The sequence below is a fragment of the Mesorhizobium sp. M8A.F.Ca.ET.207.01.1.1 genome, assembly GCF_004794715.1.
Lineage (GTDB): Bacteria > Pseudomonadota > Alphaproteobacteria > Rhizobiales > Rhizobiaceae > Mesorhizobium.
The window spans coordinates 158,998-202,295 of record NZ_SRUS01000013.1; the positions used below are offsets into that span (position 1 = coordinate 158,998).

General features: G+C 59.4%; 49 protein-coding genes and 7 pseudogenes. 29 read left to right on the plus strand and 27 right to left on the minus strand.

Going from position 1 to position 43,298, the window contains the following annotated elements; genetic code table 11:
* Window positions 1–186 precede the first annotated feature (186 nt).
* Window positions 187–843 (minus strand): hypothetical protein, encoded by a 657-nt coding sequence (locus tag EN850_RS29670; RefSeq protein ID WP_245521048.1) that lies wholly within the window; start codon window positions 841–843, stop codon window positions 187–189.
* Here EN850_RS29670 and EN850_RS29675 point away from each other — a divergent pair, their 5' ends adjacent.
* Complete coding sequence (locus EN850_RS29675) at window positions 844–1,302, plus strand: TRCF domain-containing protein (protein WP_167531278.1); 459 nt, start codon at window positions 844–846, stop codon at window positions 1,300–1,302.
* Between the two features lie 16 nt (window positions 1,303–1,318).
* Here EN850_RS29675 and EN850_RS29680 read toward each other — a convergent pair whose 3' ends face one another.
* The 6 genes from EN850_RS29680 to EN850_RS29715 form a co-directional block, all read right to left on the minus strand.
* Complete coding sequence (locus EN850_RS29680) at window positions 1,319–1,687, minus strand: hypothetical protein (protein WP_135906998.1); 369 nt, start codon at window positions 1,685–1,687, stop codon at window positions 1,319–1,321.
* Between the two features lie 268 nt (window positions 1,688–1,955).
* Window positions 1,956–2,171, minus strand: coding sequence for a CsbD family protein (locus EN850_RS29685; protein ID WP_135906996.1), 216 nt, complete (start codon window positions 2,169–2,171; stop codon window positions 1,956–1,958).
* A gap of 672 nt (window positions 2,172–2,843) precedes the next feature.
* Window positions 2,844–3,131 carry a hypothetical protein gene (locus EN850_RS37890; protein WP_167531277.1) on the minus strand — a complete coding sequence of 96 codons (288 nt, stop codon included), beginning with the start codon at window positions 3,129–3,131 and terminating at the stop codon, window positions 2,844–2,846.
* Window positions 3,132–3,253: 122 nt separating this feature from the next.
* Window positions 3,254–3,901, minus strand: a complete 648-nt coding sequence (locus EN850_RS37360; RefSeq protein ID WP_245521049.1) for a hypothetical protein — start codon at window positions 3,899–3,901, stop codon at window positions 3,254–3,256.
* A gap of 226 nt (window positions 3,902–4,127) precedes the next feature.
* The gene (locus tag EN850_RS29710; protein ID WP_245511659.1) at window positions 4,128–5,003 is read right to left on the minus strand and encodes a plasmid partitioning protein RepB C-terminal domain-containing protein; all 876 of its coding nucleotides are present in this window, start codon (window positions 5,001–5,003) and stop codon (window positions 4,128–4,130) included.
* An 80-nt stretch (window positions 5,004–5,083) separates the two neighbouring features.
* Window positions 5,084–6,643 carry a recombinase family protein gene (locus tag EN850_RS29715; RefSeq protein ID WP_135880743.1) on the minus strand — a complete coding sequence of 520 codons (1,560 nt, stop codon included), beginning with the start codon at window positions 6,641–6,643 and terminating at the stop codon, window positions 5,084–5,086.
* Window positions 6,644–6,960: 317 nt separating this feature from the next.
* Here EN850_RS29715 and EN850_RS29720 point away from each other — a divergent pair, with 317 nt between their 5' ends.
* On the plus strand, window positions 6,961–7,281 hold the full coding sequence (locus EN850_RS29720; RefSeq protein WP_135881133.1) for a YMGG-like glycine zipper-containing protein: 321 nt from the start codon (window positions 6,961–6,963) through the stop codon (window positions 7,279–7,281).
* On the opposite strand, the gene EN850_RS29725 is transcribed toward EN850_RS29720, so the two are convergent.
* Both EN850_RS29725 and EN850_RS36535 read right to left on the minus strand, forming a co-directional pair.
* On the minus strand, window positions 7,275–7,907 hold the full coding sequence (locus EN850_RS29725; RefSeq protein WP_135880744.1) for a methyltransferase domain-containing protein: 633 nt from the start codon (window positions 7,905–7,907) through the stop codon (window positions 7,275–7,277). The genes EN850_RS29720 and EN850_RS29725 overlap by 7 nt on opposite strands.
* Before the next feature lie 118 nt (window positions 7,908–8,025).
* Window positions 8,026–8,172: pseudogene (locus tag EN850_RS36535) on the minus strand (sorbosone dehydrogenase family protein); the annotation flags it as partial.
* Window positions 8,173–8,449: 277 nt separating this feature from the next.
* On the opposite strand from EN850_RS36535, the gene EN850_RS29735 reads away from it, so the two are divergent.
* The 3 genes from EN850_RS29735 (at window position 8,450) to EN850_RS29745 (ending at window position 10,031) form a co-directional block, all read left to right on the plus strand.
* Window positions 8,450–9,010 carry a M20/M25/M40 family metallo-hydrolase gene (locus EN850_RS29735; RefSeq protein WP_135906986.1) on the plus strand — a complete coding sequence of 187 codons (561 nt, stop codon included), beginning with the start codon at window positions 8,450–8,452 and terminating at the stop codon, window positions 9,008–9,010.
* A complete protein-coding gene (locus EN850_RS29740; RefSeq protein ID WP_135918163.1) occupies window positions 8,952–9,800 on the plus strand; it encodes a hypothetical protein in 849 nt (282 codons plus the stop codon). The genes EN850_RS29735 and EN850_RS29740 overlap by 59 nt, the downstream gene beginning before the upstream one ends.
* Window positions 9,801–9,917: 117 nt before the next feature.
* The gene (locus EN850_RS29745) at window positions 9,918–10,031 is read left to right on the plus strand and encodes a DUF982 domain-containing protein (RefSeq protein ID WP_272483032.1); all 114 of its coding nucleotides are present in this window, start codon (window positions 9,918–9,920) and stop codon (window positions 10,029–10,031) included.
* Between the two features lie 118 nt (window positions 10,032–10,149).
* Here the strand turns inward: EN850_RS29745 and EN850_RS29750 are convergent, their stop codons facing one another.
* Window positions 10,150–10,353, minus strand: coding sequence for a hypothetical protein (locus EN850_RS29750; RefSeq protein WP_135880749.1), 204 nt, complete (start codon window positions 10,351–10,353; stop codon window positions 10,150–10,152).
* On the minus strand, window positions 10,350–10,616 hold the full coding sequence (locus tag EN850_RS29755) for a hypothetical protein (RefSeq protein ID WP_135918164.1): 267 nt from the start codon (window positions 10,614–10,616) through the stop codon (window positions 10,350–10,352). The genes EN850_RS29750 and EN850_RS29755 overlap by 4 nt, the downstream gene beginning before the upstream one ends.
* 156 nt (window positions 10,617–10,772) lie before the next feature.
* Here EN850_RS29755 and EN850_RS29760 point away from each other — a divergent pair, with 156 nt between their 5' ends.
* The 3 genes from EN850_RS29760 (at window position 10,773) to EN850_RS29765 (ending at window position 12,067) form a co-directional block, all read left to right on the plus strand.
* Complete coding sequence (locus EN850_RS29760) at window positions 10,773–10,967, plus strand: hypothetical protein (protein ID WP_135906982.1); 195 nt, start codon at window positions 10,773–10,775, stop codon at window positions 10,965–10,967.
* Window positions 10,968–10,981: 14 nt separating this feature from the next.
* Window positions 10,982–11,149, plus strand: a complete 168-nt coding sequence (locus tag EN850_RS36540; protein ID WP_167531276.1) for a hypothetical protein — start codon at window positions 10,982–10,984, stop codon at window positions 11,147–11,149.
* A gap of 87 nt (window positions 11,150–11,236) precedes the next feature.
* Window positions 11,237–12,067, plus strand: coding sequence for a Ku protein (locus tag EN850_RS29765; RefSeq protein WP_135918165.1), 831 nt, complete (start codon window positions 11,237–11,239; stop codon window positions 12,065–12,067).
* 215 nt (window positions 12,068–12,282) lie between these two features.
* Here the strand turns inward: EN850_RS29765 and EN850_RS29770 are convergent, their stop codons facing one another.
* Window positions 12,283–12,792: a pyridoxamine 5'-phosphate oxidase family protein gene (locus tag EN850_RS29770; RefSeq protein WP_135906978.1), complete on the minus strand. Its 510-nt coding sequence runs from the start codon at window positions 12,790–12,792 to the stop codon at window positions 12,283–12,285.
* A 180-nt stretch (window positions 12,793–12,972) separates the two neighbouring features.
* On the opposite strand from EN850_RS29770, the gene EN850_RS29775 reads away from it, so the two are divergent.
* Entirely contained in the window at window positions 12,973–14,316 is a 1,344-nt protein-coding gene (locus EN850_RS29775) for a phospholipase D-like domain-containing protein (RefSeq protein WP_245511656.1), read from the plus strand.
* 69 nt (window positions 14,317–14,385) lie between these two features.
* Window positions 14,386–14,830, plus strand: a pseudogene (locus EN850_RS29780) (NAD(P)H-binding protein); the annotation flags it as partial.
* Between the two features lie 863 nt (window positions 14,831–15,693).
* On the opposite strand, the gene EN850_RS29785 reads toward EN850_RS29780, so the two are convergent.
* The 3 genes from EN850_RS29785 to EN850_RS29800 all read right to left on the minus strand — a co-directional run bounded on the left by EN850_RS29785 (window position 15,694) and on the right by EN850_RS29800 (window position 16,594).
* Window positions 15,694–15,897 (minus strand): CsbD family protein, encoded by a 204-nt coding sequence (locus tag EN850_RS29785; protein WP_091586081.1) that lies wholly within the window; start codon window positions 15,895–15,897, stop codon window positions 15,694–15,696.
* Between the two features lie 266 nt (window positions 15,898–16,163).
* Window positions 16,164–16,376: a DUF768 domain-containing protein gene (locus EN850_RS29795; RefSeq protein WP_135918166.1), complete on the minus strand. Its 213-nt coding sequence runs from the start codon at window positions 16,374–16,376 to the stop codon at window positions 16,164–16,166.
* A complete protein-coding gene (locus EN850_RS29800) occupies window positions 16,373–16,594 on the minus strand; it encodes a DUF768 domain-containing protein (RefSeq protein ID WP_135918167.1) in 222 nt (73 codons plus the stop codon). Before EN850_RS29800 ends, EN850_RS29795 begins: the two co-directional genes overlap by 4 nt.
* A 1,119-nt stretch (window positions 16,595–17,713) precedes the next feature.
* Between EN850_RS29800 and EN850_RS36545 the strand changes: the two genes are divergently transcribed.
* The gene (locus EN850_RS36545; RefSeq protein WP_167531274.1) at window positions 17,714–18,130 is read left to right on the plus strand and encodes a hypothetical protein; all 417 of its coding nucleotides are present in this window, start codon (window positions 17,714–17,716) and stop codon (window positions 18,128–18,130) included.
* 264 nt (window positions 18,131–18,394) lie between these two features.
* Window positions 18,395–19,048 (plus strand): hypothetical protein, encoded by a 654-nt coding sequence (locus EN850_RS37895; RefSeq protein ID WP_189522251.1) that lies wholly within the window; start codon window positions 18,395–18,397, stop codon window positions 19,046–19,048.
* Between the two features lie 121 nt (window positions 19,049–19,169).
* Here the strand turns inward: EN850_RS37895 and EN850_RS29825 are convergent, their stop codons facing one another.
* The gene (locus EN850_RS29825) at window positions 19,170–19,469 is read right to left on the minus strand and encodes a DUF1236 domain-containing protein (RefSeq protein WP_135880760.1); all 300 of its coding nucleotides are present in this window, start codon (window positions 19,467–19,469) and stop codon (window positions 19,170–19,172) included.
* A 402-nt stretch (window positions 19,470–19,871) separates the two neighbouring features.
* Between EN850_RS29825 and EN850_RS29830 the strand changes: the two genes are divergently transcribed.
* Entirely contained in the window at window positions 19,872–20,099 is a 228-nt protein-coding gene (locus tag EN850_RS29830; RefSeq protein WP_135918168.1) for a hypothetical protein, read from the plus strand.
* A gap of 330 nt (window positions 20,100–20,429) precedes the next feature.
* Here the strand turns inward: EN850_RS29830 and EN850_RS29835 are convergent, their stop codons facing one another.
* A complete protein-coding gene (locus tag EN850_RS29835) occupies window positions 20,430–20,918 on the minus strand; it encodes a hypothetical protein (protein ID WP_245525191.1) in 489 nt (162 codons plus the stop codon).
* The gene (locus tag EN850_RS29840) at window positions 20,915–21,121 is read right to left on the minus strand and encodes a DUF3606 domain-containing protein (RefSeq protein ID WP_135880762.1); all 207 of its coding nucleotides are present in this window, start codon (window positions 21,119–21,121) and stop codon (window positions 20,915–20,917) included. The genes EN850_RS29835 and EN850_RS29840 overlap by 4 nt, the downstream gene beginning before the upstream one ends.
* Before the next feature lie 152 nt (window positions 21,122–21,273).
* On the opposite strand from EN850_RS29840, the pseudogene EN850_RS37900 reads away from it, so the two are divergent.
* Together EN850_RS37900 and EN850_RS29850 are read left to right on the plus strand one after the other, a co-directional pair.
* Window positions 21,274–21,653 (plus strand): annotated as a pseudogene (locus tag EN850_RS37900) (ATP-dependent DNA ligase); the annotation flags it as partial.
* Window positions 21,654–21,766: 113 nt separating this feature from the next.
* A pseudogene (locus EN850_RS29850) lies at window positions 21,767–22,008 on the plus strand (TOBE domain-containing protein); the annotation flags it as partial.
* Window positions 22,009–22,075: 67 nt separating this feature from the next.
* On the opposite strand, the gene EN850_RS29855 reads toward EN850_RS29850, so the two are convergent.
* On the minus strand, window positions 22,076–23,143 hold the full coding sequence (locus tag EN850_RS29855; protein WP_135880763.1) for a LacI family DNA-binding transcriptional regulator: 1,068 nt from the start codon (window positions 23,141–23,143) through the stop codon (window positions 22,076–22,078).
* A 218-nt stretch (window positions 23,144–23,361) separates the two neighbouring features.
* Here EN850_RS29855 and EN850_RS29860 point away from each other — a divergent pair, with 218 nt between their 5' ends.
* From EN850_RS29860 to EN850_RS29870, 3 genes are all read left to right on the plus strand, one after another.
* The gene (locus EN850_RS29860; RefSeq protein ID WP_135880764.1) at window positions 23,362–24,204 is read left to right on the plus strand and encodes an ABC transporter substrate-binding protein; all 843 of its coding nucleotides are present in this window, start codon (window positions 23,362–23,364) and stop codon (window positions 24,202–24,204) included.
* A 95-nt stretch (window positions 24,205–24,299) separates the two neighbouring features.
* Complete coding sequence (locus tag EN850_RS37780) at window positions 24,300–25,841, plus strand: amino acid ABC transporter permease/ATP-binding protein (protein WP_135906966.1); 1,542 nt, start codon at window positions 24,300–24,302, stop codon at window positions 25,839–25,841.
* Between the two features lie 64 nt (window positions 25,842–25,905).
* On the plus strand, window positions 25,906–27,030 hold the full coding sequence (locus EN850_RS29870; RefSeq protein WP_135906964.1) for an FAD-binding oxidoreductase: 1,125 nt from the start codon (window positions 25,906–25,908) through the stop codon (window positions 27,028–27,030).
* Between the two features lie 785 nt (window positions 27,031–27,815).
* Here the strand turns inward: EN850_RS29870 and EN850_RS29875 are convergent.
* Window positions 27,816–28,133: a hypothetical protein gene (locus tag EN850_RS29875; RefSeq protein WP_135880767.1), complete on the minus strand. Its 318-nt coding sequence runs from the start codon at window positions 28,131–28,133 to the stop codon at window positions 27,816–27,818.
* 140 nt (window positions 28,134–28,273) lie between these two features.
* Between EN850_RS29875 and EN850_RS29880 the strand changes: the two are divergent.
* A pseudogene (locus EN850_RS29880) lies at window positions 28,274–29,002 on the plus strand (IS5 family transposase).
* Window positions 29,003–29,014: 12 nt separating this feature from the next.
* Here the strand turns inward: EN850_RS29880 and EN850_RS37905 are convergent.
* Both EN850_RS37905 and ligD read right to left on the minus strand, forming a co-directional pair.
* Window positions 29,015–29,215: a hypothetical protein gene (locus tag EN850_RS37905; RefSeq protein ID WP_335930849.1), complete on the minus strand. Its 201-nt coding sequence runs from the start codon at window positions 29,213–29,215 to the stop codon at window positions 29,015–29,017.
* Window positions 29,216–29,274: 59 nt separating this feature from the next.
* Window positions 29,275–31,140 (minus strand): annotated as a pseudogene (ligD, locus tag EN850_RS29885) (DNA ligase D); the annotation flags it as partial.
* Between ligD and EN850_RS29890 the strand changes: the two are divergent.
* Together EN850_RS29890 and xth are read left to right on the plus strand one after the other, a co-directional pair.
* Entirely contained in the window at window positions 31,072–31,251 is a 180-nt protein-coding gene (locus EN850_RS29890; protein ID WP_135880768.1) for a DUF3606 domain-containing protein, read from the plus strand. The pseudogene ligD and the gene EN850_RS29890 overlap by 69 nt on opposite strands.
* A 15-nt stretch (window positions 31,252–31,266) precedes the next feature.
* Window positions 31,267–32,043 (plus strand): exodeoxyribonuclease III, encoded by a 777-nt coding sequence (gene xth / locus EN850_RS29895; protein WP_135918170.1) that lies wholly within the window; start codon window positions 31,267–31,269, stop codon window positions 32,041–32,043.
* 826 nt (window positions 32,044–32,869) lie between these two features.
* Here xth and EN850_RS29900 read toward each other — a convergent pair.
* The 3 genes from EN850_RS29900 to EN850_RS29915 form a co-directional block, all read right to left on the minus strand.
* Complete coding sequence (locus EN850_RS29900) at window positions 32,870–33,082, minus strand: hypothetical protein (protein WP_135880770.1); 213 nt, start codon at window positions 33,080–33,082, stop codon at window positions 32,870–32,872.
* Window positions 33,083–34,280: 1,198 nt separating this feature from the next.
* Entirely contained in the window at window positions 34,281–34,493 is a 213-nt protein-coding gene (locus EN850_RS29910; protein WP_135879692.1) for a DUF768 domain-containing protein, read from the minus strand.
* On the minus strand, window positions 34,490–34,672 hold the full coding sequence (locus EN850_RS29915; protein ID WP_135880771.1) for a hypothetical protein: 183 nt from the start codon (window positions 34,670–34,672) through the stop codon (window positions 34,490–34,492). The genes EN850_RS29910 and EN850_RS29915 overlap by 4 nt, the downstream gene beginning before the upstream one ends.
* A gap of 144 nt (window positions 34,673–34,816) precedes the next feature.
* Here EN850_RS29915 and EN850_RS36555 point away from each other — a divergent pair, with 144 nt between their 5' ends.
* On the plus strand, window positions 34,817–34,972 hold the full coding sequence (locus tag EN850_RS36555) for a hypothetical protein (RefSeq protein WP_189522265.1): 156 nt from the start codon (window positions 34,817–34,819) through the stop codon (window positions 34,970–34,972).
* 371 nt (window positions 34,973–35,343) lie between these two features.
* On the opposite strand, the gene EN850_RS29925 is transcribed toward EN850_RS36555, so the two are convergent.
* Window positions 35,344–35,562, minus strand: coding sequence for a hypothetical protein (locus tag EN850_RS29925; RefSeq protein ID WP_245521065.1), 219 nt, complete (start codon window positions 35,560–35,562; stop codon window positions 35,344–35,346).
* Between the two features lie 445 nt (window positions 35,563–36,007).
* Between EN850_RS29925 and EN850_RS29930 the strand changes: the two genes are divergently transcribed.
* From EN850_RS29930 to EN850_RS29960, 7 genes and pseudogenes are all read left to right on the plus strand, one after another.
* Window positions 36,008–36,376, plus strand: a complete 369-nt coding sequence (locus tag EN850_RS29930; protein WP_135918171.1) for a hypothetical protein — start codon at window positions 36,008–36,010, stop codon at window positions 36,374–36,376.
* Window positions 36,377–36,763: 387 nt separating this feature from the next.
* On the plus strand, window positions 36,764–37,939 hold the full coding sequence (locus EN850_RS29935) for a zinc-dependent alcohol dehydrogenase (RefSeq protein ID WP_135880775.1): 1,176 nt from the start codon (window positions 36,764–36,766) through the stop codon (window positions 37,937–37,939).
* Between the two features lie 15 nt (window positions 37,940–37,954).
* Window positions 37,955–38,616, plus strand: a pseudogene (locus EN850_RS29940) (SDR family NAD(P)-dependent oxidoreductase).
* 62 nt (window positions 38,617–38,678) lie between these two features.
* Window positions 38,679–39,569 carry an NAD(P)/FAD-dependent oxidoreductase gene (locus tag EN850_RS29945; protein WP_135906959.1) on the plus strand — a complete coding sequence of 297 codons (891 nt, stop codon included), beginning with the start codon at window positions 38,679–38,681 and terminating at the stop codon, window positions 39,567–39,569.
* Window positions 39,570–39,864: 295 nt separating this feature from the next.
* The gene (locus EN850_RS29950) at window positions 39,865–41,037 is read left to right on the plus strand and encodes a PHB depolymerase family esterase (RefSeq protein ID WP_135918172.1); all 1,173 of its coding nucleotides are present in this window, start codon (window positions 39,865–39,867) and stop codon (window positions 41,035–41,037) included.
* Between the two features lie 770 nt (window positions 41,038–41,807).
* On the plus strand, window positions 41,808–42,272 hold the full coding sequence (locus tag EN850_RS29955) for a hypothetical protein (RefSeq protein ID WP_135880779.1): 465 nt from the start codon (window positions 41,808–41,810) through the stop codon (window positions 42,270–42,272).
* A gap of 270 nt (window positions 42,273–42,542) precedes the next feature.
* The gene (locus EN850_RS29960) at window positions 42,543–42,773 is read left to right on the plus strand and encodes a hypothetical protein (protein ID WP_335930848.1); all 231 of its coding nucleotides are present in this window, start codon (window positions 42,543–42,545) and stop codon (window positions 42,771–42,773) included.
* A gap of 285 nt (window positions 42,774–43,058) precedes the next feature.
* Here the strand turns inward: EN850_RS29960 and EN850_RS37785 are convergent.
* A partial coding sequence (locus EN850_RS37785; protein ID WP_272483034.1) for a zincin-like metallopeptidase domain-containing protein occupies window positions 43,059–43,298 on the minus strand: 240 nt, incomplete at its 5' end.

A 43,298-nucleotide genomic window follows, 5' to 3' on the forward strand; every position in this document is an offset into this window, starting at 1 on the left:
CGCCGATCCTGCTTCGATCATCAACACAGTTTCTGACGTCGTCAAAACCGCAGCCTCGGAAACCGAAAAGGCCGTCAGGGACAAGATCAGCGACGCCAGCGGAGAGCGGGCGACGTGAGGTAGGTTTCGGCTTGGTTTCACGATCAGGGCGCGCGTCCAAGCTAGCTGCAGCGTGGATGGCCAACGTCAAGCCACGTTGGACCATGCCTGCCTTGCCAGGTCGCATTTAGCGACGCCGTACCGCCAGCGATGACCTGTCGCGGCCCTGCGACTCTGGTAGAAAAGGACCAGCCGAGTGCCCTCGATGACTACGGTCGAGTGACCATTTTCAACTGGTTCTCCAGGGTCAAGAACCGGCCCGACCGTGCGGTAAGGGCCCTCGACATGCTCGGCGAGGGCGAAAAAGACCCGCTGGCGGCTGCCGCGTGGCCCTTCGGGGAGAAAGCATGTCGCGTTGAGAAGAATGCGCCCGCCCGGGAGCTCGACAAGCTGCGCACCCTCGATGCCCCATTCATAGTCAGGATGCTCACGCGAATTGTGGTGAGACAAATCGGTATGGTCGAGTATCTTGCCCACCCGCTTCCACGGCCCAAACCACGAATCCGACTGGCTGCGCGCGAGATAGATGTCGGGCTGCGGAACCTTGGTAAACCGTGGCATGCCTGAATAGACGATGTAGCGCTTGCCACCGATCAGGGCCGGATGCGGATCGTAGATCCCGTCCTCATCCGTACCGGGAAGTGCATCGATCGCGGACCCCATCACAGTCCAATCGAAGCCGTTGTCCGAGACAACATGCTCACAGCGGCCGCCCGATTTCATGAACTCGGTCTGGATGAACATATGAAAGAGCGAGGTGACGACAGATCGATATCGGAGCCCGCGATCAACCTTGAATTTTCGGGCGCGTTCCCATCGGACTATGTCCCCGACGCCACCGTCAGACTAAACCTCTATTCCCGGCTGCAACGCTTCGAGCGCGCAGCTGAGATCGATGCCTTCGCCGATGAATTGGAAGACCGTTTCGGCGCTCCGCCACCAGAAACGATCATGCTCATTGAGTTGGCCCGGTTGAAACAAGCCGCCGCTGGCGCCGGCATCGTCAGGATCGGCGCCGGCCCCGCAGCCATCGCCATCGAGCTCGCGAAGCTGGACTCGAAGCTTCTAGCCCGTCTGCAAAAGCACCCAGATTGCAGCCCACGCGAAGACCGCGTGATATTCAAAATCGCGACGACACCGGGGCCGGGACGTTTGCGCGCCGCGAGAAAGCTTGTCGATCTTTGCCGGGCGGCAACGACCTAAACAAGCCGAATCTTTGTCAGCAGGGTTGGCAAAGAAAGTGTCCTTCGCAACGGAGCGCTTCGACCAGAAGAAGTGTCGCGCCGAGGCAGTCGCCGGAAGCCTGCTCAGCCATGGTGAGGAGGGACCAGCGAACCAACGGTTGGGTGAAGTCATCGAAAGCGTGACCCGCAAAATGGCAGATTACCGCTTGCCCCAATTTGTCGAGAGCCATCAGTCCAAGGCCCCCGGTCGGATAGGCTAGCGCGGCGATGCGTTGGAGGTGTCGATCCCCATCGACACGAAGCTCGAAGAGGACCACGCCCTGAGTGCGCTCGGCGACGAGGTTAACCTTGTCGGAGAAAGGGCCTGGCATGTGGCGGATGGTGCCGACCACCATCTCAAACATGATCTCATCCAAGCCTGCGGAAATCATGTGGCGAGCTTGCAGGACTCGTCGGCAACCACAACAGTCAAAAGCACTTGTGCACAGCTAAACAACGCACTGATATAAAGCCGAAATCTGCGTTCACGGATCGCCGCCAACAGGGTCGCCGAGGGTGACTGGTGCGCATCAGCGGCTTTTGCATCATGCGCGCGTCGGGGGTTGGATGGGGAAGACATTTGTCCAAACAGCCCGCTCCTCACCGACGGCCTCTCGGGTCGGCAGCCGGAGCTCAGAGGTTCTTGTTGATCTTGGCCGCGACCTTGTTTGTGGCGTCCTTGACAGCCGATTTTGCATCGCCGACCGCCTTTTGTACTTTGCCCTTGGCTTCCTGCGCCTCGCCTCCGTCCCTGAGCCTGTCATTGCCTAACGCTCTGCCAACGCCTTCCTTGGCTTTTCCAACCGCCTGGTTAGCTAGACCCGAGGCCTTGTCGCTCTTGCTGCCCATAGAAATATTCCTCTTCGTTGGCTGTAAACCGTGGCCACCCGCAACGTCAGAGTCATCGAGAAGTTCCAGGGCTTTGCCAGGGAGAATGATTGAGCCAATGGCTTCATCGCCTCGACCTTTCGGGCTCGCCCTCGCCGCACACGGTCGCCTCTCCCGATAAACCTGGAGTGATGCGCAGCGTGGGTTTCGTCGGCATGCGGACACCGTACGCACATCGTTCTTCGAGAGACTTCTCGATGAGCATGTCACCTGCGAAACGGCAGGACCTAGTCCGCGTTGTCAGGTGATTAACTACCTCGTTGGCAAAGGGGGCCCCGGCTGACGATGTCACCTTGATCCGTCAATACAGAGCGTTGTGGGAGAGCTATGGCGTCGATCCGGTCAACATCAAACTCGACGCTGAGGCCGTCGCGTCGAGGTTCATTTTGTCTGGCCGACGGCGTTTCGAACTAGCTAGCTTCCTTGCAGAAGTTGATGGCGTGGCCCGTCGGGTCACTGGCCTGTCAGGTTCGAACGTCTACCCTGCCCCAACGTAGCGGTTCCATCCCGGCCGGGGACCACCGCGTCCGGGCGATTCATTGTCCACAACATAAGCGGAATGCTTTTCATCAACCTTTTGCGGGTCGGAACAAAGGCGAATGATCACATTCATCTGCTGAAGGGACACCGTAATCAGCAGACAGGACTATAAACATGAAGGCTTTGATCTTGAGCGCCGTAGCGCTTTCTCTTGGCATCCCGGCTATCGCCACGGCCGCCGAGGCTGATGTGGTGATCACGTCGCATCACCGTCACCACCATCGCGCCGTTGTCTATAATGACGAGGGAGGTCGGCTCCATCATCGCCATCATGGGCATGTCGCATTCTATGACAATGGCGAGCGTGCGTGGCGCCACCGCCATCACCGCCGGGATACGGTCATCGTGACGATGGGTCACCGTCGCCATCACCATCGACATGTCGTCATCGATCAGGGCAACGACTAGGCCGCGTGCGTGCCCGGCTCCGCTATATTGAAAGGCTCGAGCCGGGCGCACCGCAATCTGCCGGGCTTTCTTCTCGCTGGCTTTGTGGCTAAAAACTACTGACCCATCCCGAACTTGTAGGTCAGCCTAGCCATCACGGCATCAACTTTTGCGTCGGTGCGATAGGTCTCAGGATTAGCACCGAGGCTGCCGTTATCGAACACGTTGTTGCCCGTGCTCGTCTTATGACCGAGGTCAATGTGGGTGTAGTCCACGCCGAGCGAGAGGAAAAGCTCATCTCCTGTCACCAATTTGCCATCAGTGAACAAAATGAGAACATGAGAGTCAATACCTCTTGACCTGACAGGAATATGTTCCTTATTCCTGATGTATCTGAGCAGGAAAAAGGCCATGGGAAAGCGCCAAAATGCGCCGATTGGCGAAGCTATGTCCGATTTGGAGTTTACTGCCCAGCAGGCCATAGCTGCAGCCGGTGGCGACGTTGTGGTCGCCTTGCTGACCGTCTTGGCCAGGAACGCCAAACTTGAGCGGGAACTCGCTTTGTCACGCGCGGCGGTCTCGAATGGGTTTTCTCGCGGCTGGCTTAAGGCGCGCCCATAGATGGTGGACACCGCCGAAGACAATTTCCGGATCGAGGTTTGGGATCGGGAGGAGAAGACGCATCTCGAAACCATCTGTCGATCGCCGGATGCGATGGTGAGCCAAGCTGCCTGGCATGCCGCCATCAGGCGCCGGCCCGGCATGCTGCTGATCCATTACAACAGCCGCCACGTCATGGAGAAAATGGTCACGCCGGGCGAAGTAAAGCTTCCGCCTCAAACGATCATCGACGGCAGCATACACGCCGGACTCGACGTCTCGCTCGGCGATCTGCGAGAATGGCACACTCTGCGAGCCTGGTGCAAGAATTGCTCCCACCATGCCCCGGTAAAGGCGGCCGGACTTATCCGCCGATACGGGAGGGACGCGCTATTCAGCACTGTTGAGCGAGCGCTTCTCTGCACGAGCTGCGACCGGGGCGGGCCGGTCCGGCTCGAGGTCCACAGCATGCCGCGAAACTAAGGGTGATGACCGATCGCTTGCGACCCGGCTTGCGGCGGGTGTTTCTTTGTATCGAGCCTCGCGGAAGTCGAGCAAGTTCTGAAACACCTCCAGTTGCCCCGCGAAATTGCGCGCCAGATATCGAACCAGCTTGGGGTTGTTCAGCAGTCGGTCGAAATAGCTCGTAGCGGCGATCAGGTTTAGCATTTCTGAGCCGTGGGTGCTGGCAGCGCTCAGATAGTCATGGCTGACCTCGGCAATGTTGGCTTCCATGGCGGCCATTTGCGCCGGGGAAATACCCTCGTATCTTTTTCTGCGAGCCAAGGGATTGGTGAGTTGTGATCGTGGGGTGAGCTCGATCAAGAGCCTCGCTACTCGAAATTCCACGCGGTTCATCGCGAGCATCAACCGGACAACCTCAACCTGCCGGCCCGGCACGACCTCTCGTAACAAGCCGAAAATCTTCAAGGGGGCGCCGAAATCGTTCAGCATGTCGAGAGCTTCGAGGCAGATGCCTTCGACAAGCGGCTCGTCGACGCGCGGCAAGGAAATCTGCCGGTCTTCGCAGATACCCGCTTTCACCCCGGCCTCTGGCGAATTTTGCATCAAGATCGAAGGAAGCGTTGCGAAGCCATTCGATTGAAGCAATCCTTGAAATGCAGCGATGCGCAGGACATGACGAAAGGCATCGACGACGCTTTCCATCTGGTGTTTCACCGCGTCGGCTTCCCTGATGAATTCCTGCATATTGTCGACTTGGCGCCTGTAGGTCTTCAACAAACCGGAGACACGCAGCGGGTTCATCGGCGCCCGCGAATCTACCGTCAGCCGAATGGCATGCCGATTGTTTGTGACGAAGTCGCGAAGCCCGGCTTTCGTAGTTCTCATATATTTGCCGGCATTGGTTCTCGTCTCGCCATCTCAACCACAGGATCAAGCGAAGCGAACAGGAAGGCATCAAGGCGCACGCCATTGTCGGCCTTGAGCATGTGAAGGGCAGAATGCGCTTCATGAGCGGGTGCGATTAGGAAGTCACGAACGGTCTGATTATCGGTCTCCATCCTGATCAAAATCGTCACCTCTGGCCCGATGAGACCCCGCTTCCAGAACGGCCAGCGTGGAAACCCGGCGACGTTCATCCGATATTGCGCAGTCCAAATCGCCACGGAGAATTCATCATTGACACGCATAATCTTTGTTTGGGGATCGTACAGCGCCGAGCCACCGACCCCGCCGATGTCCGAGATCAAGTTCTCGATTGTTTGCTGCCGAATCTGAATGAGCCGCCTTCTGATGTCGAGTTTCCGATAGTTCGCCGACCCGTCGTATCCGATCAACTGGTAGGCGGCGTTCATGCTTCCAAAGCGATGCGCGTAAATGCTGGCTGAATGACAGCCTGGAGCTGCATCAATTATCGGACTCGACAGCCGTCCCCGCTCTTTCCAAAGCTTGGTCAGATCGGCCAGCAACTCCTCATCGGATCTGAGGTAGGTGCGCCCCCGCCTGATAGCTTGCGCACGATCGAACACCGCCCGGGTTACGAGCGGCTTGATGACGTTGTCGGCGCGCACAAATGCGCCTGGCGGATTTCTTACCCGGTTTTGCAGAAGCCTGTGGGATATCCGGTTCCAAACACTGTTGCCGATATATTTTTCGCTGGCCAGTATCGTGCCTACGCACTCTCCGGTCCAAGGCCGGCCAAACTCGGTGACCAGGCCGCGCGCGTTTAGAGCAGCCGCAATTTCGACTGCCGTTTTTCTCCTTTTCACAAACTGGTTGAATATCCATCGGACGGTTGAAACCTCATTTTCAGGCCCGGGAACGAGAACGACGCGGTCGCTGGCCAGGCCTTTTCGCTCATCGTGATGGAGGATTCCCTTCGGATTTCCAGAGCCGTCGACAAGAAGGCGCCTCAACCCATAGCCCGCGGGGCCACCGCCGCTGAAACCGAGTTTGACTATGCGGCTTTGGCCAGCAAAGACCCTCTCTGACAGCATTCGGCTGTATTCTGCTGCCATGCTACGCTTAATAGCCTTCAGCACGTCGGACCCGACGCTCCCATCGTTGACGAACAGTTCCGCGCAGAACTCGATCCGCACTCCGGCTCTTTGGCATCGGTATTCATAAGAGGCGCTTTCATCAGTATTCTGAAAGCGTCCCCATCGGCTGACGTCATAGACCACGACAGTTTCGAAATCGGCCCGCCGGCTTTCGATATCTTCGATCAGCCGCTTCAAGCCCGGGCGTCCCCAGATGTTGAGCCCGCTTCGGCCCGGATCTTCATACGTGGCAACGATCTCATAACCCATGACATCTGCATAGTTACGGATCGCGTCCTTCTGATTGTCGATGGAGTAGATTTGCCTATCCGTCGACATGCGCAGGTATTGAGCAGCGCGAGCCCTTCGCCTTTCAAACTCGGGGTGGGTGGTTGCTTTGTCCATCGCGCGGGCCATGGTACTCAGACCTGATAATAGAGGCCTGTACCGCCTGCGATTTGGTTAGGAAAACATGTCGAGTTTGCTTCGAATGCGAGCCGTCGGCCGCATCCAGATATATATCCGTGCGCAACTATATCGGCCGTTGAGATCAGCGGGTATGCCCGTTTCTTTTCCGCTTTGGAAACCATGGCTTTCAACTCATGGGAAACCCTGACTCACTTCGTGAGAATCCGCGCCGCCGTTCCGCCGCAATGCAACCGCACTCGGGCTTCATTCGCCCCTGTCCGTCAGTCCCCGGGGCTTTGAGTGGAGTTCCAGTGATGATCATCAAGAAGGCTATTCTCGCGGTGCTGGTTACCGCAGCACTTGCCGGCTGCCAGTCGCAGACCGAAGGCCAGCAGCGCGCCACCACGGGTGCGCTCCTCGGCGGCGCCGGCGGCGCGCTGGTCGGCCAGGCGATTGGCGGCAACACCAAGAGCACTGTCATCGGCGCGGCTGGCGGTGCGCTGCTCGGCGCCGTCGTCGGTTCCGCCACCACCCCGCAGCAGCCCCGCGGCGAACAGCTCTGCCGCTACCAGGACCGCTACGGCCGCATCTACACCGCACCCTGCGACGACCGCTATTACAACGGCAACTACTGAGCCGTTGCCGCCCCCTTCTTTGCGAAGGCCCAGACCATCAGCGGGTATTCCTCGTCGTTGCTGAGGTCCCGCCACAGACCGTAGGCGCGCACAGGGCCACCGATGTGGGCCCTGGCGCAGGCCTTGTTGCCCCAGCCATGGACCTTGACATTTGCTTCGGCAAAGCCGCCCTCGACCATCAGCTGCTTCAGGCCGGCGGGCGTCCACCTGTTGTAGTCGTGTGGCCTGGCGTGCACGCGAAACAGGAACGGTGTCGCCACCATCGCCCAGCCGCCTGGCCTGGTCATGGCGTGGATGTTTTGCACGGCCGCCGCCGGCCGCCGGACATGTTCCAGCACCTGATCGGCGATGACGATGGAATATTCTTCTTCCGTACGGTCCCGGCAGATGTCGAAGGCGGGGAAATCGACCGACCGGTAGTTTGGGCACATTGTCCGCCAGTATCGGTTCCAGCCGGGCGAGATCTCGATCACGTCCGAGGCCTTGCGGTTTCCGGCTTCTAGGAAAAGCGTGAACGCCTCAATCTGGCGGATGCGCAGCCAGTTGCGCGAATCATAGCCGAGCAGGCGTTTGGCCACCTGTTTGCTGCGGTTTTTCAGGGTGCCGGCAAGGCTTGTCGTCGTCACATCGACCTCCTCCTGCCCGCCGCGAGATGAGCCTAGCCCAGGCAAGTGGGCAAAAGATGACAGGACAGCCTATCGCACCCAGGACCATAGGCGCGAATAGCCTATTGAACCGTCATCTGTACAGATCGTTGCCGATCAGAGCGACGCCGAACGGCGAGTTGAGATAATCGAGGAACACGCCCTGATATTCTGGCACGCCGTCACCGTTGGTGTCACGCAGCAGGGTTTTCCGGTTGCTCGGTCCACTATCTTCGGCCGAGCTCGCGCAGCCTTGCGTCGCGGTAGCTTCGACCGGAGAGCGACGTGGAAACAGTTGCTCGCGCTGCTTGGTCCAGCCCTGTCGCGCTCTTGAAGGAACGGGCTCGCAAACACTAGGCTGGCGGGCAAGCTGGGCCAGGAGACCGCTTTTCGCCAAGCGGAAATATGGACCATCGAGGTCGAACCCAGAGATGGCCGACACTGCGTGGCGATGCTGCTGCGCGGCAGCGGCCGAGCCACTGTCGTGCTGACGGGACACTACGATACGGTCACCACCCGCGACTATGGCGCGTTGGAGGATATCGCCAACCGACCATCTGCTCACGCCGGCGCTCGGCAAAAGCCTCGCAGATGGTGGCACAGCGGCCGCCCAACGCGCGCGCGCCGATTTTGCCTCGGGGGAATTTCTCGCCGGCCGCGGCCTGCTCGACATGAAAGCCGGCCTCGCGGCGAGATTGGCCGTCTGCACGCAATTCGCCGAGAGCGCCAATCCGCCGGGGAACATCTTTTTCCTCGCCGTTCCCGACGAGGAGAACAATTCGGCCGGCGCGCGCAAAGCCGCGCAGGCGCTGCCATTCATCGCGCGCGAACGCGATCTCGACTTGGCCGCGGCAATCAATCTCGATGCGATCGCCGACGATGGCGACGGCAGCAAGGGTCGCATCATCGCCCTGGGCACCGTCGGCAAACTACTGCCCACCGCCTATGTGATCGGCATCCCTGCCCACAGCGGCTTTCCGTTGAACGGCTTGAACGCCGCAGCTGGCCGCCGCCATCGCCAAGCGCGTGGAATGGGCGCCGGAACTGACCGACCAGTCCCAGTTGGGGACTGGCACGCCGGCTAGCCTGCTCAGCATCCACGACAGCAAGGCCGGCTATGACGTGACAACGCCGGCAAGCGCCTTTGTCACCTTCAACGTGCTGAGCTATCGCTGGGCGCCAGACGAGATGCTCGACCGTTTCGAGCGGCTTTGCGCCGATGCGGTTTCGGCCTGCCTGGGAGATCTCAAGCTGCGCCTCGGCCCAGGCAATGGCTCCGCTGCGGTCAACCTGGTCGATAGCGTTGCGCTACACCGCTTTGAGGCTATTGCTGCCGGCCTCGACGAGGACGCCAAGTCCAAGCTGGGCGAACTCGGCGCTTCGCTTGCCGACGGAGAGCTCTCGCTGCCTGAACAGTGTCGGCTCGTCACGGAAGAAGCGTGGCGATTGAGCCATCTTTCCGAGCCGGCGATCGTCGTCGGCTTTGGCTCGATCCCCTATTTGCCGACAAATCTGTACCAAACACCGGCTGCAAAGAGGTTGCGCGAAATTGCCTTAGAGATCGCCGCCAACGCAACCCGACGCTACGGCTGTGCAATCGGCTGCGCGGACTATTTCGCGGGCATCTCTGATATGAGCTTCTTTGGGGAGGCGGTCGAGTCTTCGCTCGACGTTGTTGCCCGCAACACACCTATGTGGCGCGACGGTGTGCGGTGGCCCCTGCATCGTGGCCTGGCCAACATTCCGACGATCAACATCGGTCCGTGGGGTCGGGACTATCACACGCCGCTGGAACGGCTGCACATCGGCTACTCGTTCAACGTGCTGCCACGCGTCCTTGGCGAAGTCTGTACGGCTTTGCTCAACGAAGGCTGACGCGGACGCAGAGCACTTCGTTTGTCCACTCTAACGGAGGAAGAATTTGGCGAACGCAGAGTTGGACGGCGCTGGGTGGAAGCGAGGGCGCCCGGCCGGATTGACCGGGACCGGGTGGTGATTACGGTGGCCGATTCAGCGCAACTCCTGTTGCGTGACTGGCCGGCGCCGGCCTCGGAAGTTCGTCTCGCGGCACTCAGGGGCTGCCTCGCGGTACTGCGCGGTGAATAGCCGGCGCGATTTGCCAGGCAGGCATTCCTCGTCGGAGGCAGAGACGCCGAATACTGCTGCGAACCGATTTGACCTCGTCCCGCACTTTACTTCACAGCTCAGGGCTTAGACCTAGCCCTCAGGGTTTGGGCAATGTCGGTTGAGTGGGCTGCGTGCCCTGCTGGTCGCCGCCGGTGCTGCTCTGCGGCGTCGGATTGCTGTCGATCTTCGGGTTCTTGTCGACAGGCTGGCTGTTGACCGTATCCGTCTTGGATTTGGCGGGATCCTCATTGCATCCCGTCAAGGCAGCAAGCGCAATCGTCACCAACAGAATGGTTCTCATTCCAAGCCTCCCTTCCGTGCCACTGGCAAGACGTTAGACCAGTGACCCACCCGGTCAAATCGAACCGATAGGCCTTGCCGTGATGCTTTTCTGGCCAGCACCAGATCGAGTGCCGCGTCATCGACCGGACTGCGCATGAAGGGACGGACAGCCTGGCAAGCCGACTCCGTCGAGACAAAATCGCAGGAAGTGCTTCTGGCCACGACATAGTGTTCGATCAGAATACCAACCCGTTTCAGCGCGATGTCTTGGGCATACTGCATCTGCTTCTCCTTGGCTGCCGAACTTCCGGACACGAGTGTTGTTCCACCTGTACAGAAAACTTCGCTTCCGGGCCGCCGCACCATCTGACGCTGGCGCACGGATCCAAGGGACAATCCTGCCGCGCGGTGGTTGGGGCGCAACCAGGAGCGCAAAATATGACCGGCAGCAACAAAACTGGCGGTGGTTACCGGGGCCTCAAGGAGATAGACAAGAAACTCGCCAAACTTTGGGCGAGGGCCGGTTTTAACTTGATCATCGCGGCCGATGAGCCGGCGATCAGGCAAGCGGCCGAGGGCGCTTTCGTCGAAGACGTGGCGGTGAAGCGCTTGAAGTCGATCTGGCAACCCTAGAGGGCGCCGAAAAATTGATCGCCCGGATCGGCGATCGTATCGATCTTCTTTTTCTAAATGCCGGGCGCGGCCTCGGCACGGTTTTCTCGACCAGGACTGGAAAAAAGGCCCGTCGCATCGTCGACACCAACATGACCGGAACAATCTGTCCAGCCCATCAACTGGCGGCGGGGATGCCTTGAGTCGCGTCCGGCGCCAGATGGCCGGGGTTCGTAGGAACAATTGCAGGTGGCGTCCGTTTGTTGGCTATCAGCCATCGAGGAACCCGCATGACCGCACCACGAGCCGTTTGGAAGGGCTTCTTGAAAGTCGGATCCGTTACATGTGGCGTGAAGATCGTCGGCGCGACCAGCGAGGCGTCGAAGATCCATTTCAAAATTCTCAATCGCAGGGACGGCTTGCCGGAAAAAAGCGCCTACATCGATGAAGCGACTGAGGAGGAAGTCGACGCCGAGGACCAGGTGAAGGGTTTCGAGATCGACAAGGACGACTACGTGCATGTCGAGCCCGATGAACTCAAAAAGCTGAAGCTTACCTCGGAGCACACGTTGGAAGTCGGCGAGTTTGTCGACCTCGACGATGTCGACACGCGATATCTTGAAAAGCCGTATTACCTCATTCCGGCCGACGGCGCAGCGGCCGAAGCTTTTGAAATCATCCGCAAGGCCATGGAGGAGAGAAAGGTCGCGGCCCGCTCCTGCGTCGTGCTTTACCAGCGTGGCCGCGAAGTGCTGATCCAGCCCTTCGGCAAAGGCATGCTCTTGACCGAGCTGCGCAGCCACGGCGAGATGATATCTGCGGAAAGCGTGTTCGCCGATATCAAGAAGGTAGAATATGATGCGGACCTGATCGAGGTCGCCAGCCTGCTGATCGACAAGAAAGTGACCCGTTTCGATCCGTCGAAATTTGAAGACACCTACGAGGACGCGCTGATCGCGATGATCGAGGCCAAGCGCAAAGGCAAGCCGCCGCCAAAACCGGCGCCCAAGCCGAAGGAAAATGTCGTCAACCTGGCCGAGATTTTGCGCAAGAGCCTGGCGCAAGCGGACGGCAAGTCGGAGAAAGGCAAAGCCACGGCATCGCGCAAGCGATCGGCCTAGCTAGGGCGCTCGAGCCTGCCCGCCTCAGCCTCGCACTCCAGCGTCCAAAGCCAGGCTGCGAATGTTCGTGCGGGATGTTGCAAGGCTGCGGCCCAAGCTGCGGGAAGCGCATCGGAAGATTATCGAAATAGACTAGCCGAATATCCCGGATCCTTGCTGGGCAAGGTGCTCCGGTTCACTCTTGCCTGCCCCTGCAACAAGCCTCACCGGGAATTTCAGAGTTGCACCTTGGCATTGTCACCAACATCAGGTTTGGCCCCGGTAACTGCAGCGAAAACCATCTTTGCAGTAGCGACGACAAGCCCCGGGCTGTCCCACAATTCGCCTTCGTCCGGGGTCACCTTGATAAGCCGGATTTCAGGATCGCTGGCGCTTTCCCACCAGGCCTTGTCGGTCTTTTCCCAGAGCTCCGCGATTTTCCCTCTGTCGTTTGTCACTGCGGCCGACCCCGAGATCGTAACGTATTTGTAGTGGCTGCTGTCGCTCCAGGCCAATGTCACCTTGGGATATTTCGCCAGCTGCTTGTTCTTGGCGCCGTCGTCATTGACGAGGAAATAGACGGCATCCTCGTCCCTCCTGACGCGAGCCGAGAGAGGACGGGCGCGATTGTATTTCCCGTCCCAGGTCACAAACATGCAGATGTCGATATCCGTGGCGAGTCCCCAGATCCGGTCCGTGGCCTGGGCCGGGGTGAGGTCGCTATCTTGCTCTCGATCGTGGGTCATGAGTTGTCCTTCGGGATAAGGTGATTTTGCTACAACTCCGGGAGGGTCTCCACGTTCCAGTCAATCGCGCGAAGCGACACCGTGCAGACTGGACCCAGCCCGGTGCATTCCATCCGGGAACCCTCATCCCAATCGAGTGTTCTTGTTGGGCGAATTCACCCTTTGAACATGGCGAGAGACGTGCGGCTGAGCAACTTTGGAATGCGATCTGCTATCAGAAAGGCGGTCGCCGTCCGGCCAAGGCTTGGGCGTTGGCTCGATAATCTCAAATATCTTGCCGTTGCTATCACGGCCGGCCTGGTCACGCTGGTGGCGATTAACCTGATGCCGGATCCACGCGCGATGCGCACGATCGTCCCACACGTTTTCAATGCTGAAGATCCCGCATTCGCAAGGAGCATGAGCAGCTATTCAAACGGACAGATGTACGATGCGAATGCCGTACAGACCCTGGTCAATGGCGACGATATCTTTCCGGCGATGCTGCGAGCGATCCATGCTGCTCATTCCAGCATCGATATGGAAACCTACATCTATTGGTCGGGTACGGTCGGCTACGACTTCGCCATCGCTTTGGCTGCGAAGGCGCGAGACGGCGTCGAGGTTCGCGTACTTGTCGACTGGGCCGGCAGCCTCCCCTTCGACGAAGATCTAGTCCACGTCATGACGAGCGCCGGAGTGCGGTTTCAGCGTTATCGACCCGTCCATTGGTACACAATGGATCGGGTGAACAATCGAACCCACCGCAAGCTTCTCATAATTGACGGGAAGATCGCATTTACCGGAGGCGTCGGGATCGCCGACAACTGGCTGGGAGACGCACGCAACCCGAATGAGTGGCGAGACACCCACTATCAGGTAGAAGGACCCGCCGTATCCGCCTTCCAGGCGGCGTTCGCCGAGAACTGGCTCGAGGCGGCAGGCGAGACCTTGCAAGGTGAAAAATTCTACCCGCCACCTGAACCCGCAGGATCACTCAGCGCGCAGTTGATCCTGGCTTCCCAGCCGAATGGCTCTGTAAACATGGAGTTGATGATGTTGGCCGCCATGGCTGCCGCCAAGGATCACCTGCGGATCGGAATGGCCTATTTCGTTCCGGACGACATTGCGATCCAGCAAATCTTGGACGCCAGGAAAAGAGGCGTCGCGGTCGACGTCATTGTCCCCAACTCGCTGACGGATGTCCCCATCGTTCGAAAAGGCTCGCGCTATTTCTGGGGCGAGTTGCTCAAAGCCGGGGTGCGCATCCACGAGTTTCAGCCGACAATGTATCACCCTAAGCTGTTGATCGTGGATGATGTGTGGGCCAGCTTCGGCTCGGCCAACCTGGACGAGCGGTCGCTGCGTCTCAACGACGAGGCCAATCTGAACATTTACGGCAAGGATTTCGCACAGACGCAGATCGATCTGTTCAACCAGGACCTTGGGCGGTCGAGGCAGATCAGTCTTGAGGAGTGGCAAGCGCGGCCGTGGACTGAAAAGGTGACGGACTGGTTGTCGAGCAGACTGCGCTCGCAGCTGTAGTGTCTGTGCAGACAAGCCGCACTATGTAAGCCTCTGATCGAACAGGTGAGAGGCAGCTGATCAATGGCAAAGCATGCCGTTGTCAGTTCATTGGCACCTGCCATGAGCCCATTCCACAAGGTGACCCTGCTCTCGACGGCGACGCGCGCGCTGGTCGGTCATGGAGCAGCAGAACATCCGCCGGTTGGTATGCATCACCGGCCTCGGCGCCGGTGACAGCCGCGGCCATGGCGGTTTCTTCTTCGACCGACTGCTCCTGCCCCTGATGCTGCGGAAGGTCTATGAAGACAAGGATCGCCAGGAAGATGCCATCCGGGGCAGCACGCTCGACTGGACCATCGTTCGACCGATGGTGCTCAACGACAAGCCAGCGCGCGGCCGCATCAAGGCAGTGACCGACCTTTCAGGGGTACATGGCGGGACGATCGCGCGAGCCGATGTCGCGGATTTCGTCGTTCAGCAACTCACCGCGGATACGTGGTTGCGCAAATCGCCCCTGACCGTGAACTCATAAAGGGTCGGGGTGGGCGGGCTCGTGCTCTTACGGTGCTGCAAACTGATCCGCAAGACACTGATGCGCAGCGAGAACGTCGAGATACTATCGGACAAGACCAATGCCGCTGTCATGCGGCATGCTGGTCGCGCCTTCCCGGGCGTTAGGCGGGTGCACCCTTGCACACACGGTTCAGACGCACGACTTCCCCGTCGGAATCGGCATGATACTTTACGCGCTTACGGCGTTTGTTCGTGGCCCCTGTGGGCAGGTCCTTTAAAAGCTTGAAAGCTCTGGCCACTCTCCGCTGGCAGGTCGAAGGCCGACTTCTCCTTCGTGATTCCCTCGATGGGCACACCAGCGGATTTTCTGCATGGCGGCGATGGTTCCCGCGGAGAAGCGAGGGGCGCGGACTGCGTCGTGGCCGGGAAAGAAGAGGCTACGGAACATTAGAAGTCGCCAATTGTTTATAGCATCGGAAAACTGAAAAAGCCCCAGTGGATGCTCGTGAATGAACACTGCCCAGCGCGTCAATTCGTGGATTACTGCTCAGAAGCCAATCGCTATCTGCGACAGCTGCATCGTGGACGAATTGAATGTAACTCCAGCTCAAGTCGGCCAGATCACCGGGGCCCTTGGAACCACGTCCGACTTCGACCGCGATAAAGGAGTATGCGGGCGCTGCTGCGAGAAGACCGTTATACGCGCGAATTAGTCTGGAGCTGAGCGTCGACTGAAGGCAGTCCCCGGCCAAGCAAGGGGTCGATGTGCTGGCCTGCTGAATTGTCATTCGGCTGGTGAAGCGAAGTCAGGACGAACTATCAACGTGGGAGCGCAGGTAGGTCCGGCGCCGCCCACCGCCGGGCCATCTTTCGCTTTCGGTTTTACCAACCTTGCCTGCCATACCAGTCATCGATATCGCGTCGCGCGCGATCCTTTTCGATGCCGTAGCGCTCCTGGATTTTGCCTTCGAGCTGGTCGCGCTTACCTGCGATGCGATCAAGGTCATCATCAGTGAGTTTCCCCCACTGTTCCTTGACCTTACCCTTCACCTGCTTCCAATTTCCTTCGACGCGGTTCCAGTCCATGACGACCTCCATTGTTCGAAAAAGGCGGAACGTCGTCGAACCTCCGAGGTTCCCGGCGACCAGGGATTCATAAAATGACCGGGGTCGCAGCAAGACACTGTCGGGGCGCAATTCCTGCTATAAGCGCGATATCGCCAGGATGAGCAAATTCGAAGCGCCGCACCATGTCGGGGATTGTGGCTTTACGAAAACGCGTCCACACATTTTAGGTCATGCTCAATTGTTGCCGTCAGGGATGACCAAAATGGGAACGGACTGCGAACGAGTCAGCCGCCACGGCGATGCGCCATCGCTTCGAAGATCACTTCGAAGACGCTCCCCACTTCTTCAGTCACCTCGCTGGGTGCGATCCCCAGCTTTTCAGCAGCTTTCAACATTTGATCGGCCACGTCGCTAGCAGCGATCGGATTGCCAACCGGTTCGTCCGGCAAATGATTTACGACCCAGTCGTCAAGGAACCAGCGGCCGCGCAAACTCACTCGGGAAGACCGGGGTCGAAATGCATGATGGCTTCGATGATGGTGCGGTAGAGGCTGTCGACCTCTTCGTCGATCTCCCCACGCTTAATGCCGAGCGCCTTCGCATCGGCAATTAGCTTATGGGTAAGTTCGTCCACGGTGATGACATCTGCTTTTGCCGTCTCCGCGACGTTGTTCGCGATCCATTGGTCCAGGAAATCGATGCCACGCGCGCTCATTAAGCCATAATTTCAGGACGGCTCTTAGGTTCCTCCTACCGGCCCAGGGGCTGCTTCGAAAGCGATGTCAGCTCGGCTTCATCTTTGATGCCGGCCATGTAATTGGCAATGATACGGGATGCGAGGGCGTCACGACTACCGGGTGATTGATCATCGCTCTTGAGGCGATGAAAACGCGAGCAAGCAGGGCCAGTTCCGGTGGCTGAAGAATGCCGGCCTCAGCAGCTTTGTGTCGAATTGGCATGCTCCCAACTCCAACAGCGAGGCCGCTATAAAACCAGGGCGCCGGCTAAAGGCAAGGCTATTCCTCTTCTCGGAAATCCTGCAGCGGGGCGTGACGAAGGTCTTCCTCGCCCCGCAGGTGCTTTACGCGGCCAATGTGCCCAGGCTTTACCCATTGCGTCGCCGGCCGCTTCATGCCCTTCGGCGCCGGTCCAGCGTGCTCCTGGACACGCTTCTATAGGCGCTTGCGGATGGCCCGGCTGGAGTTCATGAACGCCAGCAGCGAGCGCAACCAGGACTGGAAGCCGACGTTCGAGCGGGAAGGATGAAGGATGGCTGTCGCCTTTTGGCGGGGGCGTTGGGGACAAGGCGCCGGCCGGGCGAGCCGATCAGGTTCCGCCGCGTTGTAAGTATGGGCGATGTGTCGGAGCAGAGGATGTGGCGTGATCGCGTAAGGCTGTTCAGCGTAGTGTCATCAGTTTGCTCTTCGAAGTACGCTTGGCAGCCTTCGCTGAAAAATTGGCTGTCCGGTTCAGGCTGCAGGCCGAATGGGTGCCAGGTTTGCAGTCGGGATTGCAGGTGCGACTGACGACATGAATGACCGGCGAATCGCTGCGGCCTTGAGGGCGATGCCAACGGAGGGGCAGGCCCGATGCCGTCCTGGCCTTCACCCTGGCCGCTGGCGTCGTCATAGCGTTGCTTGGCCGTTTTAAGGAAAAGGAATTCTCACGCTCGATCTAGGCGGCTCGGCGCCGGGGGCATCGAGAGGAGGCGGCGCCGAGCCTAACCGGTGGGACACAAGGTTGGGATGATATGAGCATCCCGCCGGCTACGGGCGGTTATGCTCTTCCTGAAATAGATCCGAAGCATCCGAACGAACGAAAATAAGAGGCATCCTTGCGCGACCACGAACTGACCGAGCGGCCCGGCAAGGGCTGGACGCCATGGGAACACGGGCCCGCAGCGGTCTGGTGGGATGCGCGGAAGCTGCACTTTGCTCTGTTGAACGTCAGCGTGCTCCTTTCCGGCTCTGAACTTGTTGCGATCGAGCATTGGGATTTTCGCGGCGACAGATGGTGCATGCGCAAGCCGCCGTCCGATCCCCCGCCGCTTCCCGAGGTCAACCGGATCGAGAGGCAACGCGCGGCAGACGAAGCCTATGAGCGATTCCGTGCGCAAGGCGGCAGCGCGCGCAGCTGGGGCCAGCGAGCCTATTTGCGCGGGCGAAATTCAAGAATCGTCGCAGATGGCTCCGGTTCCAAAGGTTCGTGGCCGGGCTCCTCGTGCCACATGATCTGGCGCAAGTCGCGCTGATCGACCGGCTGACCGCATGTCGGACAGTTATAGAAATGATCTGCTTCGCGAATGAAGACCGCGCTGTGCACCTTGCCTGGAATCGGTGGGCCGAGGTCTGATAGCTTTGTCATGGCGATCGAAACAAGCCGTCACGAGTTCCGGACTTATATTAGCATATGCTAATTTAATCACAGTTGCGAGTCAGCGCATGTGTCTAACATCAAGCCTACCCGAAACTATTTTAGCACATGCTGATGGAATCGCGCTTTTGCGAGTCCAGTCATGCGTTTGAGGTTTGTCGCGCCTTTGATGCCGACGCATATCGCTCAGCCATCCGAGGGCGAAAACTGGCTGCACGAGGTGAAGTTCGACGGCTTTCGCTGGCAACTCATTATCGACGAGAATGGCACCCGCATTTACACCCAACGGTCTCGACTGGAGCGTCCAAGTTCGCGAGCCAGAGGCTTAAGCCGCATACCTTGGGCGGAGAGCGCCATAGTCAACGGCGAAATCATCGTTTTGAACAATGCTGGTCTGTCTGACTTCGCGGGCTGCGCAAGGCCACCTCCCCCCGGCAGCACGACCTCTATTTCGTGGCCTTCGATCTGCTGCATCTCAATATGCATGATTGCGCGACATGGCGCTGGAAGGCCGTCGCGCGATCCTGGCCAGCATGATCGGGACGGCGGTCGGATTCAGTTTACCGAGCCGCTGCCGGGCGAAGCCAAGGCGGCATGCTTCTTTCCACGACTTTCGGGCGGCCGCTCATTGACCAGCGTCTTCGGTGAGGAAAGATGCAGCAATCAGGTCGTCGCCAGCAATCTGACCGTGACCGACATCCATGATGGCCACGACCTTGTGAAAGATTTTGAGTTCGGCCTCAGTTATACGCGCTGCCCGCATTCTCGCCTGCAGATCTGCCAAGCGCGCCACTAGAGCCTCGGTCGTCTCAAGCTCAGGGTTCTTCATCTTCATTTGTCCGGTTGAGGTGTGACGTGCGATGCACGCCTTAACGCCCCGCCACGGTTGGCGGCGGGGCGCGAGTTCGTTCGAACTTTCAGTCGTAGACTTTGACGATCTTGCGGGTGCCCGGGTCGACCAGAACTGTGTGTTTGTCGACCACTACATAACGATACTTGACGTTCGGAACTTCGTGGAGCTCGACCGTGTCAGGTAGAGCCGTGCCGACGTTCAGTTCCACTCCCGGAATCTTGACTGAAGCCAGCGGTTGCTTCTTCACGTATTCGCGCACTACAGTGTCCTGTTCGGGTGTGATGACAACATCCTGCGCTGCCACCGCGCCGACGCCGGCAAGCAGAACGAGCGCCGCGGCGCCGCTGGTTAGGTGCATTCTCATACTTTTTCTCCTCTGACCTGGCGAACGGCACGACCGCCTGTGCGCCAAAAATCCAAACCTGTCGGCAGGCCAGACGTTCCCTGCCGGGACTTCGGTCTGATCTTCTGCATGACCAAGGTCCCTTCGCAGATGCGCAATGGTCGTGCCTCTTCGACACGGCGGAACGGCCTCGAGCCAGGGTAGTTGCTTCTCCAAATTCGGAGAAAGCAGATGGATAGAAGCGTTGGGCAAGCGCGCTGGTTGCTAGCGCCGATTTTCGCGACGGCCGTCACCTTTTTGGTGATGGGCATAATCCTCGGGTGACATTTCATGGATCGGCACAGCTACGTCCCTTCCTGTGCTGATAGGACCCGCGAGCCGCTCCGGCAGGCTGGCGGGTCCTCTATTTGGAGTATGGAAACGATGACATTGGCCCAGATATCGAAGGTGCATGCGAACGCTAACGACGCAGCGAATGACAATCCTTCGCCTGAGCCTGGTTTGCCGAACGCCGTGTCTTTGACTGACGAGGAAAACATTGCCGATCTTGTCAGGCGAACCGAGCGCACGGCTATGTGGGTGCTTCTGGGAATGGGCGGCTGGTTGGCGTTAGTCCCTGTTGTCTACCTTGTGATGACCCACGGAATTTGAACGCTTACGAGCATTGCCCGACCGCCTAGGCCGGCTATGGCTCATTACGTCAGGACCTCGTGTCCGGATTGCAAAGCCGCCGGCCGCGATCGGCGACAGGTGTTTTTCACAGGCATTCCCGACTGCGAAGGCCAGCAGCGGGCGCGCAACCGGGACTGGAAGCCCACATTCGCGCGGGAAGGATGAAGGATGGCCGACGCCTTTTTGGGCGAGGGGCGTTGGGGATAAGGCGCCTGCCAGACGAACGATTCAGGTGGACAGATGGCCGATTTATCCGGGCCAACCCTGGAAGAGCCGGAGATACTCCGAGCCATCGATCCCGGTGCAATTCTAACAGGCGCCCTTGATCAAGTGCTCCAAAACAGCGAAGTCATCTAGATCCCTATATGGTGTGAGATCCAGATCGCCGGGAACGCGCTTGAGCGCCTCTTCATCGATTTGTTTCTCGTGAGCTTTCATCACCGACTGGTAGGCCCGCCAAGTCAGGCCGGCGCCTCTGACAGCTCCCTGCTCAGCGCGCAACGCAATCTGATGGGCATGGAGGTAGTGCAACCTCAACTCGTCGAGGAGTGCCTTCTCTACAATCTCGTGCGTGACCAGGAAGGGCGTAAGTCGCATGTCGACGCCCTTCCATGCGATCGTGCGCGGTAGATGCCGATCGATGTAGACGGTTTTCGCATCTTCGCTATAGCCAGCAATGTAGGGGATGTCGAAGTCGTGACTAACCGTAACTCGCCTCTGAAGCGCCGTGACAGCGTCCGCTAAGACCCTATCATCCACCTCCTCAGATTTGTGGCGGACTTCGTTTTCAAGCTTCAAGACGTTGCTCCATTTGATCGTGCATTGAGAGCTTTCGCCTCCCGCTCAAGGGTGTCGCGATCGTTGCCGTGCCTTTTGATCAATTCACGGACCTGCGGGATAGACAGGCCGAATTTGCTGGCGAAGTAGCCGACCTCATATTCCTCATCTCCGCTCACGCGGCCGCGATCCTGATAGCCAAGCTTGTTCTTGTCGTCAGTCATCGTTTTCACTCCCGTCTGAGATCGAGCGCAACGTGCTGTGCGCCAGTTTGTTTCGGCCGGCACTGCCAATTTGGGAACTATTTTAGCAAATGCTGATTGAATCGCCGGTTTGCGAGTCCGTTAGTATGCGTTTGAAATTCGTCGCGCCTTTGATGCCGCCCCTTGTCGACCAACCGCCCGACGGCGAGAACTGGCTGCACGAGGTGAAGTTCGACGGCTATCGGTCGCAGCTCGTCATCGATGAGGATGGCACCCGCGTTTACACGCGCAACGGTCTCGACTGGACCTCAAAATATCGCACCCTGGTCGAGGAAGCCGCGCAGCTCGGCGCCGAAAGCGCCATTATCGACGGCGAGATCATCGTTCTGAACGATGCAAAGCGATAACCCGCCGGCAGCACGACCTCTATTTCGTCGCGTTCGACCTGTTGCACCTCAATGGTCATGATCTGCGCGACATGGCGCTGGAGGAACGTCGTGAAATCCTGGCCGGTATGATCGAGCCTGGCCGCCGTATCCATTTCAGCGAGCCGTTGCCGGGCGATGCCAAAGCGATCTTTCACCTGGTCGACCAGGCTGGGCTGGAGGGTATCCGGTTGGTGACAAAGGCGACACGGAGCCACATCGGGCAGGTCGGCACGCCCATGGCCGCAAGGCGACAGTGCCGATCGCGACGCCTGCTTCGGCAAAGGGAGTGGGGTCAGCTTCGGCGTGCGGCCGGAAGATCTCGCGATCGCCAGTGATACGGACTATCTGTTCGAGAGGACGGTCGACTATGTCGAGCAGCTCGGCGAGGTCCAGCTGGTCTATATCGACATCGGCCGTGCCGACCTTCCGCTGGTGACCAAGCTGCCGGGCAATGTCGAGGTCAGGCGCGGCTCGACGCTGCCATGGCTGGACCAATCGGCCGATCGCCGCTGCGGTACCTGCGCTTGGCGCTAGGCGTCTAGGATCCTCAGCTCGACGGCGGCCCAACGGATCCGCGTTCGATGATCGTGGTCGGCAGGATGAGCCTTTCGGGCGATCGTATTTCGCCCTTTAACCGCCGGATGAGCAGTTCCGCGACACTGTTGCCGAGCGCATAAACGGGCTGATCGATGACGGTAACTGGCGGGGTTGTCACGCTCGTCCAATCCGCATCATGGAAGGTGATCAGGGAGATATCCTCGGGGACCTGCAGGCCACGCTGGCGGATCACCCTGAATATCTCCAGTGCTATGACGCTGTCGGAAGCAAGGATCGCCGTCGGCCGATCCGGCCCTGACAACATTTCGTCGGCAACCCTGCGCGTTTCGACATGGCTAGTCGCCCCAAGGCGAACAAAACGTTCCGGCCGGTCAATTCCGGCATCTCGGCACACGGCGAGGAACCCGTCGATACGCTCGCGAACCGACGAGGTGTAGATTTGCCCGAGATCGCGGTACTCACGCCCCTCGGAGGCGACCGCGGTCACATAGGCGATGTCGCGGTGTCCGGCATCCACAAGAACGCGGGTCGCCCGCATGGCGATGCCGCGATCGTCGACCGTGACTGTATCGACATCCAGATCGGGCAGCGCCCTGTCGAGCAGGGCAAGCGGCCGGCCAGAACGATGGATGTCGCGCAGGTGCGAGATGTCGCGCGATTCCGACGGTGTGACGATCAGCCCGTCGACGCGCTTGCCGATCAAAAGCCGCACGGCTGCCTTTTCAACTTCGATCTTCTCGCCGGAGTTGGCCAGAATGACATTGAAGCCAGCCGCCCTTGCCGCATCGCTGATACCGCGCACTGCCAGGCTGAAGAAGGGGTTCTCAATATCGCCAACCACCACTCCGATGATGCCGGACCTGCCGGTCGTCATGCTACGGGCCAGCTCGTTAGGGCGGTAATCCAGTGTCTTGGCCGCAGCCATAACCTCAGCGCGGATCGCTTCGCTGACCACGCCGTATCCACCCAGCACGCGCGCGGCTGTCGCCTTCGACACGTTTGCCGCGCGGGCGACATCGCTGACTGTTATCGACCGTTTCGGCGCGGTTGTTTTCATCGAATGAGGACTTACAAGAGTTATTGACGGAAGGTCAATCTGACGGTAACCCTTACCAAAGAGACCGGTCTCACGCAATAAGAGACCGGTCTCTAACGAAAGGTGATTCCTGACACGGAGTGACAGCTAGCGTGCGGTGCGCCGACGAACGATGTGCCGCGTGAAATTTTCCGGAACAGACAAAACCAGAAGAACAACTTTCAGAGTGGAGAGAAGACATGAGCAGGATTGGAATTCTCAAGCCGTTGATCTCGCCGGTCCGGGCCGGCGCAATGGCTCTTATGGTTGTATGCATCGGAGCGGGTCTGGTTTCGCGGGCTTCCGCGGCGGATGACAATCCCTTTGGCCTCATTGATGCGAAGGTCATCAGCGTCGGCACCATGGGAGACGCCAAGCCATACGCTTTCACCCAGGCGGATGGCACATTCACAGGGTTCGACCTTGAACTGTTTCGCAACGTCGCTGGTCGCCTTGGATTCAAACCCGACCAGGTGATCTTCACCGGCCAGGAATTCTCGGCGCTTATGCCCTCGGTTGCCAACGGGCGATTCGATGTCGCTGTCGCCGCGATCGGCACGACGGATGCGCGCAAGCAGACGGTCGACTTTTCTGACGGGTATCTTGCAGGCTATCTCTCCGTGCTGACCGCCGACAAGGCCATCACGTCGGCGGATGGGCTCAAGAGCAAGCGTCTTGGCGTCGTCCAGGGTACGCTGCAGGAAATCTACGCCGCGAAGAATTTTGTCGGAACCGATCTCGTCAAATTTCCTGACAACAATTCGGCCGTCTCGGCGCTCAATAATGGCACGGTGGACGCTCATTTCCTCGACTACGAGGCCGCCAAGCAGTATGGCGAGCGGTATCCCGGGCTGAAGATCGCAATCAACATTCCGTCCTTCGACGCTCCCGCCGGCTTCGTGATACGCAAGGGCAACGACAAGTTCCGCGATGCATTGAACACCGCGCTTCACGCTGCGATGCAGGACGGTACCTGGAAGACGCTCTACGAAAAATGGTTCCCCGGTTCGCCGATGCCTGACCAATATCTCCCCAAGAAGTAGCCGCGCCCGGCCGTCGGTCTGGGTGCCGGCGGCCGGACCTTACCTGCCGCGCTTGATGTCTGCCGGTGCCAACAGCGCAACGGAAAGGGGACCGAATGGACTGGCTTGAAAACTTACGGCGCAGTTTCCTCGACTGGCAAGCCATGGCGGACGTGCTGCCAAGCATGATCACCATCGGATTGAAGAACACCTTGATCCTCGCCGCCGCATCCACGGTGCTCGGCATGATCCTGGGCATGATCCTTGCGGTCATGGGCATCTCGCAATCGCGCTGGTTGCGCATTCCGGCTCGCGTCTACACCGATATTTTCCGTGGCCTTCCGGCGATTGTCACGATTCTGCTCATCGGCCAGGGCTTTGCCCGCGTCGGCCGTGAGATCTTCGGGCCGTCGCCCTTTCCGCTCGGCATCCTCGCCCTCAGCCTGATCGCCGGCGCCTATATCGGCGAAATCTTCCGCTCCGGCATCCAGAGCGTCGAGCGTGGGCAGATGGAGGCCTGCAGGGCGCTCAGCATGAGCTACGGCCAGGGCATGCGCCTGATCGTGATACCGCAAGGCATCCGCCGCGTCTTGCCGGCCCTGGTCAACCAGTTCATCGGCAACGTCAAGGATTCGAGCCTTGTCTACTTCCTCGGCCTGCTCGCGTCGGAGCGTGAGATCTTCCGGGTCGGGCAGGACCAGGCGGTGGTCACCGGAAACCTCTCGCCATTGCTTCTGGCTGGTGTCTTCTATCTCGTCATCACCGTGCCGTTGACCCATGTGGTCAACTACATCGACAACTCGCTGCGGGTCGGCAAGCAAAGGCCTGGCCTCGTCACCAGCGGCCTTGCCGAAGTCAGCGAACTGGAAAGCGCCATCGGCGGCCCGCCTTCGGAGACCAGCCCTGAAGACCGCTCGGCGCTGCCCCGGTTCAAGGGCGGCAGTCTTGCCGTCACCGATCTCGACATGGCCTACGGCGATCTCAATGTTCTCAAAGGCGTCAGCCTGACGGTCAAGCCTGGCACGGTCACATGCGTCATTGGTCCATCAGGTTCGGGCAAGTCGACCTTGCTGCGCTGCCTCAACCGCCTGGTCGAGCCCAAGGGCGGCGACGTGTTGCTCGATGGCGCGAGCATCCTGGCGATGAAGACTGAAAAGCTGCGCCGGCGTGTCGGCATGGTGTTCCAGCAGTTCAATCTGTTTCCCGACCACACGGCCCTGGAAAACGTCATGCTGTCGCTGACGAAGGTAAAAGGCCTCCCGGTGCCGGAGGCCGAGCGCATCGCCGAGGCGCGCCTTGCCGATGTCGGGCTGGCTGCCCGCAAGAACCATCGTCCCGGCAGCCTATCCGGTGGTCAGCAGCAGCGGGTGGCAATCGCCCGCGCGCTGGCAATGGACCCGGAGGTCATCCTGTTCGACGAGGTTACGAGCGCTCTCGATCCCGAACTGGTGAAGGGCGTCCTAAATCTGATGGCGGATCTCGGCCGGCGCGGCATGACGATGGTTGTCGTCACCCATGAAATGGGCTTTGCTCGCAAGGTGGCCGATCAGGTCGTCTTCATGGATGAGGGCCGCGTCATCGAGGCCGGCACGCCCGCTGCGATCTTCGATACACCGAAAAGCGCACGCCTGAAGCACTTCCTAGCCGAAGTGCTTTGATCCCACGATCGCGGCCCCCTGAAACGGTCGCCCCACCAACCTCCACCAATCGAAAGAATATCCCATGGCTACCTCACGTTCGGTCTCAAAGGTCGTTGTTGTCGGGGGCGGCATTTTCGGTGTCTCCTCGGCGGTTCATCTTGCGAGGCTCGGGATCGAAACCGTTCTGGTCAATGATGGACCGCTCGCCAATGGAGCTTCCGGCCGCTCGCTCGCCTGGTTGAATTCCGCGCGCAGGCGATCAGCGGAGTATCATCGCCTGCGCATGATCGGTATCGACCGCTACCGCACGCTCTCGGCAAGATATCCGGATGTTGCCTGGCTGCGCTTTGACGGCGGCCTGACATGGGATGCCGATGACGCCTCCAACGAGATCGCGGATATCTTCGCCCATGAAAAGGGCCTCGGCTATGACGCGCAACATCTGTCCGCGGGTGCCATCGCTTCAGCTACCCCCGGCATCGCCGCAAGCGCTGTCACGCCTCAAGGTGCGATCTTCAACCCTGGCGAGGGGTGGGTCGACCTGCCGTCGCTGATCGAGATATTGATCGCGGAATTCCTGCAGCGTGGCGGGCAACTGGTCACCGACGCCGGAAGCGCCGCGGTCACCGTCATTGACGGCCGCGCCACCGGCGTGACCACGACAAACGGCGCCAGCTTCGCTGCCGATGCGGTCCTGCTGGCGACCGGCGGCGACGTGCCGCGAATGGTCGCGGTCACCGGGGAGCATATCGACGACGGATCGCCGATCGCTCTGCTGGTCAGGACCAAATCGGTCGATTTGCCCCTCCGGGCCGTGCTCAACACACCGCGCGTCGCCATCCGCCCGACGCCGGACGGAGCTCTCGCGCTCGATTCCGCCTGGTCGGAAGAAGAGGTGGCCGTCGATTCCGACGGCACCTATGGTGTGAAGGATTCGACCGTACAGGGCCTTCTCGATGAAGCCTCGAAGGTTCTTGAGGGTCATCCGAAACTGGAACTGGAAAGCTACGGCGTCGGCCCCAAGCCGATCCCCGGCGACGGCGAGCCGGTCTTCGGCCAGCTGAAGGACATCCAGGGATATTACGTCGCCTTCAGCCACAGCGGCGCGACGCTTGGGCTGATTGCCGGCGAACTGCTTGCCGGCGAGATCGCCACCGGAAAAGAACATCCGCTCCTTGCAAACTTTCGGCCAACTCGATTTTCTTGAGTACCAAATCCAAGGGCAATTGCGCCAAGCCGAACAATAGCCGGCGGTTGCGGTCGACCGTTGCAGACAATGGTGACTTCGTCCCTCGTCGCGCTGGGTTTGGCTTCAAATTCTCACCTTCTTGGGCATCGGGATCGCGCTGCCGAATATTGTGATCTCCGTCCTGGCGACCGTCATCGGCCATCAGCAAGTAGAGGGTTGAATACTCACCGACGCCGGGCGGTAGCGATATCGCGGAATCGCGGTGGCACCGTATACGCCAGCGCTGGCCAGCCAGTAATTCAGTGAGAAAGGTGGGAAGATTCATGGCCGCCCGCCCTGACTGACTTGGTTGAGCGTTTCGCAACGCCACCGCCCATCCTAAGATTGAGGAGCTTTTCCTAGCTGTCCCACCCAAGATATCCCGGCAGTGCCGCCATGTCATCACTGATCACCTGGACCTCCCGGCCACTAGCCACGGCCCTCAGCTGAAAAGCCCGATCCGATTCAGGTAGTAAAGCGTTTGGAGGCTTGCGCGATGGAGTGCCAAGCATCGAGGAGCCGTACGGGTGGCTCTGACGGTGAAAAACGCCGACTTGCAGCAAACCCGCGCAGCCGCACGATCGCGTGCATCAGCAATCCCCCGCTGGCGGCACTCCCCCCGATCGGGTGTTCCCTGTCCGGAATCCGTTTGCTCGGAGTGACGCTAACCGAATTTGGGCGACACCTGATCCGGGCCAGGTCGGCAAATCTCCCTGACTATCTAGGCCGTAAACTCATAAATACGAGATGGCCGGGATGGGTGGCTAACGGACAAACCAAAAGGGTGTATCTGCTCCAATTTGATATAGCTCTTCAAACATATCTGCACTGATCTTCTCGAGCTTTGCCTCAGCCATGCCTTCGCGCCAGCTGACATCAATCAGCGACGGACAGTGGTCTCCGTTGCGCTGCTCAAGTCCAACACTGTTGCGAGTGACCTGCCCGTTGGGAAAGATCTCCACAGACCGCAAAACATTGTCAGCCGCCTCATCTACCTCATACAGTAGCCAGAGCGGTTCACCTTCCGGCACAATGTCATCCGGCCAGCGTCCACGAAAGTAGGTGTAAGAGTTCTCGCTCATGGGCGAAATTTAGTCTTTCTGCCTTCGTTGTTGAATGTCCGAATGGGTCGTCTATCGACTGGCGGCTTTCATGTTGCGGTGAAATCTGATTCACGCTCGGCATGAGCCGATATGACCTGACTGAGTTCGAGTGGTAAGCGATCCAGCCACATCTGCCCAACAAGTTGCGGGGCGTCCCGCGCGTGGACGACCGCCGTGTGATGAACGGTATTTTCTGGGTGTTGCGCTCAGGCGCTCGCTGGGCCGATCTTCCCGCCCGCTATGGGCCGCCTGCGACAATCTACAATCGGTTCAACCGCTGGCGCAAAGCTGGGGTCTGGGACCGCCCGATGAGGGCCGTCACCAAGACCTATGACGGCGAAGTTCGGAAGATCGACACTTCTATTGTTCGCGTCCACCAGCAGGGTGCGACGGCAAAAAAGGGGGCCGAGATCATTGTCTCGGTCGTTCCCGAGGCGGGCTTACAACTAAAATCCATGCTCTTGTTGACGCGCAAGGCAGGCCGATCAAGCTGTTACTGACGGCAGGCCAGAAGAGCGACATCGCATCCGCAGCGGACTTGATCAAGAATTTGCCTGAAGGGGCCATGCTGCTCGCCGACAAAGGCTATGATGCCGACGCTTTGCGCGCTGCCATCACCGAACAAAATGCTTGGGCCAAATATCCCGCCAAAGGCCAATCGCCAAGACCCGATCTGCTTCAGCCCGTTCCTCTACAAGGCGCGTAACCTCGTCGAGCGCTTCTTCAACAAAGCCAAGCAGTTCCGCTGCATCGCAACTCGATACGACAAGCTGGCCGAGAACTACCTAGCCGCACTCAAACTCGTCTCAATTCGCATCTGGCTACGCGGTAATGAGTCTACGTCCTAGGAAGCAGCATCGTTATCGAATTGCTTTGCGAATGCGGTCAGTCAGCGTTTGCTCAACATCGAAGTAACCCTGCCAGGCGTCGGGCTCTTGAGCCCGCGCGGCAGCGGCAAGGACGTCGAACGTGGTAGCGCTTTTGAAAGTCGGCAACTCGTCCCAGGTGACCGGCACGGCGCAGGAGGCACCGGGCCGCGCACGGGTCGACCAGGGGCAGATTGCCGTTGCGCCTTGTCGTTGCGTAGGTAGTCAAGAAACATGCGGCCCTTGCGCTTCGCCTTGCTCATGTTGGCCACGAAACGCGAAGGGTCGGTGCGAGCCAGCAGTTCAGCGAAGTCCTGGCAGAAGCTTTTGACCTTCTCCCAGTTTGCTTCGGGAATAATCGGAACGACGACGTGAACGCCCTTGCCGCCGGATAGCAACGGCCACGACTGCAGGCCGAGCGCTTCCAGAATGCTTCGGATATCAAGCGCTGCCTGCTTGACGTCACGGAAGTTCAGGCCCTCGTCCGGATCTATGTCGAAGATCATGCGATGTGGCAGGCTCGGCTGCTGCCGCAGGCTGCCCCAGACATGGAATTCGAGCACGTTCATCTGTACGCCGGCGATCAGCCCGGCCAGGTCGTCGACCCAGAGGATGCGGCTTTCCTTGCCGGACATCTTCTCCAGCTGCCCGTCATGGATGGCCTTCGGCATGCCAGGCAACTTGTGCTTCTGAAAGAAGCTCTGCTGCAGGTCGCCGTCGGTGTCGCGCACCAGCGAAAGGGGCCGATCCTGGATGTGCGGTAGCATCCTCTCGGCAACCGCTGCGTAGTACGCGACGAGCGTCGCCTTTGTCGCCTTGGTTCCGGGGTACATGAGCTTGTCCGGATGCGTGAGTTTGACTCCAACCGCAGCGGCGATCTCCTTGCCGATTGCCGGATCGAGGTCGGCGGAACCAGACGTCTTCGCCACTTCCATGACGACCTGATCGGCTCGCTTGTCTTCACGCATCCCCTCGAAACTGGGATGCCGCAGACTGCCATCTGGTGTCACCTCTGAATAGGTTACCTCGGCAACGAGTTCGGGCTTCACCCAGCGGGCGCGACGCGCGATGTCGAGCGGCACAGAGGAAAAAGCCGGTTTTTCCATTCGCCGTCGTTCAAGCTGGGCAAGGATCTTGTTGCGCATCGCCTCGGTGAAGCCGGTGCCAACACGTCCCCGGTACACCAGCTTGCCATTCTCGTATGTGCCCAGGATCAGCGATGCCATGCCGCGGCCAGTGTCGCTCGGGCGGTAGCCGCCGACCACGAATTCCTGTCGTTTCGTGCACTTGATCTTGAGCCAGGTGGCAGTTCGGTCGCCGACATAGCGGCTGTCCGCGCGCTTGGCGATCACTCCCTCGTGGCCCCCGGCGCACATGGTCTCGAGGATTTTCTCTCCATGATCGGCAATATGGCTGGAAAACTGCAGAGCTTCATCCGGGTCGGGTTCGCCCAAAAGCTCCGCAAGCCGCTCCTTGCGCTCGAGGAGCGGTTGGTTCGAGATATCGCCGCCGTTAAGTTCGAGCAGGTCGAAGGCGTAGAACTTGAGCGGCATGCCGGCAGCAATGCCAGTTTTGAGCATGGAGAAATTCGTGCGGCCCTGGCTGTCGATTGCGACGATTTCACCGTCGATCAGCGCCGAGCCTTTGGTGAGTTTCCGCAGCGGTGGGAGGACCACCTTGAACTGGCGGGTCCAGTCGTGACCGTTGCGGGTGTAGACGACGACTTCCGATCCGGAGACAGCGACCTGGGCTCGATAGCCGTCGAACTTCATCTCGAAGAGCCAATCGGCGCCCACCGGAATGTCGTCGGTCAGCGTGCAGAGCTGAAATGGCCGAAACGTGGGGAGTGGGTATCGCGGGGTAGAGTCTGAGTCTCTGCGCCGTGTACGCTTTTTGCCGAGGGCGGCCTCTACGGCCGACATGCCGAACTCGAATACATGGTGCGATTCAATCCTCGCCCTGGGATTTTGTTCCACACGCGCGTCGTTGAATTGAACCGGAAGAGTCCGGCTGCGTTGTTCAGAACTGGAACGCAACCTTGGAGCAAGAAAATGGCAACTACTCAAACAACTCGCGGCCGCAGCCAGGATCGCGCGAAGGTCGCTGGTGGGCAGGATCATGAAGTCAAGTATGAGGCGGGCAAGACCGGAGCAAGCAAGCCCGAGGTGAAGTCGGCCGTGAAATCGGTTGGTAACAGCCGCAAGAAGGTTGAGGACAAGCTCAAGAAATAGCTGGGTGCGCAAGCGATGATCCGTATCGCCACCTTCAATGTAAACGGTGTTAACGGTCGGCTGCCGGTCCTCCTCGCGTGGCTCAGGGCCACGCGTTATGACGTCGTCTGTCTTCAAGAACTGAAAACATCCGACGAGAATTTTCCGGTTGAGGCGATCCGCGAGACGGGATACGGCGCGATCTGGCACGGCCAGAAATCCTATAATGGTGTTGCTATCCTGGCTCGCGGAGCAGACCCCGTTGAGCGCCGGCGCGGGCTTCCCGGCGACCCTGACGACAGCCATAGCCGCTATATCGAGGCGGAGGTTAGTGGGCTCGTTGTCGGCTGCCTGTACTTGCCAAACGGAAATCCCGCCCCTGGTCCCAAGTTTGATTACAAGCTGCGTTGGTTCGACCGCCTGATCAGCTACGGCCGGGGTCTCCTCAAAGAGGGCGCACCGACCGTGATGTGTGGCGACTACAATGTCGTCCCAACCCCGATTGATGCAGTGGTGCCGCGACGATGGCTTGGCGATGCAGTGTACTTTCCCGAGAGTCGGCAAGCCTATGCCGGGATGCTTGAGGATGGCTGGGTCGATGCGGTCCGGCGCATCCATCCGCAAAGGGGTGTCTATACTTATTGGAATCACACCTATGGCGGCGGCTACGACAGGAGTTCGGGCCTGCGAATGGACCATCTGCTGGTCAGTCCCTCGCTGTCGCCTCGGCTTGGCGATGCCGGGGTGGATGTAGAGACCCGGGCCTGGGAGAAGCCGAGCGATCATGCGCCGGCGTGGATAGAGCTTGAGTAGCCCGAGTCGAGGCGATCCCGCCAGCGATTCAGACGGCGTTCGTTGCTGCGGGCTGCTAACTTCGCCACTCTTTGTCAGAAATTTGTAGCATTCGTCGGAAGGGCGGCGGGTCTTGCAGCATTACTACGCCTTGCACTGCCTCAGGTAGTCGAAACCAGCCGCCGAACTAGATCGCGGCGCTGATTGCGTGCGTCACCCGATGTTTTTCGATCTGCCCGACTATGATCACGCTTTGGCAGTGCCGGAGAACTTTTGCGATCGAGCCAATTCCAAAGCGGTCGATGCGCTTGCGCGCGACTACGCCAATAAGATATCGACGTAGCAAGCATGAAGGATCTCTGGATCGACTGCCTCACCGTCGCAACCAACAAAGACGACCACGCCATACGCAGACGTCATTACTGACAGGCCAAAGGGCGGTATCTTCCCGGATCTAGCGGATAGCGTCAGCCAGCGCGTCCCGTGAGCAAATGCTATGCAATCCCGGTCTATCTCCACCGGCACCGCAAGTCCGGGCACCACTTTCACGCCTTCCTCATCCAGCTCGAAACTCGAATCGACGATCGTGACGACCGTCGCATGGATCCGTCCGGTGCGAACCTGACCGTCGTGCGTAGCAATTGGCCAACTGCCGACGATTCATAGACGATTGTGCTGTCCTTCTGCGCCTCTAGGACGTCAATGCCACTCCGGTTACAAGCGAAAGCGGCAAACCCCGTTTCGCCTGCGGCCCGCGGATTTCTTTGGACTTTCCACCCCTGTCGATGCCGAAACTCTTCAAGAGGACGGTATGTCCGCTTCGGCTTTGATTAGGGCAGGATCGCCCTTATTCCAGAAACATCAGGGCTGTGGCCAGAAATCCCATTCCGAAGCAAGAGGCCATCGAATAGGCGATCATCCCAACAGCCAGATAAGCGCCGCTGCCTGCCGGTATATGGCTGCCGATAGCGCCAAAGGCCACGAGCCAGCCCGCCACCGTCAATCCGATGATCGCGCCTGCAGCAAGGTTTTTGATCACAAAAAGCACCAGTGGAGGCATGGACTGTGCTCCCGGAAAGAGTCGCGGGCGTTTGCCGCCGGCTGAAATTCAGCAACTGACACCTAACGGCAAGACACGCGTCCGGGTTGCCTCCTGTCTGTTTTCTTTCGGGACCGGGTCGACACTGAGGTCCTGTGCAATGGACAGCCGATCGGGCGCACAGGGTTCCGATCGAGTGGTCGAGCTCCAGCGCCACAGCGGCCGTAACCCGTGAGCGCTTCAAGGTTCTCAGCAACCTACCCTTCAGCCGACTGGATCATCACGAAATAGCGGCGGGAACGCTCTACGTGACTCGGGTTGGAACAATGCCGGGGAAATCATCTAAAACAGAAGAGAACAATATGCACAAACAGGCGGGTAGCCGACCCATACAGTGAGCGGGCTTTTAGCCTGCAAGGCTATTTTCACGGTATCAAGCGGTCCAGGGATGGCTATCTCCTTAGGTTCAAATCGCGAACGGTCACATCGGGAGCAGCAGCCGGGATCGCGATGCTGCCTGCCCGCGACGCTGTCAAAGCCACGCTAATTCGGCGTAACCAGCAAACGTGTGGCTAGCTGCAGGTCAGCTGTCTCCAAACCCTCTCCCAGAATCGGGCGAAAATTGGCCGAAGGAGTGCTTGGGCGGCCTCGTGTCGTCCGCGTATCGCCAACAGCGAAGCGAGGTCAATAGCGCTCCGCAGCCCCCATGCGCGAGCCCCCTGACGATCGCTGCACCGCGCGTTGACGGGCGGCGGTCGACCACCGCCTTCCCGAGCCCAACCGGGAACCAGGCCCCAGCGCGCCGAGACAAGGCCGCCCATGCTGGTCGACAACTCCTCACGCATGATGATCGGATAGGTCAGGCTCGGCGCGCTGTTTCACAGCGGGAAGCTGTTGCTCAGTCGTTCGACATCGCCCGGATGGGCGAATTCGAACCGACGAACCATGTCGGGGATTGTCGTCTTTACGAAAACGCGTCCACACAGATTACGTCATGCTCAATCGTTGCCGTCAGGGAAGACCAAAATGGGAACGAGTCAAGGCGACGATTGCCTTCGCAGCCAAGCCTCAGACTGCTCGTTGTTGAACGCAACCGCTTCCTCCAGCGAGGGAAACTGCCGCGCCGTTATCGATCCGTCCGGCATCATCTGGACTGCCAAAAAAGGCAGGCCCTTGATGGGTGGTGGGTAAATTACGAAGGTTGGCGCAACCTGCTGATTCACTCAGGGAGCCCCGGTTCGAAATGTATGATCGCGTCGAGGATCGTGCGGTAGAGACTGTCGACCTCTTCGTCTATTTCGGCCCGCTTAATTCCGATCGCCTTGGCGTTGGCAATGAGCTTGTGGGCGAGCTCGTCCACCTCCGCATGGGCAGTTTCGGGAACAGTGTTGGCGATCCACTGGTCCAGGAAGTTGCTGCCGCGCGCGCTCATTGACGCTTAAGCTTCGTCGCCGGCTTTGGTTCCTGCGAGGACAATTGCGCGGCTTTAAGCCGCTGCTCTCTCAATCGAGCGGTCTTATCGGCCCTTGCCTTCCGCTCCGCATCCAGCACAAGCTTGCTTTCCCGGTCGGCTCTTTCGATCCTTTCGCGATCGACCTTGCGTTGCGTCATGACAGCCTCCTTTGGCAGGACAAGCCAAGAAAGAAATGAGTCTGAAAAGGTTCAACACGAAATTCAGCCGTCCAATGTCAAACGTTATTGCCGTGGCCTTCGGTCCAGGCGTCTTCGCGGACCCTCACCCTCCACTGAGAGTTTATGCAGGCCGAGGCCGATCCGTTGGCCCTCTGCGAAGGCCCGCGCATACGATTCGATCTCGAACGACTTGATTGTCGCGTTGCCATTCCGCACAACGCGAACGAACCACTCGCCGAGGTTCTCGGTTATTTCGACGGAATCGAGGGGTATTTCTGAAGCCATGCTTCCTCCCAAGATTGGGCGAAAGCACCGGAGTTGGCTTCCAAGCGACCGTTTGCCGTGCAGTTGCGGGCGACTTAAGGATCCTACGCTATCTGGGAAATCCCGGACACAACATTTGTGTGTCACGGCCTAAGAATCAATCTGAATATGAAAAGTCATAGCCACTTGCAGAAGCTGGCGGCCCCTCTCGTCCCGGACCTTGAATGGCAGCTCCCGATGGGGGCCATCCGGCAACACTTCCTTTATCACCTGGCGGCCTCACGCTTGACCGCATCGAAACTGGATAAGTCTGTCCCCACCTCGTCGGGCTGAGCTACGCCATTATCCAAAAAGTCGAAGAAATAGAGCGCCATAGGCGTTCAATCTCACAACCATGAAAAAGTTTCCTGAAAGCGAGAATTTCGTGAGCCGCCCTGTGCGAAAATCCTCGACCAGGGTGCGATATTTTGAGGTCCAGTCGAGACCGTTGCACGTGTAATACGAGTGCCATCCTCGTCGATGACGAGCTGCGAGCGATAGCCGTCGAACTTCACCTCGTGCAGCCAGTTCTCGCCGTCGGGCAGCTGGTCGACAAGGGTCGGCACTCGGACCTCGGTCCTACGGTTCCGACGGCCTGGAGGGTGAGTTCGAGGACGAACTCACCCTCCAGAAGCTATATGAAGCTCACGAGCTCAAGCCGGCGATCGAGGAAGCGTCGGTGCGGGTCAGCGGCTGATTGCATCCCCGTTCACTTGCCTGCGTGGAATCTATCGTTCGGGCGTCAACCAATCCTGTTCGACGAGATCGCGCAATTTGTTGGCGCGGTCGAGCGCCTGTCTGCTGGCGGCTTGTCACGAAGCGTCCCATGAAGCTTTTGCGATTTCGGGCAACCGCGTCATTGTTGCAGACGCGATCTGCTCCGGAGCGGACTGCACGACGCCATGCTGGCCATCTACGAGAGCCGCTTTGGGATGCAAGTGGAGACGGTCACCCCTGCCGATCTCGTGGCGGCGGGAATCGATGGAATGCTTTGAGCAGGAGTGAGCGCGCATGAGAAAGCAGCAGTGCATCATCGAGACGCTAGGAGTATCGTCCCGTTTCGATTTCGCACAGGAAGGCCGGCAGCGCATCGACTTCCTCGCTTCCTATCTGCGGGCATCGGGTCTCGGCACTTATGTGCTCGGGATCAGCGGCGGAGTTGATTCGTTGGCTGCGTTCCTGGCGCAACGCGCCGTCGATGATCACGGCTGGCCGGAAACGAGGCAGAGTTTCTGGCCGTTCGGCTTCCTTATGGAACCCAGGCTGACGAGAGCCACACACAGCGGACACGATACAGGCGGACGAGGTCCTCCGCATCGACATCCGGCCGGCTACCGACGCGATGTTGCCGTCTATAAGGTTCGCCGGCGCTCATCTTAGGATGCCGGCCGTTAGGATTTCGTGCTCGGCAACATCAAAGCGCGTCAGCGCATGATTGCCCAATTCGCGCTGGCCGGCGCGCCCGGATCAGCGCCTGGAAGGCCGAGAGGTCGACGACGCCGACTACAGTCGGATACTTCACATGCTTCGGGCAACTCACACAAGCGCGCGCTTCCGGTCGCGCTTATCCGCCTGCCCTCTTCTGCCTGATCAAAGCCGGCATTTACCGCGAACCCGCACACCTTTGCCCCAAGAAGTGGACGACGGACGCCCCCGGCAATGGGCGACCGATGCAATTCTCGCAGCGGCGAATGTCACTTCTGTACTAGGATTTCGGAACAACGAGGCGCGCCAGAGCTTAGGCTTTGAATTCAGCGAGAGGTTACGATGCGCGCACTCACCTGGCACGGCAAACATGACATTCGTTGCGAGAGCGTGCCCGACCCCACGATCGAAGCGCCTACGGACGCGATTATCAAGGTCACCTCCTGCGCCATCTGCGGCTCCGATCTCCACCTCTACAATGGCGTTATTCCCGACATGCACAGCGGCGATGTGCTCGGCCACGAGAACATGGGCGAGGTTGTCGAAGTCGGATCCAGCGTCTCCAACCTAAAGGTTGGCGACCGCGTCGTGGTGCCGTTCGTCATCGCCTGTGGCGAGTGCTTCTTCTGCAAGCGCGGCGCCTTCTCCGGCTGCGAGCGGTCCAATCCGCAGAAAAGCAAGGAAAAGGCTCAGACATTGTGGGGTCATTCGCCAGCTGGCCTTTTTGGCTACTCGCACCTCCTCGGTGGTTTCCCTGGCGGCCAGGCGGAGTATCTTCGCGTACCCTACGCCGATGTCGGGCCGATCAAGGTGCCGGCAGGCCTGAGCGACGAACAGGTGCTATTCCTCTCCGACATTTTTCCAACTGGCTACATGGCGGCGGACTTCTGCGACATCCAACAGGGTGACACGATCGCCATTTGGGGCTGCGGCCCGGTGGGACAGATGGCGATCAGGAGCGCGTTTCTGCTTGGGGCAGAGCGCGTTATCGCCATTGATACGGTTCCGGAGCGATTGGAACTGGCGCGCGCCGCCGGCGCCATCACAGTCGATTTCCTGGATGAAGATGTCTACGACCGCATCCAGGAGTTGACCAAAGGGCGCGGAGCAGACGCCAGTATCGATGCGGTCGGTACCGAGCCGCTGGCCAATTCCAGCTTCTACGCGATGGTCGACCGGGTGAAGGTCGCGACCTTCATGGGCACGGACCGGCCGCATGTCCTGCGTCAGGCAATCCACTGCACGCGCAACTTTGGCACGGTCTCCATTGTCGGCGTCTACGGCGGATTTCTCGACAAGATCCCATTTGGATCCGCCATCAACCGGGGTCTGACGATGCGCATGGCCCAGACGCCGGTACAGGGCTATTTGTCGAAACTTCTTGTTCATATCGAGAACGGCGACATCGACCCATCCTTCGTGATCACCCACACGGCGAGCCTCGAGGAGGGCCCTGACCTCTACAAGATGTTCAACGACAAGAAGGACGGCTGCATCAAAGTCGTTCTCAAGCCCTGACGACGGAGGTAGCACATGTCTGATCCCTCACGACCCCTCGCCATCGTCACCGGCGCCTTTAGCGGCATTGGCCTCGAACTTGCGAAACTCGCGATTGAACAGGGATATGATCTTACCATCGCTGCCGACGAACGCGATATCCACGAGGCCGCCAGGACGCTCAAGGCCCAGGGAGCCAAGGTTCAAGCCGTTCAGGCTTCCACCACCGAGGGTGTCGACCAACGCTATGATGCCCCGCGCGACCTAGGGCGTCCGGTCGAAATCCTGATCGCAAACGCCGGATGTGGCCTCGGCCACGCCTTTCTCGACCAGGATATTGACGAGGCCAAGCGCGTTGTCGACATCAACATCGTCGCGATCTACCTAACGCAAAAGGTCGGATGTGACATGCGCGAACCAAACCGGGGCAAAATACTTCTCACCGGCTCGGTTGCCGGTTTCATGCCGGGCTCTCGCTTCTTCGAAAGGGCCGATATGCTCGATACCAACGTCGGTCAGCAGGAGAAAGTCGATCCCGCCGATGTCGAAAGCAGGTTGGGACGCGATGATGCGGGGCGATGGCGACACTGTCAGCGGCCTGAAACAAAATCCAGTCCGCAGTCGCCAACGGTACGCCAGCGCGCCTGCTTGCCGAGCAGCATCGGAAGATGGCCGAGCCCGGTTCGGCTGACGACTAGTGCGTGAGCCCAATCCGCCGACTCTTGCGTGTCCCCGAGACAACGAGGATTCGAACTACAACATGAGGTGCGACTGTCTCATAGTCGGCGGCGGCCCGGCCGGGTTGGCGGCGGCGACATACCTCGGGCGGTTTCGCCGTCGGGTCATCGTCGTCGACGCCGGGGAAAGCCGCGCGAAATGGATTCCCGTCAGTTACAATTGTCCTGGTTATCCCGACGGCATCGTCGGCGTCGACCTGCTTGAACGCCTGCGGCAGCAGGCGCTGATGTGTAACGTTGACCTCATCAACGATACAGTGACGGCGCTGCTGCGCGAAGGAGATGATTTCGTCGCCGCGGCATCCTTTCCTATTCGGGCGCGCGCGGTGCTCATCGCCACCGGCATAGTCGATACGCTTCCTCCCATTCCGGATGTGGCCAACATGATCGCAAGTGGCGCGCTGCGGCTATGCCCGATTTGCGACGCCTACGAGGTTGTCGATAAACGCGTCGCCGTAATCGGCCCTGCAGACCGGGCTGCAAAGGAGGCCGTCTTCCTGCGGACTTATTCCAGAGACGTCACTTTGCTCGTGACTGATCCGATATCTGACCTTAACCCCGCCGCGTGTGAACTGCTCCACGGGGCTGACGTCACGGTGCAAGAATGCCTCCCGGATTCGATACGCGCAGAGGACCAAAAGGTTCGTGTAAGTCTTCTAGACGGGAGGACGCTTTCCTTCGACACGATCTATCCCGCCATGGGTTGCACCATGCGCTCAAAGCTCGCCATCGATCTCGGCGCGGCATTCGACGAGGCCGGCAATCTGGTCGTGGACTCACACCAGCGCACCGGCATAGCGGGCCTCTATGCAGCAGGCGACGTCGTCGACGAAATCAACCAGATCGCGGTGGCCTTTGGGCACGCGGCGATCGCCGCCGTCGCCATGCACCGCTATCTTGCGACCACCGACTAGGAAAACTGGGCGCGTTGCGGGCGGAAATGGTCGGTTCGGGGGTCGGCCCTCATGTTGAACGTTTCGGAACTTTTGGTTCGCTGGGCGCTTGTTGAGCATGCTCTTCACGACTCGGTGAACGGCAGCGCACATAAACCTCTCGACACTGATTTGCAGATCGGCCGGTCCGTAGGGCCGGCCATTGTCCCATTCAAGTCTGTCTCCATTGTTATTGTGCAGTGCAGCAACGATATTGCTGCGAGTGCGTTGCACACACGCCGTCCAATCCCGGGCGTCAAAAACAAGGACGGCTCAATTGCGAAAAGTCTCCGATAAGATCGCGCGCCTTGCAGCACTGCGCGGGCTACAAGGCACACATCCCACCTCTTTCACATCCGCCGATCGCCTCTCCCCCCTAGTAAATTTCGGCTCCAATCCTGGTGTCTTGCAGGCACAATATTATATGCCCGCTGACCTCCCGGATGGGGCGCCGCTGGTCGTTGTGCTGCACGGTTGCACCCAGAATGCAGCCAGTTACGACCATCAGTCGGGGTGGTCGCAACTCGCTGACGAGGCCGGTTTCGCGCTTCTCTACCCCGAGCAGCAACGCGCCAACAATCCGAAGCTCTGCTTCAACTGGTTCCTGCCGGCAGACATTACGCGCGATCGTGGCGAGGTCTTCTCGATCCGGCAGATGATCGAGACAGTGGTCGTTGCCCACGGCCTGGACCGAAAGCAAATATTCGTCACCGGTCTTTCAGCCGGCGGCGCAATGGCCGCCGCGATGCTCGCTACTTATCCTGAGGTGTTCGCCGGCGGCGGCATCATTGCCGGGATGCCCTTCAGCTGCGCGACAACCATTCCGGCAGCGTTCGATCGGATGCGTGGCCACGGCATCCCTTCTGATAAGGAGTTGCAGCGGCTCTTGCGAAAAGCTTCCAAGCACAATGGGCAGTGGCCCAAGATTTCGATCTGGCACGGCTCCGGCGATCATATTGTGGCCTCTACCAACGCGGAATCCATCGCGGCCCAGTGGCGCGACGTGCACAAACTCGACACGGCGCCCACGCATTCGACAAGCGAGCGCGCACGAAGCCGGCGGGTCTGGGCTGACGAAGCAGGCGAGGCGAAGATCGAGATCAATATGATTGCAGGTATGGGCCACGGTACCCCCATCGGCAACGGCGTTGGCACGGCCGGGCCTTACATGCTCGATGTAGGAATTTCATCAACCGAGGAGTTGGCGCGGTTCTGGGCTCTCGGCGATGCCGTTGACGCGAGAGGGTCAGCGAGGGCTAGGTCCGCGCCGAGGCCTGCTGAGCCGAGGGTCGAGAGAAAGCCATCAGCATTTGATCTTCGGCCAGCGGCCGTGGAGCCGGCTAAGGCCAGGCTTGCAGAACCAGATCGCATAGATGTGGGGTTATCGAAGGGTCGAGCGGTGAGGAAGGTCATCGAGGACGCTCTGCGTGCCGCGGGCCTGATGCGGTAGGAGAGCGCAAACCCTTAAGGTTCCGTAAGCACGGCTAAGCGCAGTAGAGGCTCTGAACTAAGGAACGCGGTAGCTTTGTAATCGGATCCTTCTCGCCCGCGCCGACAACACCGGCCAGCCTTTCGACGTTCGGATATTTGTCGCCCATTATTTTGCCTCTATCGGTGGAAAGCGCACCCTGGACGCGGGGTTGCGAGCCCGTCACCTACGCATTCCACAAAGCAGTAGTCAACCTCCCTGCACGACTTCCTCGGCCACTCGGTGAACAACCCCTGCGCCGCTTTTGTCCCATGAGAAGAATGGTCGCGACCGTCGAATAGCGGCATTGCCCATCAGTCGGCCGGTCGTTGCTGTCCGGTAGGCGTACGGTGCCCCCGGATAACTCTGCGTAATCATCGATGGCGAGGAAGGGCTTGTGCACCATTTGGGGAGCCAAGCGATCATCTACCCCAGGCAGTAGAAACCTAAGCAGACCGAGAAGGCTGCGGGAGCCTCTCATGTGGCGCTTGCAACGACGCGGTGGCCGGCGGCGCTGGCGTAGCCAATGACCCAGTCTCTTGGCCGTCCCCAAAAAGGCGGCCTAGGCGAGATGGCCGCGCAAGGTCACTTCCAAGGCCAGCGAGACGGTGGAAATCAAGGCAGGCGCACGGTCAAATTTTCTCGGCGATGGAACTTCCCGACGGATTGCGGGTTCGCCGGTATAGGGACGACTGAGGCCCATTCCGGCCTGTGCAATTTGCAGGCAAGCGCCTCGCCAACAGGAGACGTCCATGAAACATCAGACACTTGAAGAACTGCATGGGGTCGCGGAAGTCGAAGAATCCTTCCCGGCCATGACGCGGCGTGAGCGTTTGGAACATTGGGCCATGCTGCTCGAACGAAATCCCGAGCGGTGTCTCGCCGCCTTCCCCGGGACGGAATACATGACCTTGGGTGTGCGCGAGAAAGCCCAGTCCCTCGGCTCCGCGATCAGCATCGCTTTCGCCGATCCAATGTTGTGCGCGCAAGGATTGAAGAACGATACGTATGGCGAAGCGAAGCGCTTCTTCGACCTAGCGGATTGGCAGTTGCACGCTATAGTTTGCCATTGCCATGTCGGCGGGACGATGAAAGCCGGATGGGCCGCAGTTCAAGTCCGATCTGCCATCGACAAGGAAGGCAAGGCTTTCAGCAAATTGCGCGACGCCATGGCGCATTGGCCAGTATTCCGCATCCTAACTCACGCAAGTGAGTAAGAGACGCCTCAGGAAACTGAAAGAGGCAGCGGTCGGAAAAGGTCCAAGCACGTGACCGACGGTATTTTGGACCTGAGATCGCCAACCGTGAAAAAACGGGCGAGCGTCGCTCGTTTCCTTTTGCCTCATGGAGCTAGCTGCCGAGCATGTTCCTCGGAAGTGGTCCGCTGAGATCCGCAGCGTAGCGTGCTTGCTATGTATCTTGTCCAAATACTGTTGCCCCGCTCAGACAACCAGGGTGAACCCTTCCCCCGAACGGATTTCGACCGCGTGAAAGAAGAATTGGCCGCCCGCTTCGATGGGGTGACCGCCTATCTCCAGGCGCCTGCGGAGGGTCTTTGGAAGGACGGCGGAGAAACAGACCGGGACGATATCGTCGTCTTCGAGGTGATGACGCCGAAGGTGGACGCTTTGGAATGGCAGCGTCGACGCAGCGATCTAGAGCGCCGCTTCCGGCAGGATAAAATTGTGGTCCGCTACTCGAAGATAACGGTCCTTTGAAGCTTATTGTCTTGGGCTCGTCGGCCTCGGATACGTTCCAGACTGCCCTTTTATGCGACCTTCGAAACACGAATGGCGAACGTTGAGAGGGCGTTCTGTGTTTTGACGTCAACAAGCCTGCCCATTCCGCAGTTCCCTGATCATCAGCAATGGCATGAACGGCGCCGAAAGCCGAATGACAGTTCGCGACTTCGGGATGGCGATAGCGGACGTTTCGCATGGGGGGCTTGGAAGTCCCGCCTGACCCTCGGGATCCGGAACTATCGGACCAGACGACATGCCAATTCAACGGAATTGGTGGGCCCACGCTTGCTCAGCCAGCAACCCGAGCGGGCAGCAAAGCACTTGCCTATTTGGTATGCTGGTATAATATGTACCTGACATAGCGTGTTCCCGAGGTACCGTGGGCACGATCCCCAAGGCTGCGCAGCAGAAGGCAGCGTTGATCTCTGCCACGAGTTCCTCGAACGCATATTTTCTGGAGCCCGAAGGGCCGGAGCAGTCACGGGCCAAGCGTGAACTGTG

Bases quoted from the DNA above. Each gene is read 5' to 3' on its own strand.
- EN850_RS29670 (WP_245521048.1), bottom strand. From the start codon at position 843: ATGTTCATCCAGACCGAGTTCATGAAATCGGGCGGCCGCTGTGAGCAT.
- EN850_RS29675 (WP_167531278.1), top strand. From the start codon at position 844: ATGAAAGAGCGAGGTGACGACAGATCGATATCGGAGCCCGCGATCAAC.
- EN850_RS29680 (WP_135906998.1), bottom strand. From the start codon at position 1,687: ATGTTTGAGATGGTGGTCGGCACCATCCGCCACATGCCAGGCCCTTTC.
- EN850_RS29685 (WP_135906996.1), bottom strand. From the start codon at position 2,171: ATGGGCAGCAAGAGCGACAAGGCCTCGGGTCTAGCTAACCAGGCGGTT.
- EN850_RS37890 (WP_167531277.1), bottom strand. From the start codon at position 3,131: ATGTCGATGGTGATGGCGACGGTGACCCATCGTCACGATGACCGTATC.
- EN850_RS37360 (WP_245521049.1), bottom strand. From the start codon at position 3,901: ATGCCGGGCCGGCGCCTGATGGCGGCATGCCAGGCAGCTTGGCTCACC.
- EN850_RS29710 (WP_245511659.1), bottom strand. From the start codon at position 5,003: ATGAACCCGCTGCGTGTCTCCGGTTTGTTGAAGACCTACAGGCGCCAA.
- EN850_RS29715 (WP_135880743.1), bottom strand. From the start codon at position 6,643: ATGGACAAAGCAACCACCCACCCCGAGTTTGAAAGGCGAAGGGCTCGC.
- EN850_RS29720 (WP_135881133.1), top strand. From the start codon at position 6,961: ATGATCATCAAGAAGGCTATTCTCGCGGTGCTGGTTACCGCAGCACTT.
- EN850_RS29735 (WP_135906986.1), top strand. From the start codon at position 8,450: ATGGCGCGTTGGAGGATATCGCCAACCGACCATCTGCTCACGCCGGCG.
- EN850_RS29750 (WP_135880749.1), bottom strand. From the start codon at position 10,353: ATGAGAACCATTCTGTTGGTGACGATTGCGCTTGCTGCCTTGACGGGA.
- EN850_RS29755 (WP_135918164.1), bottom strand. From the start codon at position 10,616: ATGCAGTATGCCCAAGACATCGCGCTGAAACGGGTTGGTATTCTGATC.
- EN850_RS29760 (WP_135906982.1), top strand. From the start codon at position 10,773: ATGACCGGCAGCAACAAAACTGGCGGTGGTTACCGGGGCCTCAAGGAG.
- EN850_RS29765 (WP_135918165.1), top strand. From the start codon at position 11,237: ATGACCGCACCACGAGCCGTTTGGAAGGGCTTCTTGAAAGTCGGATCC.
- EN850_RS29770 (WP_135906978.1), bottom strand. From the start codon at position 12,792: ATGACCCACGATCGAGAGCAAGATAGCGACCTCACCCCGGCCCAGGCC.
- EN850_RS29785 (WP_091586081.1), bottom strand. From the start codon at position 15,897: ATGGACTGGAACCGCGTCGAAGGAAATTGGAAGCAGGTGAAGGGTAAG.
- EN850_RS29800 (WP_135918167.1), bottom strand. From the start codon at position 16,594: ATGAGCGCGCGTGGCATCGATTTCCTGGACCAATGGATCGCGAACAAC.
- EN850_RS37895 (WP_189522251.1), top strand. From the start codon at position 18,395: ATGCGTTTGAGGTTTGTCGCGCCTTTGATGCCGACGCATATCGCTCAG.
- EN850_RS29825 (WP_135880760.1), bottom strand. From the start codon at position 19,469: ATGAGAATGCACCTAACCAGCGGCGCCGCGGCGCTCGTTCTGCTTGCC.
- EN850_RS29830 (WP_135918168.1), top strand. From the start codon at position 19,872: ATGACATTGGCCCAGATATCGAAGGTGCATGCGAACGCTAACGACGCA.
- EN850_RS29840 (WP_135880762.1), bottom strand. From the start codon at position 21,121: ATGACTGACGACAAGAACAAGCTTGGCTATCAGGATCGCGGCCGCGTG.
- EN850_RS29855 (WP_135880763.1), bottom strand. From the start codon at position 23,143: ATGAAAACAACCGCGCCGAAACGGTCGATAACAGTCAGCGATGTCGCC.
- EN850_RS29860 (WP_135880764.1), top strand. From the start codon at position 23,362: ATGAGCAGGATTGGAATTCTCAAGCCGTTGATCTCGCCGGTCCGGGCC.
- EN850_RS37780 (WP_135906966.1), top strand. From the start codon at position 24,300: ATGGACTGGCTTGAAAACTTACGGCGCAGTTTCCTCGACTGGCAAGCC.
- EN850_RS29870 (WP_135906964.1), top strand. From the start codon at position 25,906: ATGGCTACCTCACGTTCGGTCTCAAAGGTCGTTGTTGTCGGGGGCGGC.
- EN850_RS29875 (WP_135880767.1), bottom strand. From the start codon at position 28,133: ATGAGCGAGAACTCTTACACCTACTTTCGTGGACGCTGGCCGGATGAC.
- EN850_RS29890 (WP_135880768.1), top strand. From the start codon at position 31,072: ATGGCAACTACTCAAACAACTCGCGGCCGCAGCCAGGATCGCGCGAAG.
- xth (WP_135918170.1), top strand. From the start codon at position 31,267: ATGATCCGTATCGCCACCTTCAATGTAAACGGTGTTAACGGTCGGCTG.
- EN850_RS29900 (WP_135880770.1), bottom strand. From the start codon at position 33,082: ATGCCTCCACTGGTGCTTTTTGTGATCAAAAACCTTGCTGCAGGCGCG.
- EN850_RS29910 (WP_135879692.1), bottom strand. From the start codon at position 34,493: ATGAGCGCGCGCGGCAGCAACTTCCTGGACCAGTGGATCGCCAACACT.
- EN850_RS29915 (WP_135880771.1), bottom strand. From the start codon at position 34,672: ATGACGCAACGCAAGGTCGATCGCGAAAGGATCGAAAGAGCCGACCGG.
- EN850_RS36555 (WP_189522265.1), top strand. From the start codon at position 34,817: ATGCAGGCCGAGGCCGATCCGTTGGCCCTCTGCGAAGGCCCGCGCATA.
- EN850_RS29930 (WP_135918171.1), top strand. From the start codon at position 36,008: ATGAGAAAGCAGCAGTGCATCATCGAGACGCTAGGAGTATCGTCCCGT.
- EN850_RS29935 (WP_135880775.1), top strand. From the start codon at position 36,764: ATGCGCGCACTCACCTGGCACGGCAAACATGACATTCGTTGCGAGAGC.
- EN850_RS29945 (WP_135906959.1), top strand. From the start codon at position 38,679: ATGAGGTGCGACTGTCTCATAGTCGGCGGCGGCCCGGCCGGGTTGGCG.
- EN850_RS29955 (WP_135880779.1), top strand. From the start codon at position 41,808: ATGAAACATCAGACACTTGAAGAACTGCATGGGGTCGCGGAAGTCGAA.